55 protein-coding genes and 1 pseudogene (1 of these 56 cut by a window edge) are annotated in these 56,128 nt (G+C 63.6%); 18 read left to right on the top strand and 38 right to left on the bottom strand.

What is annotated here, in order from left to right; all coding sequences use genetic code 11:
• Positions 1-330: the 3' portion of a TetR/AcrR family transcriptional regulator gene (locus JQK88_RS13535; protein WP_203278549.1), read on the top strand. 285 nt of this gene lie to the left of the window's left edge; 330 of the gene's 615 nt are visible here — the last part of the coding sequence; its start codon lies off the left edge, out of view; the stop codon is at positions 328-330.
• 35 nt (positions 331-365) lie between these two features.
• On the opposite strand, the gene JQK88_RS13530 is transcribed toward JQK88_RS13535, so the two are convergent.
• The 32 genes from JQK88_RS13530 to JQK88_RS13370 all read right to left on the bottom strand — a co-directional run bounded on the left by JQK88_RS13530 (position 366) and on the right by JQK88_RS13370 (position 31,550).
• Positions 366-2,009: an MFS transporter gene (locus JQK88_RS13530; protein ID WP_203278548.1), complete on the bottom strand. Its 1,644-nt coding sequence runs from the start codon at positions 2,007-2,009 to the stop codon at positions 366-368.
• A 221-nt stretch (positions 2,010-2,230) separates the two neighbouring features.
• The gene (asnB, locus tag JQK88_RS13525) at positions 2,231-4,099 is read right to left on the bottom strand and encodes an asparagine synthase (glutamine-hydrolyzing) (RefSeq protein WP_203278547.1); all 1,869 of its coding nucleotides are present in this window, start codon (positions 4,097-4,099) and stop codon (positions 2,231-2,233) included.
• 150 nt (positions 4,100-4,249) lie between these two features.
• Positions 4,250-4,516: a flagellar biosynthesis protein FliQ gene (gene fliQ, locus JQK88_RS13520; protein WP_192254461.1), complete on the bottom strand. Its 267-nt coding sequence runs from the start codon at positions 4,514-4,516 to the stop codon at positions 4,250-4,252.
• Positions 4,517-4,542: 26 nt separating this feature from the next.
• Positions 4,543-4,950: a flagellar hook assembly protein FlgD gene (gene flgD, locus JQK88_RS13515; RefSeq protein WP_192254459.1), complete on the bottom strand. Its 408-nt coding sequence runs from the start codon at positions 4,948-4,950 to the stop codon at positions 4,543-4,545.
• A complete protein-coding gene (flbT, locus tag JQK88_RS13510; protein WP_192254456.1) occupies positions 4,950-5,393 on the bottom strand; it encodes a flagellar biosynthesis repressor FlbT in 444 nt (147 codons plus the stop codon). Before flbT ends, flgD begins: the two co-directional genes overlap by 1 nt.
• Positions 5,390-5,737 carry a flagellar biosynthesis regulator FlaF gene (gene flaF / locus JQK88_RS13505; protein ID WP_192254454.1) on the bottom strand — a complete coding sequence of 116 codons (348 nt, stop codon included), beginning with the start codon at positions 5,735-5,737 and terminating at the stop codon, positions 5,390-5,392. Before flaF ends, flbT begins: the two co-directional genes overlap by 4 nt.
• A gap of 30 nt (positions 5,738-5,767) precedes the next feature.
• Positions 5,768-6,811, bottom strand: coding sequence for a flagellar hook-associated family protein (locus tag JQK88_RS13500; RefSeq protein ID WP_203278546.1), 1,044 nt, complete (start codon positions 6,809-6,811; stop codon positions 5,768-5,770).
• A gap of 3 nt (positions 6,812-6,814) precedes the next feature.
• The gene (flgK, locus tag JQK88_RS13495; protein WP_203278545.1) at positions 6,815-8,269 is read right to left on the bottom strand and encodes a flagellar hook-associated protein FlgK; all 1,455 of its coding nucleotides are present in this window, start codon (positions 8,267-8,269) and stop codon (positions 6,815-6,817) included.
• A gap of 176 nt (positions 8,270-8,445) precedes the next feature.
• Positions 8,446-9,699, bottom strand: coding sequence for a flagellar hook protein FlgE (locus JQK88_RS13490; RefSeq protein ID WP_192254448.1), 1,254 nt, complete (start codon positions 9,697-9,699; stop codon positions 8,446-8,448).
• Positions 9,700-9,778: 79 nt separating this feature from the next.
• On the bottom strand, positions 9,779-10,447 hold the full coding sequence (locus JQK88_RS13485) for a response regulator transcription factor (protein ID WP_112559323.1): 669 nt from the start codon (positions 10,445-10,447) through the stop codon (positions 9,779-9,781).
• A 223-nt stretch (positions 10,448-10,670) separates the two neighbouring features.
• Positions 10,671-11,258 carry a transglycosylase SLT domain-containing protein gene (locus JQK88_RS13480; RefSeq protein WP_376740406.1) on the bottom strand — a complete coding sequence of 196 codons (588 nt, stop codon included), beginning with the start codon at positions 11,256-11,258 and terminating at the stop codon, positions 10,671-10,673.
• A complete protein-coding gene (gene fliK / locus JQK88_RS13475) occupies positions 11,191-12,588 on the bottom strand; it encodes a flagellar hook-length control protein FliK (protein WP_203278544.1) in 1,398 nt (465 codons plus the stop codon). The genes JQK88_RS13480 and fliK overlap by 68 nt, the downstream gene beginning before the upstream one ends.
• Positions 12,585-14,012: a MotC family chemotaxis protein gene (locus tag JQK88_RS13470; RefSeq protein WP_203278543.1), complete on the bottom strand. Its 1,428-nt coding sequence runs from the start codon at positions 14,010-14,012 to the stop codon at positions 12,585-12,587. The genes fliK and JQK88_RS13470 overlap by 4 nt, the downstream gene beginning before the upstream one ends.
• Positions 14,009-15,358: a MotB family protein gene (locus JQK88_RS13465; RefSeq protein WP_203278542.1), complete on the bottom strand. Its 1,350-nt coding sequence runs from the start codon at positions 15,356-15,358 to the stop codon at positions 14,009-14,011. Before JQK88_RS13465 ends, JQK88_RS13470 begins: the two co-directional genes overlap by 4 nt.
• The gene (locus JQK88_RS13460; RefSeq protein WP_203278541.1) at positions 15,355-15,978 is read right to left on the bottom strand and encodes a hypothetical protein; all 624 of its coding nucleotides are present in this window, start codon (positions 15,976-15,978) and stop codon (positions 15,355-15,357) included. Before JQK88_RS13460 ends, JQK88_RS13465 begins: the two co-directional genes overlap by 4 nt.
• Before the next feature lie 3 nt (positions 15,979-15,981).
• The gene (gene fliF, locus JQK88_RS13455) at positions 15,982-17,625 is read right to left on the bottom strand and encodes a flagellar basal-body MS-ring/collar protein FliF (RefSeq protein WP_203278540.1); all 1,644 of its coding nucleotides are present in this window, start codon (positions 17,623-17,625) and stop codon (positions 15,982-15,984) included.
• Positions 17,626-17,820: 195 nt separating this feature from the next.
• Complete coding sequence (locus JQK88_RS13450; RefSeq protein WP_192254436.1) at positions 17,821-18,705, bottom strand: flagellin N-terminal helical domain-containing protein; 885 nt, start codon at positions 18,703-18,705, stop codon at positions 17,821-17,823.
• 281 nt (positions 18,706-18,986) lie between these two features.
• On the bottom strand, positions 18,987-19,871 hold the full coding sequence (locus JQK88_RS13445; RefSeq protein WP_192254434.1) for a flagellin N-terminal helical domain-containing protein: 885 nt from the start codon (positions 19,869-19,871) through the stop codon (positions 18,987-18,989).
• Between the two features lie 212 nt (positions 19,872-20,083).
• A complete protein-coding gene (gene fliP, locus JQK88_RS13440) occupies positions 20,084-20,815 on the bottom strand; it encodes a flagellar type III secretion system pore protein FliP (RefSeq protein WP_203278539.1) in 732 nt (243 codons plus the stop codon).
• Positions 20,812-21,312, bottom strand: a complete 501-nt coding sequence (locus JQK88_RS13435) for a flagellar basal body-associated FliL family protein (RefSeq protein WP_203278538.1) — start codon at positions 21,310-21,312, stop codon at positions 20,812-20,814. The genes fliP and JQK88_RS13435 overlap by 4 nt, the downstream gene beginning before the upstream one ends.
• Positions 21,313-21,329: 17 nt before the next feature.
• A complete protein-coding gene (flgH, locus tag JQK88_RS13430) occupies positions 21,330-22,034 on the bottom strand; it encodes a flagellar basal body L-ring protein FlgH (protein WP_203278537.1) in 705 nt (234 codons plus the stop codon).
• Positions 22,031-22,606 carry a MotE family protein gene (locus JQK88_RS13425; RefSeq protein ID WP_203278536.1) on the bottom strand — a complete coding sequence of 192 codons (576 nt, stop codon included), beginning with the start codon at positions 22,604-22,606 and terminating at the stop codon, positions 22,031-22,033. Before JQK88_RS13425 ends, flgH begins: the two co-directional genes overlap by 4 nt.
• A 2-nt stretch (positions 22,607-22,608) precedes the next feature.
• Positions 22,609-23,850 carry a flagellar basal body P-ring protein FlgI gene (locus tag JQK88_RS13420; RefSeq protein ID WP_192254426.1) on the bottom strand — a complete coding sequence of 414 codons (1,242 nt, stop codon included), beginning with the start codon at positions 23,848-23,850 and terminating at the stop codon, positions 22,609-22,611.
• Positions 23,847-24,371: a flagellar basal body P-ring formation chaperone FlgA gene (flgA, locus tag JQK88_RS13415; protein WP_192254424.1), complete on the bottom strand. Its 525-nt coding sequence runs from the start codon at positions 24,369-24,371 to the stop codon at positions 23,847-23,849. Before flgA ends, JQK88_RS13420 begins: the two co-directional genes overlap by 4 nt.
• 6 nt (positions 24,372-24,377) lie before the next feature.
• Complete coding sequence (gene flgG / locus JQK88_RS13410; RefSeq protein ID WP_112559336.1) at positions 24,378-25,166, bottom strand: flagellar basal-body rod protein FlgG; 789 nt, start codon at positions 25,164-25,166, stop codon at positions 24,378-24,380.
• Positions 25,167-25,177: 11 nt separating this feature from the next.
• The gene (gene fliE / locus JQK88_RS13405; RefSeq protein ID WP_203278535.1) at positions 25,178-25,513 is read right to left on the bottom strand and encodes a flagellar hook-basal body complex protein FliE; all 336 of its coding nucleotides are present in this window, start codon (positions 25,511-25,513) and stop codon (positions 25,178-25,180) included.
• Complete coding sequence (flgC, locus tag JQK88_RS13400; RefSeq protein WP_112396534.1) at positions 25,513-25,929, bottom strand: flagellar basal body rod protein FlgC; 417 nt, start codon at positions 25,927-25,929, stop codon at positions 25,513-25,515. Before flgC ends, fliE begins: the two co-directional genes overlap by 1 nt.
• A gap of 2 nt (positions 25,930-25,931) precedes the next feature.
• Complete coding sequence (gene flgB / locus JQK88_RS13395) at positions 25,932-26,312, bottom strand: flagellar basal body rod protein FlgB (RefSeq protein WP_112559338.1); 381 nt, start codon at positions 26,310-26,312, stop codon at positions 25,932-25,934.
• 91 nt (positions 26,313-26,403) lie between these two features.
• Complete coding sequence (locus tag JQK88_RS13390) at positions 26,404-27,594, bottom strand: hypothetical protein (RefSeq protein WP_246749823.1); 1,191 nt, start codon at positions 27,592-27,594, stop codon at positions 26,404-26,406.
• On the bottom strand, positions 27,581-29,002 hold the full coding sequence (fliI, locus tag JQK88_RS13380; RefSeq protein WP_203278534.1) for a flagellar protein export ATPase FliI: 1,422 nt from the start codon (positions 29,000-29,002) through the stop codon (positions 27,581-27,583). Before fliI ends, JQK88_RS13390 begins: the two co-directional genes overlap by 14 nt.
• Before the next feature lie 3 nt (positions 29,003-29,005).
• A complete protein-coding gene (flgF, locus tag JQK88_RS13375) occupies positions 29,006-29,731 on the bottom strand; it encodes a flagellar basal-body rod protein FlgF (RefSeq protein ID WP_203278533.1) in 726 nt (241 codons plus the stop codon).
• Between the two features lie 7 nt (positions 29,732-29,738).
• Positions 29,739-31,550 (bottom strand): DUF1217 domain-containing protein, encoded by a 1,812-nt coding sequence (locus JQK88_RS13370; RefSeq protein ID WP_203278532.1) that lies wholly within the window; start codon positions 31,548-31,550, stop codon positions 29,739-29,741.
• A gap of 143 nt (positions 31,551-31,693) precedes the next feature.
• On the opposite strand from JQK88_RS13370, the gene motA reads away from it, so the two are divergent.
• From motA to JQK88_RS13340, 6 genes are all read left to right on the top strand, one after another.
• Positions 31,694-32,569, top strand: a complete 876-nt coding sequence (gene motA, locus JQK88_RS13365; protein WP_112559342.1) for a flagellar motor stator protein MotA — start codon at positions 31,694-31,696, stop codon at positions 32,567-32,569.
• A 35-nt stretch (positions 32,570-32,604) separates the two neighbouring features.
• On the top strand, positions 32,605-33,537 hold the full coding sequence (locus JQK88_RS13360; protein WP_192254412.1) for a FliM/FliN family flagellar motor switch protein: 933 nt from the start codon (positions 32,605-32,607) through the stop codon (positions 33,535-33,537).
• Between the two features lie 33 nt (positions 33,538-33,570).
• Complete coding sequence (gene fliN / locus JQK88_RS13355; RefSeq protein ID WP_192254410.1) at positions 33,571-33,960, top strand: flagellar motor switch protein FliN; 390 nt, start codon at positions 33,571-33,573, stop codon at positions 33,958-33,960.
• Between the two features lie 108 nt (positions 33,961-34,068).
• A complete protein-coding gene (locus tag JQK88_RS13350; RefSeq protein WP_192254408.1) occupies positions 34,069-35,085 on the top strand; it encodes a flagellar motor switch protein FliG in 1,017 nt (338 codons plus the stop codon).
• Between the two features lie 106 nt (positions 35,086-35,191).
• Positions 35,192-36,274 (top strand): flagellar biosynthesis protein FlhB, encoded by a 1,083-nt coding sequence (flhB, locus tag JQK88_RS13345; RefSeq protein WP_192254406.1) that lies wholly within the window; start codon positions 35,192-35,194, stop codon positions 36,272-36,274.
• Positions 36,271-36,708 (top strand): BspJ family T4SS effector nucleomodulin, encoded by a 438-nt coding sequence (locus JQK88_RS13340; protein WP_112559347.1) that lies wholly within the window; start codon positions 36,271-36,273, stop codon positions 36,706-36,708. The genes flhB and JQK88_RS13340 overlap by 4 nt, the downstream gene beginning before the upstream one ends.
• Positions 36,709-36,745: 37 nt before the next feature.
• Here the strand turns inward: JQK88_RS13340 and JQK88_RS13335 are convergent, their stop codons facing one another.
• Both JQK88_RS13335 and JQK88_RS13330 read right to left on the bottom strand, forming a co-directional pair.
• On the bottom strand, positions 36,746-37,507 hold the full coding sequence (locus tag JQK88_RS13335; protein ID WP_203278531.1) for a helix-turn-helix transcriptional regulator: 762 nt from the start codon (positions 37,505-37,507) through the stop codon (positions 36,746-36,748).
• Positions 37,504-38,214 carry a helix-turn-helix transcriptional regulator gene (locus tag JQK88_RS13330; protein ID WP_203278530.1) on the bottom strand — a complete coding sequence of 237 codons (711 nt, stop codon included), beginning with the start codon at positions 38,212-38,214 and terminating at the stop codon, positions 37,504-37,506. The genes JQK88_RS13335 and JQK88_RS13330 overlap by 4 nt, the downstream gene beginning before the upstream one ends.
• A 509-nt stretch (positions 38,215-38,723) precedes the next feature.
• Between JQK88_RS13330 and JQK88_RS36915 the strand changes: the two genes are divergently transcribed.
• Both JQK88_RS36915 and JQK88_RS13325 read left to right on the top strand, forming a co-directional pair.
• Entirely contained in the window at positions 38,724-38,855 is a 132-nt protein-coding gene (locus JQK88_RS36915; protein WP_281401910.1) for a hypothetical protein, read from the top strand.
• 193 nt (positions 38,856-39,048) lie between these two features.
• On the top strand, positions 39,049-40,242 hold the full coding sequence (locus JQK88_RS13325) for a TMEM43 family protein (protein WP_203278529.1): 1,194 nt from the start codon (positions 39,049-39,051) through the stop codon (positions 40,240-40,242).
• A 124-nt stretch (positions 40,243-40,366) separates the two neighbouring features.
• Here the strand turns inward: JQK88_RS13325 and JQK88_RS13320 are convergent.
• The 3 genes and pseudogenes from JQK88_RS13320 to JQK88_RS13310 form a co-directional block, all read right to left on the bottom strand.
• Positions 40,367-40,876, bottom strand: a pseudogene (locus tag JQK88_RS13320) (DEAD/DEAH box helicase family protein); the annotation flags it as partial.
• 274 nt (positions 40,877-41,150) lie between these two features.
• Entirely contained in the window at positions 41,151-42,182 is a 1,032-nt protein-coding gene (locus tag JQK88_RS13315) for a histone deacetylase family protein (RefSeq protein WP_203278528.1), read from the bottom strand.
• A gap of 23 nt (positions 42,183-42,205) precedes the next feature.
• Positions 42,206-43,066 (bottom strand): TetR/AcrR family transcriptional regulator, encoded by an 861-nt coding sequence (locus tag JQK88_RS13310; RefSeq protein WP_246749822.1) that lies wholly within the window; start codon positions 43,064-43,066, stop codon positions 42,206-42,208.
• 44 nt (positions 43,067-43,110) lie between these two features.
• Here JQK88_RS13310 and JQK88_RS13305 point away from each other — a divergent pair, with 44 nt between their 5' ends.
• From JQK88_RS13305 to JQK88_RS13270, 8 genes are all read left to right on the top strand, one after another.
• Complete coding sequence (locus tag JQK88_RS13305) at positions 43,111-44,784, top strand: amidohydrolase (RefSeq protein ID WP_192254394.1); 1,674 nt, start codon at positions 43,111-43,113, stop codon at positions 44,782-44,784.
• A gap of 156 nt (positions 44,785-44,940) precedes the next feature.
• Complete coding sequence (locus tag JQK88_RS13300) at positions 44,941-46,041, top strand: ABC transporter ATP-binding protein (protein WP_192254391.1); 1,101 nt, start codon at positions 44,941-44,943, stop codon at positions 46,039-46,041.
• Between the two features lie 2 nt (positions 46,042-46,043).
• Positions 46,044-46,964 carry an ABC transporter permease gene (locus JQK88_RS13295; RefSeq protein ID WP_112559356.1) on the top strand — a complete coding sequence of 307 codons (921 nt, stop codon included), beginning with the start codon at positions 46,044-46,046 and terminating at the stop codon, positions 46,962-46,964.
• Positions 46,957-47,757 (top strand): ABC transporter permease, encoded by an 801-nt coding sequence (locus tag JQK88_RS13290; RefSeq protein WP_112559357.1) that lies wholly within the window; start codon positions 46,957-46,959, stop codon positions 47,755-47,757. The genes JQK88_RS13295 and JQK88_RS13290 overlap by 8 nt, the downstream gene beginning before the upstream one ends.
• Positions 47,758-47,782: 25 nt before the next feature.
• Positions 47,783-48,817 carry an ABC transporter substrate-binding protein gene (locus JQK88_RS13285; RefSeq protein ID WP_203278527.1) on the top strand — a complete coding sequence of 345 codons (1,035 nt, stop codon included), beginning with the start codon at positions 47,783-47,785 and terminating at the stop codon, positions 48,815-48,817.
• Between the two features lie 61 nt (positions 48,818-48,878).
• A complete protein-coding gene (locus JQK88_RS13280) occupies positions 48,879-50,075 on the top strand; it encodes a serine hydrolase domain-containing protein (RefSeq protein ID WP_203278526.1) in 1,197 nt (398 codons plus the stop codon).
• Between the two features lie 33 nt (positions 50,076-50,108).
• Positions 50,109-51,290 (top strand): serine hydrolase domain-containing protein, encoded by a 1,182-nt coding sequence (locus JQK88_RS13275; RefSeq protein WP_203278525.1) that lies wholly within the window; start codon positions 50,109-50,111, stop codon positions 51,288-51,290.
• 123 nt (positions 51,291-51,413) lie between these two features.
• Positions 51,414-53,732: a Tex family protein gene (locus JQK88_RS13270; RefSeq protein WP_203278524.1), complete on the top strand. Its 2,319-nt coding sequence runs from the start codon at positions 51,414-51,416 to the stop codon at positions 53,730-53,732.
• Here the strand turns inward: JQK88_RS13270 and JQK88_RS13265 are convergent, their stop codons facing one another.
• Positions 53,733-54,644, bottom strand: a complete 912-nt coding sequence (locus JQK88_RS13265) for a LysR family transcriptional regulator (protein WP_192254378.1) — start codon at positions 54,642-54,644, stop codon at positions 53,733-53,735.
• 110 nt (positions 54,645-54,754) lie between these two features.
• Between JQK88_RS13265 and JQK88_RS13260 the strand changes: the two genes are divergently transcribed.
• On the top strand, positions 54,755-55,951 hold the full coding sequence (locus JQK88_RS13260; protein WP_203278523.1) for an acyl-CoA dehydrogenase: 1,197 nt from the start codon (positions 54,755-54,757) through the stop codon (positions 55,949-55,951).
• Positions 55,952-56,128 lie beyond the last annotated feature (177 nt).

The following is a 56,128-nucleotide window of genomic DNA, read 5'->3' as shown; positions in this document are numbered from 1 at the left end:
ATCGCCTATCTGCGCTGGGTGATCGACAACCCGACGCATTTCGAGATTATCTCGATGCGCCGGGCGATCGATTTCGATGCCTCCGAGACGCTTGTTGGGCTCAATGAAGAAATCCGCAATCTGATGGTGCGAATGCTGGAGGACGCGCGCGCGGCCGGGCAGTTGCGGAAAGCCGACATCGAGGGCGTTCCGCTGCAGGCACGTGCGCTGGTCTACGGTCTCGCCCGCATGTGGATCGATGGTCAGTTTGCCCAATGGGGTGGCGCCGAAAAAGCCGAGTCGCTGATGCAGCAAAGCCTCGATGATTTTCTCGCCTTGCTGGCAAAATAGGCAGGCCGATTTTCGTTGGCCACGCCGAGACCGCTCTAGTGCTCGATCGGGCCTTTCGCCATCACCAGCGCCGTGCCGGCGGTCGTCGGGCGCTCGATCAGGCGGCGCACGCGCGGCGGCTCGTCGCCGCTGTGTAGCGCCCGCACCCGTTCGGTGACGACGGCGTCGGCATGGGTGGCGCGCCGGTTGTGGCGGATATATTCCAGCCAGGTCGGCGTGTGGTAGTGCTCGATCCAGACTGCGGGATTTTCGAGGTCGCGCGCCAGCGTCCAGTTGCGGGCGCCGTCGCGGCGGCGGATGCGGCCGCGCTCGGCCATGGTGGCGAGGAATTCGGGCACGTCCTCGTCGCGAATGACATACTCGATCATGATGGCGATCGGGCCGCTGCGGGGCTTTAGGTCGAGGCCGAGATGCGGCTCCTTGAAGCGGTTGAGCGGGTCGAGGTTGAGCGCGGTCTGCTGCGGCAAGGGCAGGAGCAGGCCGATGGCGCCGCCGACGAGCATTGCGATGCTTGCTGCAATGAGCGCGGTTTCGGCGCCATGCGCATCGGCAACGACGCCCCAGATCCAGCTGCCCAGCGCGATGCCGCCGAAGGTCGCCGTCTGATAGACCGACAGCACCCGGCCGACGACCCAGCGCGGCGTCGACATCTGCACGGTGACGTTGAAGTGGGACAGGGCGATCACCCAACAGGCGCCGCCAATGAGGAGGCCCGCTGATGTCTGCCAGGCATTGTGGCTGATTGCGGCGTTGAGGGCGCAGACGGCGAAGCCGGCGAAGGCCATGCGCACCATCGTCTCGCTGGACAGCAATTGCCGCAGACGCACGCTGATCAGCGCACCGCCGACGGCGCCGATGCCGAAGGCGCCGAGCATGATGCCGTAGGTCAAGGCATCGCCCTTGACGACGTCGCGCGCCACCAGCGGCAGCAGCGCCAGAACCGCGCCGGCGCTAAAGCCGAAGGCCGAGCCCCTGACCAGCACCTTGCCGATGTTGGGCGACATGGCGACATAGCGCAGGCCGGCGCCCATGGCAGCACCCAGCGTCTCGCGCGGCAGCGTCGAGACCGGCAGCTCCGGCTTCCAGCGGAAGAGCACGATGATGAGGCCGATATAGCTCAGCGCATTGGCGGCAAAGGCCGCGGCCGCACCCGCGGCGGCAACGATGATACCGCCGATCGCCGGGCCGACGCTGCGGGTCAGGTTGAAGCCGAGCGAATTCAGCGCCACAGCCGCCGGCAGCTTGTTGCGCGGCACCATGTCGCCGACCGATGCCTGCCAAGACGGATTGTTGAGCGCCGTGCCGCTGTCGATCAGGAAGGTGAAGGCAAGCAGCGTCCACGGCGTCATCCAGCCGTTCCAGGTGAACAGCGTTAGAAGTGCAGAGACGACCAGCATGAAGACCTGGGCGATCAGCATCACCTTGCGCCGGTTGAAGCTGTCGGCAATGGCGCCGGCGACGAGCGCAAACAGCATGATCGGCAGAGTGGTCGAGGCCTGGACCAGCGCCACCTGGTAGGGCGAGGTGGCGATGGTGGTCATCATCCAGGCGGCGCCGACGCCCTGGATCAGGCCACCGAAATTCGACACCAGGCTGGCCGACCAGACGGCGCGAAAAATACCATGCCGGAACGGCGCCAGCGCCGAGACGCGTTCGCTGTCCGGCTCGTCATCGATCATCAGACCTGTCCCACCTTCATGCGCTGGTTTCGCCCGCCGGGACGACAATCATGGCATCCGTTTGAATAGAGTACGACATCCAAAAGGGCGAACGCACCTTCGAAAAAGATCATGGTCCAACAACAGGGTAGCAAGGCGAAAATACGTCAGCCGGCAAGGGTTCGCTGCCCAGGGCGATGTTCTCGTTGGTCCACCGCGCCGGGGGATCGGCCGGGGCGAAGTCAGCTTCTGTCGCGGGCGGCGGCATGCAACGCTTCGGTCAGCGTACCCGTCGTCTCGCCGCCGGCGTGAAGGCGCAGGAAAAGCTCCATGCCGACAAGCCGCAGCCTGGACGGTTCCTCGCGCCGCGCGAACTGGATCATGTCCTCCACGCTGGCTGTGGGCCACTTCATGGCATCGCGCAGGAAACCGCCGCGCAGCAAAGTCTCGGTGCCGGCCGAAAATTCGGACGATATCTCGAAGCCGATCTTGCGCGCCTGGACGTTCTGGCGCGGAATATGCTTTTGCGCGACCTTCCGCAAAAGCCATTTTCCTGTTTTGTCGCGGTATTTATGCCGCCTCGGCAAATGTATCGCGAAATCGATCAGCCGGTTCTCCAGGAACGGGACCCGCAGCTCCACGGACGCCGCCATGCTCAGCCGATCGTGCCGGTGCAGGATGTCCTGCAGATGTGAATAGAGGTCATAGAGGCAATGTCCGAGGAAGGCACGATCGGCGGGCGGCGCTACCGGCTGCAAGCGGTCGAAAATCTCTGTCTGCAGGAAGTTCAGCTCCGGCGACAGGGCGCGCAGGACCATGTTGCGCTCCATTTGTGAGTGGCTTCCAGCCGAGACCTTGTAGGGCGCTCGGCGCTGATGCTCGAATCTTCGGTCGAGCGAGCGCTTCGAATGCAACAGACGCCGGGGCCACGACCAGGGGCGCCACATCTTCAGGCTCAAGGCCTGCAAGGGGTAACCGCCAAACAATTCGTCGGCGCCTTCACCGGTCAGCAACACCTTGATGCCGTCCACCCGGCATTGTTCGGCAAGCGCCAGCAGCCCGACATGGCTGGCGTGCCAGCCATCGCTTTCCAGATGCCAGATTACCCTTGGCCACAGGTCGAAAAAACGGTTCCTGTCGACTGGCACCCGGCGCAAGGGCACACCGACATGGCGGCCGGTGCGCTCGGCGTCTTCAGCCTCGCTGCGGCCGATCTGCGGGTCGACGACATAACCATGGACCTCTGGCCTGAACCGCTTTGCCAGCGCCGTTATCAGGCCGGAATCGACGCCGCTGCTGCAGGCCGTGGCGACGCCGGTATCGGCGATGCAGTGAAGCTCGACGCTGTCCTTGAGCAGCGCCTCGAGCGTCGCCATGTGCTCAGCGTCGGAGGATACGTCACTGGTGATGCGCGCGGTCTCCAGCACGTCCAGCACATGCCAGAAGCGGCGCTTTTCGATACCGCCGTCGGTGATCTTCCACAGGCCGGCGGGCGGCAAGCGCTCGATGCGGTCGAACAGGCTGTAGCTGGAATCGCGGCTCTGCCAGGCCAGCCGCAAGGTCATCTCGCGGCTGTCGATGTCGCGCGGAAGACCATCGCAAGTGAGGATCGCCTTGTCCTCGGAGGCAAACAGGAATCGATCCGGCATGTCGGCCACCGACATCGGCTTGATGCCGAGACGGTCACGAGCAAGCCACAGCGCACTGTTGCGGGCGTCGAAATAGGCGAAGGAAAACATGCCGTCGAACAGCTGCACGGCCTTTTCGGGACCCCAGTGATGCAAGGCTTCGAGGACCACTTCGGCATCGCTGATGGTTCGAAAGACCAGGCCTTGCGCCTGCAGTGTTTCGCGCAGCGAGCGGTAGTTGTAGACCTCGCCATTGTAGACGAGGACTCCCTGGCCGGATGCGGTCAGCATCGGTTCGCGGGCGGCGGGCGAGGGGTCGATGATGGTCAGCCGGCGATGGCCGAGGGCCAGCCGGTTGTTGCTCCAGCTGTCGTGATCATCGGGGCCGCGATGCACCAGCGCCTGCATCATGTGGACGACATCCGACAGGTCGTTGGCGTCGATCGGGTTTCGCTTGCGCCAGACGCCGGCTATTCCGCACATGGCCTGCCGGTCGATGTTGCCTGGGTCATGACTCGCAATCTAGCTGGAACCTAGCAGGCTGCAAGCAGCTCTCGCTATTACGCAATTCCTCAGGGAAAGCGCTACGCGCTTTTCCCGGGAAAACCGCGACATACTTTCCTGGAATTGCTTCTAGAATCCGTTTTCGATGCGCTCGAAGATGACGTTGGTGAAGGCCGAGATCTGGCTGCCGATGAACGGACCGGTCAGCGCCACGACCAGCATGATGGCGACGATCTTGGGCACAAAGGTCAGGGTGATTTCCTGGATCTGGGTCAGGGCCTGGATCAGGGCGATGCCGATGCCGACCGCCATGGCGACCAGCACCACCGGCGCGGAAGCGACAAGCACTGTCCACACCGCGTACTGGACGATGTCGAGCGCGTCGGCCTCGTTCATGTGAGTGCGCCTCTGCGGAACCGGGTCTAGCTGGCCGGCTTTATCGAAACGCCCGCGCCGACCGGCACTTCGGTGCCGTTCTGCAGCACCGCGATCAGGCCGTTGCTGGCAAGCTTGACCGAGGCCACGACGCCCGTCGTCTTGCCGTCGGCGGAGGTGATCGAGCGGCCGATCAGGGCGTCCGCCTGCGACAGCGCCGAGGACTGCATGATCTGATCGAGCTTGGTGTTGGTCTGCACCGATTGCTCGACCTGCGAGAAGGTGGCGAGCTGGGCGACATACTGCGTCGAATCCATCGGTTTCGTCGGATCCTGGTTCTTCATCTCGGCGATCAGCAGCTTCAGGAACGACTGGTAGTCGACCGCTGTCTTCGACGTCTGCTGGGTGCCCTGGTTGGCGCCCGTCGGGATTGTCGTCGTCATGTCCACATTCATCAGTATTGTGCTCCCACGGCCAGTGGGCGCTTCGCGCCCTGAACATCGTCATTGCCGCCAAGCGCGCGGCGTTCGAGCGGATAAAGCGCACGGATCGCCTTCAGCGCTTCATAGATATGGTCTTCGCCGACCATGCGGTCGATCTGCTTCAGCGCGCCGTTGATCTGCTCGTCCTCGAAGCTTGCCAAAAGCAAGGGCAGCGAGCGGCGAAACATGGCGCGCGCCTCTACGGCGCCGGCCGGGTTCATCAGCATGACCTGCAGGATGAAGTAGAGCTGCTTCAGCGGTGTCGAGGCATCTTCGGCCTGGATGACATGGTTCTCAAGCAGGAACTGGACATCGTTCATCAGCTCGACGGTGACTTTGCGGTCGACTCGGATGACGGCGCCGTTGATGTAGATCTTCTCGTTCGGCTTCAGCGATATCTTCAGCGTGTTGGTCATTGAATGCCGTCCCGGATGATCTGGGACACTTCGATCAGGCCTTCGAAATTGTCGGTACGGCCCTGGCGGATGTCCTCCGCCTCGCGCAGCAGCCACAGGCCGATGGAGATGAGGTTGGCGCGCAGTTCCTTGGGCAGAACATTGTCGCTGGAGCCGAGATCCTCGACGAAGGTTGTCCAGACCCGGTTGGTGAAGTGCAGCGCCTCGACCGCTTCCATCGAAGTGTGGCCGACCGCCGCCGCCGCCGACAGCATTTCGATCGAGCGGGTCAAAAGCTGCCGCTCGCGATCCTTGGCGTCGGTGACGGAGTCGGTCTGGATGTCGGCGTAGGAGAATTGGTACATCGTTTGGCTCTACCGTTGCGGTTGAGATTGTCAGGTCAGGTAGTTCAGCAGGCTCATCTGCTGCAGGCGCGCAGTCAGCGCGAAGGACGTTTCGATATGCTGCGTCAGATCCGCGACGCGGGTGGCGGCCTCGGCCGGATCGACGCCTTCCAGATCGAGGATATGCCGTTCGAAGAGATCGACCTGCGTCTTCATGCGATCGCTGGCGTCGGATACACGCTTCTCGGCAAGGCCGGTCTCGGCCTGTAGCTGGCCGAGCCCGCCGAGCGCCTCGCCGACCATCGCCTGGGCGCGGCCGACAACGGTCGTCTTCGCGGCCTGGCTGATGTTGCCGGAGAGCAGGCTTGTGACCATGGCGGAAGCCATGGCGAGTTTGCGGATGCTGTCGTCATTGGCGCTGGCCGAGGTCTGCGTGGTTTCGCCGAGCGAAATTCGGCTGACGATCTGCTGGTCGGTGGCATTCGACCAGTTGGCCTGCCAGCCTGCGCCCATGAACTGCGGCACGACATTGGTGGTGATGAAGCTGTCCATCTGGGCGGCGGTGATGTTGGCGGCGAGCGGGTCGTTCTGCGTGAAGCCGAAATAGGATGAGAAGGAAGCGTCGAACGCAGCCTTGGCCGGTGAGCCGGTGGCGGTGAAGTCGTCGATCGGCTTGACGTCGGTGTTGGTGCCGGCAAACAGATATTCACCGTTGACGCTGGCGTTGAGGATCGAGGTCATCTGCTGCACGGCGGCCTTGCCGGCTTGCTGTGTGATGGTGCTCGAGGAATTGCCGGCGGCGGTCAACGCGGTCAGCAAATTCTGTGCCGTGTCCGAAAGCTGGCCAAGCGCATCCTGCGTCGAGGAAAGCCGGGCGGTGACCAGCGAATTGGAATCGATGATGACGTTCAGCCGGTCGAGATCGCGCGAGAAGGTCACCGCCTGCGAGGTGCGCGCGCCGAGCGCCAGGCCGACATCGGCGACGGTGCCGGTCGTCGATTCCTTGGTGGCTTTGACCAGTTCGGCCTGCATGCGCATCTGCTGATAGCGCGCGGCGTTGGTGAGGGCAGCTGAAGAGACGGATGTGGCTTTCATGGCTTATCCCACGGCATCGAGCAGCGACGACAGCATGTCGTCGACGGTTTTCATCATGCGCGCCGAGGCCTGATAGGTGTGTTCGAGGTCGAGCAGCAGCGACATCTCCTGGTCGACATTGACGCCGGTGTCGTTGGACAGCGCCTCGGCGGTGCGCGATGCCAGCGCTTCCTTGGCATCGGCGTTGGTCGAGGCCTGCTGGCGCTGGCCTTCGAACCAGCCAATGGCATTGGCGGCGTAGTCGGACACGCTGGAGGTGACGGTGATGCCGGCCGAAGGGTCGAAAGGCATCGGCTTGTCGAGCTTGTCGCCATAGCCGATCAAAAGCTGCGAATAGGAGGCGTTGCCGTCGGTGTTGGCGATATAGGCAGTGCCATTGGCGCCACCGTCGCGCAGCAGAACCGGATTGCCGCCGACGCTCGGATCCATCGCAGCGTTGACTTTGATCGAGCCGGCAAGGCCGTCGATCAGCGTGCCGGCGGCTGGAATGGCGGGTGCACCAGACCAGGTGAACAGGCCGGTTCGGTCGGGCTGCGAAGGTGCTGTCTCGGCAAAGGCGGTGATGAGGCCGCGCGCGACCTCGTCGAGCTGGCTCTGCATGGTCGCGGCGACGCCGTCACGCAAGGTGATCAACCCGGCGAGCTTGCCGTCGGCGCTGGCGTTGCCGCCGGTGCCGACGCGGACCGGCACATTGTCGATATAGATGGTGTTGCCGGGCATGCCGGCGGTGTAGCCCGCCGACAGCGTGAAGCTGACCGAGCGCGGAATGGTCTCGAACAGCGTCGTGCCGTCCTTGGTGGTGATGACCATGTCGTTGTCGCCGCGCGTGAAGGTCGACACCGGTACATAGTCGGCGATCTTCTTCAAAAGGGCGTCGCGCTGGTCGAGCGCGTCGGACGCGTCCGTGCCCGAACGGGTTGCGGAGATGACCGCCTCGTTGGCATCCTGGAATTGGCTGAGCAGCGATTTGAGATCGTCGACGGCCGTTGATATCTCGCCATCGGCCTGGGTGCGGAAATCCTGGATCGCGTCGGTGCCGTCGTTCAGCGCGCGCACCACCTGCTGGGCCGCGTCGATGACGCTGGAACCGAGGTTCTGGTTGGATGGAGTGGAGGCGTAAAGCTGCAGCGCGTTCTGCAGATTGCCGATCGCGGTCGAGGCAGAGGAGGCGTTGTCGACGCCGTTGACGGCAACGGCGAGGCGGTCAATGCCGCTGTAAAGCGTGCTCTGGCCGCTCCAGGCCGATTGCGCGCTGAGGTTCTGGCGAAACAGCAGGGCGTTGGCGGCGCGCTGGATCTCGACGGAGCGGGCGCCGGGCGCGCTGCTGACGACGACCGCGGTGCGGCGGGCGTAGTCGGGATTGCTAGCGTCGGCAATATTACGGGAAAGGACGCTGGTCTGCTTCGACGTGGTCTGAAGCGACTGTTGGGCTATGGTCAATGCGGAAGTCAGCGACATGCGGGTCTTTCACGAGGCCAGTGGGGAGGGGATGACGTTTCTGCCCTGTCGGCGGCGTCAGCGTTCGGAAACCTCTAATTCCAAACCACACCAGCCGGTTTGCCGGTGTGGCCTTGAATTCGAAATCCGCGCACCGCGCTGCTCCGGTTTGGGTTCATCCCACTAGCGCCCGTTGTTTATCTCTTCAGGTTGACAAGGACGTCCATGAGGTCGGAACCGGTCTGGAATACTTTCGAGTTTGCGGTGTAGCTGCGCTGCGCCGCGATCATGTTGGTCAGTTCCTCGGCGATATCGACGTTGGAATTTTCCAGCGCGCCGGAGATGATGCTGCCGAGCTTGCCTTCATTGGCAAAGCCGATGCGCACGGTGCCGGAGTCGGTGGATTGCGCATAGACGTTGCCAGGCAGTGCGGTGAGGTTGTCGGCGCTCTGGACGTCGGCCAACGGGATCTTGAACAGCGGCTTGGTCGAACCGTCCTGATACTGGGCGTAGATGACGCCGTCCTCGCCGATCTGGATCTTTTCGATCGTGCTGGGAGCGTTGCCGTTGACCTTCGCTTCGGAGACGGTGAAGCCGGTGCCGAGCTGGGTCAGCTTGGACAGATCGAGATCGAGCGACGCACCGCCCGGTACGGGTATCGTAATTGAGTCGACGGCGCCGGTGAGCTTGCCGGTGGTGGTGTCGAAGGTCAGATTGGCCGAAGCCAGCGCGCCGCCCGTATAGGGGAAGGATGTGCCGGGCGTCGCCTTGGACTGGTCGAACACCGAAACCGACCAAGTGCCGGTGCCGGTGTTGGTGAAATAGACGTCGAGCAGCTTCTTGTTGCCGAGATTGTCATAGGTGACGATCGAGGATTTCGACGTGTACTCTGCCGTCGCGCTGTTGGTGGACGGCAGCGGTCCGGCGGGCGGGGTGGCGCCCGCGGGCAGATTGGCGTTGAAGTTGCCCGTGGTGCTAGGCGTCGCCGTCATTTCCTGGTCGGAAATCTCGACAGGAACCAGCCCTTCGAAACCGTTGGCGGTGGCGGCAGGTGTGCCGTTGGCGTAGCTGTAGGCCATCAGCTGGTAGCCGGCGGCGTTGACCAGCCTGCCCTGGGCATCTGGAACGAAGGCGCCGGCGCGGGTGAGGAAAGGTGTTCCGCTGGGGTCCTGGACGACGAAGAAGCCGTTGCCGTTGACCGCCAGGTCGGAGACCGAGGTTGTGTACTGAAGCACGCCCTGGGCGCTGATGGCCGAGCGGATCGTGGTGTTGACGCCGCCAGAATTATAGGCGCCACCGACCTGCGGCATGATCAGCGTCGAGAACTCGGCCGAGGATCGCTTGTAGCCGGTGGTGTCGGAATTGGCGATGTTGTCGGCTGTCGTCGACAGGCGATTGGCCTGTGCGTTCATCCCGGAAACGCCGGTCCGCATCATTCCGTAAAGGCTCATCGAAACGTCTCCTCAATGCCCATGTCTGTGGTCGCGAGGGTATAATTTCTGTCTTGCGCGAAGCTGGCGCAGACCGCCATCAGAACACCAGCCGGTAGCCGAGGAAGCGCTTGGAATCGATCGGGTCCTGGCCGAGCTTCTCGCGCAGTTTCTTGCGCAATTTGCTGATGTGGCTCTCGACCACGTTCTCCTCGACCTCTTCGTCGAAGATGCCGTAGATGGCGTTGAAGACCTGGGTCTTGGTGACACGGCGTCCGCGGTTGCTCGCCAGATATTCGAGGATGCGGCGTTCGCGGCGCGGCAGTGGCAGCGGCTGGCCATCGATCTCGGGATCGCGGCCGTCCATGAAGATGCGCATGGCGCCAATCTCGGTGTAGCTGACGTCCTCATGGGCGCGGCGGCGGATGGCGGTGATGCGGGCCAGGATCTCTCTGATATGAACCGGCTTGCGGATGACGTCGTCGACGCCGCTCTCGAACAGCCGCAGCGTATTTTCAAGCGAGTGTTGTTCGCTGAGCGCGATGACCGGAGCGCCGGTGCGGTCGCGGATCTGGCGTGGCGAGATGGCGCCTTCGCGGCAGTCGCCGATGAGGAAGGCGCGGACCGACTTCAAATCGGTGTCGGCAGCCGATGTCACCCACTCGCCGAATTCGCCAGGTGCGAAGCCCGCACAGGCGACCCCCTCGCGATCGAAAAGGGAGTTATACCCCTCAGTTACGAGCTCACGCTCGTCAACGATTACAATCATCGGCCCCGCCTCCGAATCAGATCATCTGCCCCGTGGGAAGAGGCGTAACCGGTGGCGGGAATCCTGAACAACCATCATTTCTTGTAGCTATTTTCTTGGGAGTTATTTCGGGTTTCGAAATAACAGCAGTCACGAATTTGTAGCGTTGGCCGCCGATGCCGGGACGTGCCGGGGGCACCGGCAGGGGTCGCGGCTTGCACACATCTGCGAAAGGCGGATACATCTATGGGTTGCAGAAGGCGCGAGCGTTCGGCGTCCATTTGCCGAAGCCGGTGGCGACCATGTTGGCTATGACGCGGCAGACATAGTATTTCTGCGCGGGATCATTGTCAGGGCCGGCGTGGTAGCGGGCGACGGCCATCGACCAGCTGACATGACGGGCATGCAGGCTGGCCAGGAAGCGCGCCGCGTAGTCGACATTCTGGCGCGGGTCGAGCATGTCGTCGACGCTGCGAAAATGCGATGCGTGATAGTGATGGTTGATCTGCATGCAGCCGAGGTCGATGAGCTTCTTGCCCTCGCGCCGAGCCGCTTCGAATGTCGCCAAGGCCTCGGCGCGACTCCTTGGAAAAACGGCTTTTCCTTCTATATTCAAGGCATTAGGCTGAAGGCTGCCTTTCTTGCCGGTCTCGGTAAGTCCGACGGCATAGAGGATGCCGGCCGGCACGCCATAGCGATCGGCGGCGCGCAGGATCTCGGGCTCGCAAGGGTTGGTGGCGGCGTTGGCCGATCCAGTGCCGAGGCTAGATAAACATATCGTCGCCAGCACGCTCGCGAACAGGCGCTGCAGGGCGACCGAATTCCTGTGCATCGTCATTGCGGTTTCTTCCCGACTGCTGGCCACCCGAACCCGCATTGTTGCCGCTCGAGTTCCCGGGCTGAAAGGCAGACTGATCGCGGCCTTGCGGCATCGCCTGGGAGTTCGCTGCATCACTGCGAGCCGGAGCGTGGACTGCTATCGAGGGTTGCAGAATGGTGACCTTGTCGACATCGAAGCCGAGCCCGCGCAACGACTTTACTATAGCGTCGCTATCGGTGGCGAGGCGGCGGTAAGCCTCGTGGGTTTCGGGCTTTAATTCTATCGAAAGTTGTTCCCCGGCGAGCCTGAGACTGGCAGTGACCATGCCGAGTTCGGCCGGGTGAAGCTCGATCTTCAATATATGTGTCGGAACGGCAACAGAACCGGCCGTCTGGGCGGTCGTCGACGGCGTCGAAACCGCTTGCCGCAGGCCGTTGTGCGAAGCGAGAGCGTCGATCAGAGCCGACGTCGTCTGGTTCATCGGGCTTTGCGCCGGCGCCGGGAAACTCTGCTCGGCGACAATGTCGACGCGCCCGGCGGACGGCGCCTGTTTTTCGGATGTGGACGTCGCGGCGGAATGGGCTCCATCGACGGCCTTCGTCGACGGCGCAGACCGTTTTGCCTCAGGTGCCGAAACGTCGCTTGCCGTCTGGTCCGCCGGCAGAAGAGGCGTCGCGCCATCCGGGTTAGGCAGCTTGCCTGACTGGGGTCCGATCGCGGCCAGCTTTTGCTCCTGATCCTGTGCGGAAGCGTCGACTCCGGCCTTGGCCCATTCGGACAGCGGCGGCGTGTCGGGGCTGTTGCCGGGGCCGGATGCCGCGCGGAATTTCTTCAACGACTGAGGCGGCGTCTGCGCAGAAGCGGTCTCGCCGTCGAGCGCTGGCTGTTCAGTCTGTTCATTCGTGGCGGCGCCGTTCCCGCTCGCTCTGGCCGCCGCGAAACGGCTGATATCATGCAACGCTATCAGCAATGGCAGATGGTCCTGCAGCGGTGCCGTGCCTGCCTCTTGTCCATCCGCCTCAGCGTCAGCGGATGTCTTGTCCGGACCGCTGTCGACAGGGTCCTTTGCGGCTTTCCCGACAACCGGTTTGAGGGCCGCCTTGCCCGTCTCCGCGTGTGCAGTCTCGTCCTTGACGGGGCCGGCCGCGCTGCGCCGGGTCCAACGTGGCTCGTGCGGCGCGGCCTCGGTTGCTCCCTGGCCTTTCAGCGTCGGCGCATTGTCGTCGCCGCGCAGCAGTTCACCGAAGCTTTTGTCGTCGCCCTTGGCGTTCGGCGCGGTCTGCTTCGATCCAGCGTGCACGGGTGCAAATCCCGGCAGGGCCTGGCCAACATTGGTGGTCATTTCGGGGCTGCTCCAAGCATCTGGTCGATCAAATCGAGCTGGCGACGCGTCTTGGCCATGGCGGCGTCGGTGGGATCGGCGGGCTCGGCCCCGGTTGCAGGTGCCGATGCCGGCACGACAGGCGCCGCATCGCTGGCAGTGGCGACAGAGGGCGCCTGCGGCCCCTTGGTCTGAGGCGTACTCTGTGCCTGCGCGGCTGACTCGACTGGCGCCTTCGGCTTGTCGGTTGCGGCCGGTCCGCCCGATGGCGCTGCGGCTGGCGGCTTAGGCATTGCACCTTCGACCGGCGGCAGTTCGGGCTCATCGGGGTTTGCCGTAGCCGCGGTCTTGACCGGCTCCTGTTTGACTGCGGCAGGCGCAGGCTTGTCGGCAGGCAGCGGCGCCGGCGGCGCGATCACTTCGCCGGCCACGGCCTGCGCGGCGTCGAGCAGGTCGCGGTCGCTTTGCGAAAGCTGACTGCGATCGATCTTGTCGAGCTTGGCGCGGACCTCGTCGATGGTGCCCGACGTTACCGTGGACAGGCTGGAATAGAGTTGCGCGCGCGGGTCGTCCCGATTGTGAATGCCATCGCGGCCCTGTTCGGCCCTGGCCGAGGCAAAGGCTGAGAGATCGGCGAGGCCGTCGATCGCGGCACGGCGGGCTATGCGCAGGTAGATCACTTTCTCGCGCTCGGGATCCATCATTGCGGTGATGTCGGCGAGCTTGTCCTGGCTGATCGCCATATGGAGCGTGATGACGCCGGACACGAAGGCATCGGCAAACTGGCTGGCATAGGGCGAATAGAGATAGTCCTCGACATACTGCGTCGAGGCGAGCGCGAAGCGCGCGCCATCGCCTTGCGCGGCGGCAATACCGACCGAGCGGCGCAGCGCTGCTTCCTCGACCAGCGTGCCGGGGCTGAGCAGGCGGGCGTCGTCGAGCAGCGCAAGTGCTGCGGCCGGTTGCTCGGGGGCGAGCAGTGAGCCTTTGACCAGCGCCAGGAAGGCACCGAGATCGGTGGGCAGCGTCATCGGATCGATCGGCTTCAGCGCCTCGATCGCGGCAGCCGGGCGACCGTTCAGATAGTCGATAATGCCCTTGGCGATGGCCAGGTTTTGAGGGTCTGTCTTGGCGCGCGACACCGCGACCTCGACGGTGACGGGGTTGCCGCCGCTCATGCCATAGACCAGCAAGGCGCGAAAGTTCTTCGGGTCGCTGAAATCCTGCGCGTCCGCCGCGCGAAGCCTTGTGTCGGTTATTTCGAGTAGCTTGGCCTGCATCGGCAGCGCGGCGTGGTCGCCGGCGGCGATGCGGTCCTGCACCAGCTGCAGCGAGCGCACCAGCTGATAGGGCTGCAAGCCGTCCTCGGCAAAAGCTGCCGGCGAATGGACAGCGCTCAACAGCAGCAAGCCGACGGCGCGGCCGATGATGGCGCCGCGTCTCATCCGTCGGTCGCCATCAGGATCTCGATGCGGCGGTTGGCGGCCGCCATCGGGTCGGCGGCAATTTTCGGCTCGCGGTCGGCGAAGCCGGCGACCTCGGTGATGCGGCGCTCGTCGACGCCGCCGCGCACCAGCATGTAGTAGGCGGAATGGGCGCGCGCCGTGGACAGCCGCCAATTGTCGTAGGTGTCGCTGCGGAACGGCCGCGCATCGGTGTGGCCGTTGATGCTGATCGTGCCTTTCTGCTCGTTGACGATGCGGCCTATCTTTTCCATCGCCAGCACCAGTTCACGGCGCGGCACTGCCGAGCCGATCTCGAACATGCCGAAATCGAACTGGTCGGTGATCGAGATGACGACGCCCTTGTCGGTGGCCTCGACGGAGACGCCGTCGTGCAATTTGTCGCCAGGCTTGAAGGCCTCGGCGAGTTCCTGCTTGACCTGAGCCGCGGCCTTGACGGCGGCGGCACTCGGCGTCTTTTCCGCGGCTTCGGGCTTGGGTGCGGTTTGAGCTTCGGCGGCTTCCGCCTGTGCAATCTCCGCCTTTTCAGCTGCAGCCTTTGCGGCTTCAGCCTTGGCCTCTGCCTTGGCCAGTGGCTTGTCGGATGCGGGCTTTGCCAGCGGCTCGAGCGGCGCTGCCGTCACCGGCGGCGCCGGCGGCACGGCCTTCACCTCAGCCACTTGGTCCTTCGCGGCCTTGTCGCCGGGCTTCAAAGGATCGCCTTCGATCTTGCTGCGCTCGGCGGTGGCTTCGGCGCCGGGTGCCGCCACCTGCTGCGACCAGAAATCCGGCGCGAACGGGTCGCGGTAGGATTGGCCGCCCGATGCACCGGTGGCGGGGCCGGACGCCTGCGCGCCGCCATCGCCCTTCTCGCTGACATTCTGCATGACGCCGGTGTCGGTGGCGATTTCCGACAGCACCGCATAGGGGTCGGCAAACAGATGCTCGTCGGAAAGATCGGTCTTCGGCGCCGATTCCTTCGGCTGCTTCTTGTCCGAGGTGCCTGCGCCGCCGATGCCGTCCTGTCCGGCCTTGCTGGTCTTGTCCTTCGGGTCGTCGGCCGTCAGCCCGACCTTGCTCGGGCCATCGCCGAGGTCTTCGAGGCCCTTGCGGCTGGCGTTGCGGTCGACCAGCTTGACCGGGTTGAAATAGCTGGCGACGGCGGCCTTGGTCTGCTCGTTGGCGGCATTGATCAGCCACATGACGAGGAAGAAGCACATCATGGCGGTCATGAAATCGGCAAAGGCGATCTTCCAGACGCCGCCATGATGGGCGTCGTCATGGTCGTCGTGGTTGCGCCGCACGATGATGATTTCGTGCGGGTGGTCGGCGGCGTCAGTGGCACTCATGACAGGGCCTCGGACAAGGCAGCAGACCATTCGGCGATGCGGGTTTCGAACACCGCCTCGTCAATGGCGACGGTGAGGTCGAGGCCGGGCGCCTCGACGAAATCGAGATTGGCCGCGCGTGGGCCAAGCGAAGCCTTCAGCGTCTCGAACAGCGACAGCGGCCCGCGCACGGCGATGCGCACCGCCTCGCTGTCGCCGACGGCTTCGCGGATCGTGCCGGCAAGGGCTTCCAGCGAGCGCTTGTGCAGATCGTCGCTGACAATGCCGCCAATGATGCGGGCGACGGTTGCGCCGACAAGCTCGCTGACCTTCGCCTCCATGGCGTCGATACGGGCAGCGACGGCTAGACCGACATCGCTGCCGAAGCTTTCCAGAAAAGCCTTTGCTTCATCGGCATTGGCCTGGTTCTGCGCCTCGAGCGCTGCCTGGTGGGCGATGGCAAGGCGAGCTTCAAGGGCGGCTTCGGCATCGATGACCGCTTCGGCGATCAGCGCGCCGATGTCGGCCTGCGGCACCGGCGTTTCCGGCTTTGGCTCGGCCTTGGTCGTGGGCGGCTGGCCGGCGCGCTGGGTGCGGGCGCCGAAATCCGGCAAAAGGTCGAAAAGCGCTGCCGAGACCATGGTCTACACCGTTGCTTCCTGGGCGGCCCATTTGCGCAGGATCTGCGCGGTGCGCTCCTCGTTGAGATCGACCATGCGGGCAAGCCGTTCCTGCGGCGCCGGCCTGATCTTCTGGCGAAGATCGTCGAGCGGAGTCGGGCCGGGGCGGCCGCTCGGCAATGCCGCCGGCGGAGGTTCGGCGGTGGCGGTGGTTTCAGGTGTCGGCAGTGAACGCTGGACATCGTCGAAGCTTGGACCGGCAAGTGCGGGCGTCGGCCGCGCGGTCAGCGCGGTGGCCATCGGCCTCAGGCCGAAGAAGGCGACCAGGAACACCACGACGATGAAGGCGCCGGCATTGATCATCGTGCCGGCATGGGTTCCGATCGATGCCATTATGCCCGGCTGTTCGATCGGCTCGCCGTCCAGCCCGTCGATGAACTCGACCGCCGAGACATCGATGATATCGCCGCGCTTGTCGTCGAAGCCGGTGGCCGAGGCCACCATCTTCTGGATGTCGGCGACGCGCTTGGCGATCTGCTCGGGCGTGGCGTCCTTGCCGAGGATGGTCATCAGTCGCTGCTGGTTGACGACGACGGCGATCGACATTTTGGTGACGGAATAGCCGTTGGAGACGGTGGCGATCTTCTTGGAGTTGATCTCGTAATTGGTGATCTCCTCCTTGCGGTCGTTGGCCGATGTCGTCTGCGGGCCGTCGGTACTGGTCGCCTGGGTCTCGGGCAGGTTCTGCTCGACGCTGGCCGGGGTCGAGGCTTGCCTCTGGTTGCTGTTCTCGTTGGCGCGCACCGACTGCACCGAACGCTCGACGCGCGACTCCGGATCGAAGATCGTCTCTTCGGTCTGGCGGGTGTCGGTGTTGACATCGGCCTTGACGCTGGCGCGGAAATTGTCTGGTCCGAGATAGGGTGTCAGCGCGCGGCGGATGTTGTCGCCGATCTGCGCCTCGACGGTCTGCTCGACGCCGAGCGTGCGGGCAGCACTGGTGTTGGAGGGATCGTCGCCGGCGGCGAGAAGGTTGCCGTTGGAATCGAGCACGGTGACCTTGTCGGCCGACAGGCCGGGCACGGCGGCGGCGACGAGATGGCGGATCGACATGGCGCTCTTTTCGGCGTCGATGCCGGAATAACGGATGACCACCGAGGCCGAAGGCTGCTGTTCGTCGCGGCGGAAATTGGCGCGCTCGGACATGACGATGTGGACGCGGGCGGCCTTGATGCCCGCAATCGACTGTATGGTACGAGCGATCTCGCCTTCCAGCGCACGCACGCGGGTGATCTGCTGCATGAAGGAGGTCAGGCCGAGCGAGCCGACATTGTCGAACAGTTCGTAGCCGGCATTGGCGCTGGTTGGCAGGCCCTTTTCGGCAAGCAGCATGCGCGCCTGCGCGGTGGTGCCGGCCGGTACCAGCACGGAGGTGCCGTCGGAGCCGACGTCGAAGCCGATGCCTGCCTCACCGAGCACAAGGCCGATCTGGTTCACGTCGGAGCGGTCGAGCCCGACATAGAGCGTCTCATAGGCGGGGCGGTTGAGATAGACCGAGCCGATGCCGATGACGGCCATCACCAGCGCGGCAATGCCGGCCAGCATGGCGAGGCGCCTGACGCCAAATGCCCTGAGATTCGAGATGATGCTCTGGATCTGTTGCGGCACGATTCAAGCGCTCCCAGCATGATATTCCGTGGGAACACTAGACCGCGAAGCTTGTGCGAAGATGATAAAGCATGTCGCCCGGAAGTGTGCAGCGGTTCCGGGCCAACGACATGCATCAAAACACAGCCACAAAGCGAAAGGGCCGTGCTGTTGGCGCGGCCCTTCAATTCGAAGGCGGAGAAAGCCGGGTACGGCCTATTGCTTGAACAGCGCCAGGATCGACTGCGAGTTGCCGTTGGCGATCGACAGCGACTGGATGCCGAGCTGCTGCTGGACCTGGAGGGCCTGCAGCCGCGTCGATTCCTTGTTCATGTCGGCGTCGACCAGAGCGCCGACGCCCTTGTCGATGGAGTCCGACAGGTTCGACAGGAAGCTCTTCTGGGTGTCGATGCGCGACTTGGCGGCGCCGAGATAGGCGGCACCCGTGGATAGCTTGGCCAGCGCCGTTTCAACGGCGCCGAGTGCGGTGTCGATGGCAGCCGGGAGGACCTGGGTGGTGCTCGGATCGAAGAAGGTCGTAGCCAGCAGGCCGCCGACGATGCCGCCGGTGCCGGCGACATCGAGAACCTGCGTGTCGGCAGCCTTGACGTCGATGGTGTCGATGGCGACGGTCGTGCCGGTGCGGTTGTAGGAAGCGACGATCTTCAGGTCGGAGGCTGCGGCAGCGTCGTTCTGCAGCAAGTTCGAGCCGGCATAGGAAGCGTTGGTGACCGACGACTTGATCTGGTCCTGGATGGCCTTGATTTCGGTCGCGATCTTCTGCTGATCGTCCTTCGAGGCGCTGCGCGCGGTAACCAGCTTGGCCTTGATCAGGTCGACCTGGTCCTTGATGTCGGTGATGGCGGTGTAGGCGGTATCGACCTTGCCGGCGCCCAGGCCGAGCGCGTCCTGAACAGCCGAAAGCGCCTTGTTGTCGGACTTCATCGTGGTGGCGATCGACCAGTAGGCAGCGTTGTCGCTGGCGGTGGCGACACGGTAGCCGGTCGAAATGCGCGACTGGGTCATTTCGAGCTGCTTGTTGGTGTTGTTCAAGCTCTGCAGCGCGGTCAGCGCCGAAGCGTTCGTCATGATGCTTGCCAAGATCTTTACCCCTTCTCAAAAACTGGCGTGTCACGCACACGCCGGATCAACTTCATCAGGGGGTAGGCATAAGCCCATCGACCGTCTGGTCTGCCCGCCATGGTATCGTTAACCATGACTACCGGGATATGGTTAATGGCCTGTTAAAACAAGCCAATCCGGGCGCTGGCCAAAAGCAAAATCGGCCGCCATTTAAAGAGAAAATCAACAGCCACAAAAAGAAATCGGGCCGCGCTGTTGGCGCGGCCCGATCGGATATTGTCGGTCGTAAAGTCGAGAGATCAGCCGCGGAAGAGCGACAGGATCGACTGCGAGTTGCCGTTGGCGATCGACAACGCCTGGATGCCGAGCTGCTGCTGGACCTGGAGGGCCTGCAGACGGGTCGATTCCTTGTTCATGTCGGCGTCGACCAGAGCGCCGACGCCCTTGTCGATGGAGTCCGACAGGTTCGACAGGAAGCTCTTCTGGGTGTCGATGCGTGACTTCGCGGCGCCGAGCGAGGCAGCGCCGGTGGACAGCTTGGCCAGCGCCGTTTCAACGGTGCCGAGCGCGGTGTCGATGGCGGCGGCGGTAACCGCCGTGGTGCTCGGATCGAAGAAGGTCGTGGCGAGCAGGCCGCCAACGATGCCGCCCGTGCCGGCGACATCGAGGACCTGCGTGTCGGCAGCCTTGACGTCGATGGTGTCGATGGTGACGGTCGCGCCGGTACGGTTGTAGGAAGCGACGATCTTCAGGTCGGAGGCGGCGGCAGCGTCGTTCTGCAGCAGGTTCGAGCCGGCGAAGTTGGCGTTGGTCACCGAGGACTTGATCTGCGCCTGGATGGCGTTGATTTCGGTCGCGATCTTCTGCTGGTCTTCCTTCGAGGCGCCGCGAGCGGTAACGAGCTTGGACTTGATCAGGTCGACCTGGTCCTTGATGTCGTTGATGGCGGTGTAGGCGGTGTCGACCTTGCCGGCGCCGAGGCCCAGCGAATCCTGAACCGACGAAAGCGCCTTGTTGTCGGACTTCATCGAGGTCGCGATCGACCAGTACGCGGCGTTGTCGCTGGCGGTGGCGACGCGGTAGCCCGTGGAAATACGGGCCTGGGTCATTTCGAGCTGCTTGTTGGTGCTGTTGAGGCTCTGCAGCGCGGTCAGCGCCGCGGCGTTGGTCATGATACTGGACATGGCTACTCGTACCTTGATTTTTACAGGGTGTTTTTTGCATACCGGCTTTTCCGGTATGACGGAGCGGCATCATGCCAATGATCGTGAGACCCGATCACCCGCCATCTGCGAGCAATATGCGGGCAAGTCCCTACCAAAGGGCTAAACGGGACGGTTAACCGGAAATATATTGCGTAAAGTTTTAGCCAGGCGCCACGCAGGGTCGCGGGCGGTCAGGTAAAGGATCGCACCAGGCTGCCGACCAGCAGGTTCCAGCCGTCGATGAGGACGAAGAACAGGATCTTGAAGGGCAGCGAAACGACGGTCGGCGGCAGCATCATCATGCCCATGGCCATGGTGATGGTGGCGACGATCAGGTCGATGACGAGGAACGGCAGCACGATCAGGAAACCGATCTCGAAGCCGCGGCGGATTTCGGAGATCATGAAGGCCGGCACCAGGATGCGCAGGTCGACGGTTTCCTTGGCGACCACCTGGCCGCGTTCGCGGGCGAGATCGGCGAACAGGTCGAAATCCTTGTCGCGGACATTGTGCAGCATGAAGGTGCGGAACGGGTCCGAGATCTTCTCGAACGCCTCGGTCTGGCTTATCTGGTTGTCCATCAGCGGCCTGACGCCGGTGTTCCACGCCTGGTCGAAGGTCGGCGCCATGACGTAGAAGGTCATGAACAGCGACAGCGAGATCAGGATCAGATTGGCCGGCGTCGACTGCAGGCCGATGCCGGCGCGCAGGATCGAGAAGGCGATGACGAAGCGGGTGAAGCTCGTCACCATGATCAACAGGCCCGGCGCCACCGACAGCACGGTGAGCAGGCCGAACATCTGAATGATGTAGCCGACGGTGGCGCCGTCGGCCTTGCCAATGCCGCCGAGGTCAAGCTGCTGGGCAGCGGCGACAGAAGTGGCGGCGACGACGATCGCGGCGGCGAGGATGAGTTTTCTCATTCGAGCAGCAATGTCCTGATCAGAACCTGTTTGGCATGGCCGCCGCTGCGGATCGCGGCGCGCTCCTCGAGGTCGGCTTTCAAATGCTGGTAGCCGCTGGCACCTTCGATCTGATGCATCTTCAGGGTGCGGACCATGGCCAGCAGGTCCTGGTGAATGCTCTCGGTGAGCTCCGGCGGTTGCGGCGCATCGTAGACCACCGACGCTTCCAGCCTTATCCAGATATCGGCAGGCGCGGCCAGATTGGTGGTGATCGGCGCCAGCTGCACGAGTGTCGGCCCGGTGCCCGGCTCATGCGCGGCGGCCGGGCTCGGCCGCTCGGCGTTGGACTGGTTCTCGGGTGCGGCCGGCACCGGTACCGGTCCGCCGACGCCCTTCAGATAGCCGCCGGAGACCCAACCCATGCCGATGGCAGCGCCCGTCACCGCCAAAAGCATCGCGAGCTGGATGACAAGCGATGGGCCCTTTTTGGGCTGGACCTGTTCGACATTTGCCACGGCGCTGTTCTCCGGACCTAGAAGGGGAGGACTTGGTCGAGGATCTGCTGACCGTAGGCGGGCTGCTGGACTTCGCTGACGCGGCCGCGGCCGCCATAGGAGATGCGCGCCTCGGCGATGCGTTCGTAGGAGATGGTGTTTTCGGCGCCGATGTCCGAGGGACGCACCATACCGGCAATGGTCAGCACCCTGAGCTCGTAGTTGACGCGCACTTCCTGCGAGCCGCGGATCATCAAATTGCCGTTGGGCAGGACTTCGGTGACGACGGCGGCGACATTGAGTTCGAGGTTTTCCGAACGCTTGATCTCGCCGTCGGCATTGGTTTCGGTGCTGGAGCTCAAGCCGGCGTCGCCCTTGCCGCTGGTGCTGGCATCTTCCCATCCGAGTTTGACGTCATAGCCGAGCTTGCGCGCGGCGGTGCGGCTCCTGTCGTTCTGGTTCTTGAAGTTGGCCTTGTCGTTGAGCTTGATCCTGACGGTCAGGATGTCGCCATCGCGCAGCGCGCGCGGATCGGTGAACAATCGGCTCTGGCGATCGTCCCAGAGCGAGAATTTCTTCACCGGCGCCCGCGGCTCCTCCGGATATGCATAGGGCGCATTGACGCTGCCGGTAATGCCGGAGCCGACCGGCGACATCACCGGCTCCCTGCCGATCTCCTTCGGGTCGATGGCACAGCCGGACAGTGAAGCAGCCGCGACCAGGACGAGCAACTGCAACTTCATGACGGATCTACCCTTCGGGCCGCGCTGGCCATGATGCCGGTGAGCGTGGCCGCCGCCTTCTGGTTCATTTCATTGAGAATGACGCCGGCCTTGCGCGAATCGAGTTTCATCAGGATGGCTGCGGCGAGATCGGGGGTGACCATGGCCAGGCGTTCGGCCGCGGCATCGGGTTTCATGCCGGCATAGATCTTGACGACGCCGTCCTCGGCGCGGGCCAGGAACACTTCGCGCCGCTTCAGCCATTGCTCGTATTCGGCGCGCTTTTCGTCCAGCGCCTTCATACGCTGGTCGATGCCGGCCTGCAGTTGCTTCAGCTCTTCGGCTTGCAGTACGTAACGGCGGTCACGGGCGGCGTCGGCGATGTTGGAGCAGAAGCGCTGGATTTCGCTTTCGTCGGGTGCCTTCTCGCGAACCAGCTGCTGGGCTGTTGCCGGCTGCTGACCGCCGGGCAGAACCTGCCGCACCGCTTCTTCGGCATTGGCCGGGAAAGCTGCGAGCAGCGCGGCGATGGCGCAGGCCGCCAGGGCTGCGTTGCGGCGGTGTTTTGGAGAAAGGCGATCGATCATCTTCATGCCTATTGAAGAACCAGATCGGCCTGCAAAGCACCGGCCGACTTGATGCCTTGCAGGATGGCAATGATGCCGTCCGGCTTGACGCCGAGACGGTTGAGGCCGGACACCAGCGTTTCGAGGTTGGGTCCATCGAGCACGGCGACGCGCGCATCGGGCCGGGTGGCCTCGATGGTGGTGAAGGGTTCCTCCGCGGTCACGCCCTTGGAGAAGGGTTCGGGCTGGACGACCTTCGGCTGTTCGGTGATGCGCACGGTGAGCGTGCCGTGGCTGATCGCAACGCGCGAGATCTTGACCTCGTTGCCGATGACGATGGTGCCGGTGCGCTCGTCGATGACGACCCGCGCCGGCGTGTCGGATTCGACCACCAGGTTTTCGATCTCGGCATAGAAGCGCGCCGCCGAAACATTCTTCGGCCGTCTGATCTGCACGGTGCGCGCATCGCGCTCGGCCGCCACGCGCATGCCGAAGCGCTGCGAGGTGTAGCCGTTGATGGCGTCGGCGATGCGGACGGCGGTCGAGAAATCGGGATTGCGCAGCTGCAAGGTGAGCAGCGACTGGTCCTCGAACTCGGCGCGCACGGTGCGCTCGACAATGGCGCCGTTGGGCACGCGTCCGGCCGTCGGCACGCCCTGCGTCAGCTTTTCTGCGTCGCCCTGGGCGGTGAAGCCGGAAACGATCACCGAGCCTTGCCCGACAGCGTAGATTTCGCCGTCGGCCGCCTTCAGTGGCGTCATCACCAGCGTGCCGCCGGCCAGCGAGGTGGCGTCGCCCATGGAGGAGACGTCGATATCGATGCGGGCGCCGGACTGCACATAGGGCGGCATGTTGGCGGTGACGATGACGGCGGCGACGTTCTTGGCCCGCGCGCTGCCGCCTTCGGTGGCGATGCCGAGATTTTCGAGCATGGCGCGGATCGACTGTTCGGTGAAGGGCGAATTGCGCAGGCTGTCGCCCGATCCGGCGAGGCCGATAACGAGGCCGTAGCCGACGAGCTGGTTGTCGCGCGAGGCCTGCAGCTGAGCGATGTCCTTGATGCGCGAGGCGACCTGGCCGGGCGGCAGCGAGCTTGGGCCGTTGGACACCCTGAACATGCGGCTGGTGGTGGCCGGGTCGTATTCGGGATCTACAAAGGCGCCGCCATTCTGGCCGGCAAGATCGCGCTTTTGCTTGGGCGTAAGACCGTCGGCCAGCGCCGGCTGCAGGCCGAGAATGGCCGCGAGCAGAAGGGCAGGTCCGCGCCTCATGAAGCGCTGACCCGGATGGTGCCGTCGGCCATCACCGTGCCGGAAAAGATCTTGCCGCTGTCGGTGTTGCGGACCTTGATCAGATCGCCGGCGGCGCCCGGCTGCAGCGATACTGCTGTGGCCGAAATGGTGAGGTCGCCGGCGATGAAATAGACCTGCACGGCGGCGCCCTGTTCGACCAGCCAGGCATCGCGGATGGCGGCGACCGGGATGTAGCGGCCGGGCAGCAGCGTGCGCTTGGCGACCTTGCCCTGGAGTTCCTCGGCCTGCGTGGCGACCGCATCCGGCCTGTGCTTGCCGGGCAGCAGCGTCACCTGTTTCAGCGCGCCTGTATCGATCATCTCGCCGGGGTAAATAACCCGATTGGGGATCAACACGACCTCGCCGGCCGCCTGGTTGCTGGCGACCTGCGTTGCCTGCTGGTCTGCACTCTCCTGGGCAAAAGCCGGCACGCCGCCGGCCACCAGCGCGAGGATCAGCGCGGTGCGGCAAAGCGCGGAGCGGGAGGCCGGAGAGACCATCAAACCTTACCTGATGTTCTTCGACACGACCGAGGCCATGTCGTCGGCGGCCTGGATGACCTTGGAATTCATCTCATAGGCACGCTGCGCCGAGATCAGCTCGGTGATTTCCTTGACCGGATCGACGTTGGAGGCCTCGAGATAGCCCTGCTCGACCGTGGCGAAGCCGGGATCGCCGGGTACACCGACATTGGCCGGGCCGGAAGCCGGCGTTTCCTGGAACAAATTGTCGCCGAGCGGCGCGAGGCCCGCTTCGTTGGCGAAGTTGGCGAGCTGCAGCTGGCCGAGCAGCTGGAGATCGGTCTGGCCGTCGATGCGGGCAAAGACCTGGCCGGTCTTGTTGACGACGACCTCGATGGCATCGACCGGCACGGTGATCGCCGGGATGACATTGGCGCCGTCGACGGTCACCAGCTGGCCGGTGGCGTTGGTGTTGAAGGCGCCGGCGCGGCTGTAGAGCGTGCCGCCGTCGGCGCCCTCGATCTGGAACCAGCCGCGGCCGGTCAGCGCCATATCGAAACTGTTGCCGGTCGAGGTAAGCTCGCCCTGTGTATGGACGTTGCGCACCGCCGTCGTCTTGACGCCGAGGCCGATCGAGACGCCTTCCGGCACCAGCGAGGAATTGGACCGGTTGGGCACGCCTTGCGTGCGATCGACCTGGTAGAGCAGGTCGGAAAATTCGGCGCGCGCGCGCTTGTAGCCGGTGGTGTTGATGTTGGCGATGTTGTTGGCGATGACTTCCAGATTGGTCTGCTGGGCGTTCATGCCGGTCGCTGCAATGGCGAGTGCTTTCACGGCAAGTCTCCTCAGATGCCCATACGGCTGATTTCGAGATAGGCGGAGACGACCTTGTCGCGGATGGCGATCGTGGTCTGCAGGGCCTGCTGGGCGCTCATGACGGCGTCGACGACCTGGCGGGTATCGGCGTCGCCCTTGAGCGCCTGGATCGAGACCTGCTCGGCATTCTGCAAGGTGTTGACGGTCTTTGAAGCGGCCTGGCTCAGCGCCTCGGCGAAGGTGCCGCCGATCTCGCCGCCGGCCATGGGCGCCGTGGTGCCCTGAAACAGGTCGGTCGCGGCGTCAGTGCCGCCGATCTCCGGCTTCAGTGGAAGCGATCCGATACCGCCAATGCCGCTGATCATTACTGGTTCCTCATCAGGTCGATGGTCATGGAGATCAGATCACGCGCCTGCTTGATGACCTGAAGGTTGGCTTCGTAGGAGCGGTTGGCTTCGCTCATGTCGGCCATCTCGACCAGCACGTTGACGTTGGGCATCTTGACGTAGCCCTTGTCGTCGGCGGCCTCGTTGCCGGGCTGGAATTCGACGGGAAAGTCGCTGGGGTCGCGGTCGATGGAGTTGACCTCCACCATCGTGCCGCCCGAGGCACGGTCGAGCTCGGAGACGAAGCTGATGGTCTTGCGGCGATAGGGGTCGGCGCCCGGCGTGTTGCCGGTCGACTGCGCGTTGGCAAGGTTTTCCGAGACGACGCGCAAACGGTCCGACTGGGCGCTGAGGCCGGATGCTGCGATCTTGAGGGCTGAGGTCAATGCGTCCATGGTCAGGTCTTAACCGCCATCATCATCATAGAATGGAAGGCCTTGACGATCGCCGTGTTGAGCTCGAAGGAGCGGCGGACCTCGCCGGCCTTCATCAGCTCGTTCTCGACCACCACGGTGTTCTTCGACGGCATGATGGCGCCGGTCGTCTCTTCGGGCTTGACCGTGAAGCCGGCATTGGTGGCGGCAGTGCCGAGATGCCCGGCCTGGGTGGCGGTCAGCGACACAGCGGTGCGGTCGAGCACCTTCTCGAACGGCTCGACATCGCCGGCGGTGTAGCCCGGCGTGTTGACGTTGGCGATGTTGCCGGCAATGGCGGACTGACGCACGGACAGCCATTGCGACTGCTTGGCTGCAAGATCGAAAAGATTGACGGGCTCCATGGGGATCTCCGGGCTGGTATGCACAAGACTAGGCCGCCAGTCTTGCGCGGACCTTGCGCGGACCGGCCCGTGCCGTGCCAGGAGAATGCGATTACTTGGAGAGTTCGATCACCTGGTCGGTGCTGGTGACCATGACCCATTTGCCGCTGCGCTGCTCGATCGACGAGACGATGCTGGAGTCAGGCAGCTTTGAGCCGCGCTGAACGATCCACAGGCCGGCGTCGTCCTCAATCATGGCGCGGCCATTGGCGACGTGCACCATGCGGAACTTTGGGTCGGCCGGAAAGGGCTGCTCGTCGACGCCCGGAGCCCGTGTCTTGTCCTCGGGATCCTGCAGCGTGCCGGTGGCGAACAGGTCGACATCGGGTACATCGTTTGCGGTCAGCGGCTGGCCGGAATTTTCCATCTGCGAGCCGCCGCTGACACGGCCGGCATTGGTGCCGCTGCCGCCGAACTTGATCGCCTGCACGCCGAACTGGTCCTGATTGAAGAAGATATACCAGGGAAACAGCGCGCAGATCAGGCCGAGCGTGATGCCGAGCGCGGCAAAGACGATATCACTGCGTCGGTCATCCTTCTTGTTCACCTTGGGAAACTGCGCCCTTGGCGGCTGCGGCCAGTCGACGTCGGGAAAGAGCCCGTCGAGAAGCGAGTCACGGCTAGCCGCGATCGCCTCGTTGAGTTCGGCATGCGGAGCCTTGGGCAGTGGGGGCTTGGCGAAAGCGGGCGGAGCAGGTCTGGCCACCTCGGGGAAGGCAGGCTTGCTGACATCGCGCAGTGCAGGTTCGACTGTTCTGATCGATACGGGTTTGGGCTCGCCGGTTGGAGCAGGCTTGGCCATTTTGCGCGAGGCGGACTTGGCCGCTTTGCGCGACGCCGCCTTGGACGCGCTGCTCGATATAAGCTTCGCGCTGCCCCATGCAAGCCTGGACACACCGCGCAAGGCAGCCTTCGGTGCACCGACCAAGGCAAGCCTGAGCGCGCTGGGTGTAGATGGCTCGCCCATGCCGGGCAGGGCAAGGTTGGCTACGCTCGGCGAGGTAACCTCGGGCGAGCCGCGCAAGGCAGGTTCGGGCACGCTGCGCAACGCAGGCTGGACCAGTCTCGGCAAGGGTGGCTTGGCCGCCCTGGCCAATGCGGCCTCGGTTTTGGCTGCCTTGGCGCGATCGGCTTTCGCCTTGGCAGCCCTTGCTTCGTCAGCCCTGGCTTCCTCGGCGGCGGTGGCCTCGGCCAGCATCTCGCGCAAAAGCCGCTCGGTGTATTGACGCTCAGTCTCCGGCATCGACACTTTGCTTGCCTTTCAGATGACGGGCGAGGTCGGAGAATGCATCGCTGGAGGCGCGATCCTTCGGCGACTGCGTCAGCGCTTCATAGATCAGCGGCACCTGGCGCACCGCAATGTCTAGCTCGGCATCGGCGCCGCCCTGGTAGGCGCCTAGCAGGCGAATATCGCGCGTGTCCTCGAAGCGCGAGATCATCGACTTAAGCCTGGTCACCAGCATGCGCTGTTCGGGGCTCCATGCCTTGTCGGCAAGGCGCGAGATCGACGACAGCGGATTGACCGGCGGATAGCGGCCCTGTTCGGCTATCGCGCGGTCGAGCACGACATGGCCGTCGAGAATGCCGCGCACCGAATCGGCGACCGGGTCGTTATGGTCGTCACCGTCAACCAGCACCGAGATGATGGCCGTGATGGATCCTTGTCCCTTAACCCCTGGGCCTTCAGCGCCGGGTCCAGCGCGCTCGAGCAGCTTCGGCAGGTCGGTGAAGACGGAAGCGGGATAGCCGCGCGCCACCGGCGGCTCGCCAGTGCCGGTCGCAACTTCGCGCAGCGCATGGGCAAAGCGGGTGATCGAATCCAGTACCAGGAGCACGCGGTGTCCCTGGTCGCGAAAATGTTCGGCGACGCGCATGGCGGTGTCGGGCGCGCGCCGCCGCATCATGGCGCTCTCGTCGCTGGTGGCGACGACGGCGACCGTCTTGGCCATGCTTTGCGCCCCGATCGTGTCTTCGAGGAATTCGCGCACCTCGCGGCCGCGTTCGCCGATCAGCGCCACCACCACCGTATCGAAAGCATCGGCGCCGGCCAGCATGGCGAGCAGCGTCGACTTGCCGACGCCGGAACCAGCAAAGACACCGAGGCGCTGGCCGAAGCAGAGCGGCGTGAAGATGTCGATGACCTTGACCCCGGTGGTGAAGGCGGTGCCGACACGCTGCCGCGCCATGGCGCCGGGCGTGGTGCCGTCGCCGCTTGCCGCCTCGCCGTTCCTGATCAGCGGCGGACCGCCATCAATGGCGCGGGTCAGCGCGTCGATGGCGCGTCCGCGCCAGGAAGCGTGTGGCGTCACCACCAGCGGACCGCGGCGAAACACGGCGTCGCCGATTCCGGCATCGGCGCTGCGTTCGAAAGGCGCGACGACCACCTCGTCGCGGCCGATCCTGACGATCTCGCCGCGGCGCGTGCCAGCGTTGCCGCGCTGCTCGACGAGGTCGCCCAGCCTGGCGACTTCGGACAGGCCGCGCACCTTGTAGTGCGTCGGCGAAACCTCGGCGACGCGGCCGCCGCGCCGCAGCAGTGTCTCGGTGTCATCGAACCGGCGCCAGATACGCTCCAGCGCAGCCAGTCGGTTTTCAGGCGCTGCCTCGGGCTGCCGTTCAAGCGCACGTATCGATGATTGTGAGCCCGACATGCGCTACGACTTGGAGCCGAGCGTCTTGATGGCGTCGTCGGTCGAGGCATCGGTCTGGCGCATCAATGCTGCCGTGTTCTCGAAGGCGCGCTGGACCATGATCAGGCGCGTCATCTCCAGTACCGGATTGACGTTGGATTCCTCGACAAAGCCTTGCGCGACACCGAGATCGGAGCGGTCGGTGACCGGCTCCGGTGCGCGCGAGGGAACGATACCCGAATTGCCGTAGCGCACGAAATTCGGGCCGGGATCGAAATTGAACAGGCCAATGGCGCCGACGAGCTTGTCGCCCTGGCGCAGCGAGCCGTCGGCGCCCGCCTTGGGTGGGCCGTCGCGCGGATCGAGCTGGATCGGCGCGCCGCCGGCGTCGAGCACCGGATGGCCTTCAAGCGACATCAGCTCGCCGTTCTCGTTCATCGAAAAACGCCCGTCGCGCGTCATCACGGTGCCGGCCGGCGTATCGATGCCGAACCAGGCGTCGCCCTGGACGGCGAAGTCGAACGGATTGCCGGTCTGCGTCATCGCGCCATGCGCGCCGGACAAATAGGTCTTGCCGGAGGAGGCGAAGGACACCGATTTGGGGCCGCTGCCGGAGACGACATCCTCGAACTTCACGCCGGTGGCGCGAAAGCCGATGGTCGAGGCGTTGGCGACATTGTCGGCGACGGTGTCGAGACGGCGCTCGAGCGCGATCTGCGAGGAAAGGGCGACGTAAAGACTGTCCTGCATGGTGCTCTCAGAATTTCAGTTTCTGCATGGCCATCATCAGATCGGTCGAGATGCCGACGGTGGTCGGTTGGGCAAACAGCACTCCGATCGATGTCTGGGCGGTCGAAGTCGGATGGTTGATTTCCCACAGGCTGGTGAAGCGGGTCAGGAATTTGTCGAGCTTGGCCGGGTCGGTGAAGTCGGTGAGGTCGAGTTTTGCCTCGAAGGCCTGCGCCTGCTTGTCGATATCGGCGGTGGCGAAGGAATCGGGCAGGCCGATCGCGGTGCGTACCACGCTGGCCAGTGCGGTGTCGGCCAGCACGTCGTACCAGTTGGTGATCGTAGGCGCCTTGCGCTCGAAATAGAGCGCCAGCCGCACGCCCTCATTGGTCTTGCCGGCATCTTCTTCCAGCGTCTGGCGCATGTATTTATCGACGACCGGCTGCTGCGATGGGCTGCGGGTCGTTGCGGCTTCCCCGTAAGCCTCGAAATTGAGCGAGGTGGCGAGCCTGGCATAGGCCTTGTTGGAAAGCTTGTTGGCGATGCTGGCGGGATCGCGCACGCCGCCCTCCAGGACGTCGCGGATGAGATCCTTGTTGGTGGTTGCCGGATCGAGCCCGCTGGCCGACAGCGCATAATTGTAGAGGCGGCTGTCGGCCATCAGATCGTCGACCGATTTCACCTTGGTGATGTTGGCGAGGTAGTAGTTGGTCTCGGCCTGGACGGCGTCCGCATTCGGCTTGATGAGGCCAAGACTGGACTCGGTCGTGTAGAGCTTCGGCGTGGTCTTCAGCACCGCGTCGCGCGTGGTCGTCTGATCGCCATACTGGGCAAAATCAAAGGCGCTGACGAAGTTGGCGTAGCTCTTGTCGGTCAACAGGTTGGCGGGACTCAACGGATCGGTGACGCCGCCGTTGACCATCGTGCGGATCTGCCTGGCCGTCTGGGTCGAAGCGTCCAGCCCATAGGCAGCCATGGCGAAGGTCAGCAGGCGCTTGTCCCTCAAGAGGTCCTCGATCGACTTCACCTTGGAGATGTTGGCCGCGTAGTAGTCGGCCTCGCCCTTGATGTATTGCGCGGTTGGCTTGACCAGCACCAGCCCGGTTCCGGCCATGACGGCTTTGGGAACCGCCTGCTGGGCGGCGTCGCGTGCTGTCGCCTGGTCGCCATACTGGGCGAAGTCGAAGGCGGCGACGAAAGCTGCGTAGCCCTTGTTGGTCGACGTGTTCGCGGGGCTGTTCGGGTCGGTGACGCCGCCTTCCAGCATCGCCCGGACGGTCGCAGGCGCCTCCGCGTCGGCATCGAGGCCGAATGCAGCCATTGCATAGGTAAGCAGGCGATCGTCGCTCATCAAATCGTCGATCGATTTAACGTTGGAGATGTTGGAGAGATAGTACGAGGTCTCGCCCTTGTAGTAGCTGAAGCCGTTCTGAGCGACGCCGGCCGAGACCTGAACGCTATAATTGTTGGTCACACCCTGCTGCGCCGGATTGTAGCTCGTGGCATTCTCGCCCAGCGCCGCGAAATTGAAGGCCGAGACGAACTCGGCGTAGCGCTTGTCGGTCAGTTTGTTGGCGAAGCTATCGGGATCGGAGACACCTTCCTTCAGGGCTTTGACCATGAAGGCCTTGGCGTAGGCCATGTCGCCAAGGCCAAAGGCCTTCATGGCATAGGTGAACAGACGGGTGTTCTTGACGAAATCGTCGATCGATTTCACGCTGCCGATGTTGGCGAGATAGTAGTCGGTGTCGCGCTTGGTGATCGGGTCCGCCTCGATGCGGTCGATCGCCTTGGGAATATCCCTGGCGATGAGCTGGTAGCTGGTAAAAGTGCTCAACACGACATGCCTCCGGTCGCAGCTTCAGACTCAGAGTATGCGGACTTGCTTGCGCGAGGCTGAATCGCCTCGCCATGCGTGATTCAAGCCTCACACAAGGCACGGGGGCTATCGGTCAGGTCTGACGTGATGCGGAAGGATCTGGCGTGGGCATTCTGATCGGACTTGTGGTGACGCTCGGCTGTGTTCTCGGCGGCTTCATGGCCATGGGCGGCCATCTGCATGTGCTGATGCAGCCCTGGGAAGCGGTGGTCATCTGCGGCGCCGCGCTCGGCACCTTCCTCGTCGCCAACCCGATGAAGACGGTCAAGGACACCGGCAAGGGCATTCTCGAAGCCTTCAAGCAGGCGGTGCCGAAGGAGCGCGACTATCTGGAGACGCTGGGCGTCCTGCACAGCCTAATGCGCGAACTGCGCTCGAAATCCCGCAGTGAGGTCGAGGCGCATATCGACAATCCGGAGGAGTCAGCGATCTTCCAGGCGTTCCCGACCGTGCTCAAGAATCACGACCTGACGCATTTCATCTGCGACTATTGCCGCATCATCATCATCGGGAATGCGCGCTCGCATGAGATCGAGGCGCTGATGGACGAGGAAATCCAGACCATCAAGTCCGACAAGATGAAGGCCTATCATGCGCTGGTGGCGGTGGGCGACGGTCTGCCGGCGCTCGGCATCGTCGCCGCCGTGCTCGGCGTCGTCAAGGCGATGGGCGCGCTCGACCAGTCGCCGGAAATCCTTGGCGGCCTGATCGGCGCCGCCCTTGTCGGAACCTTTCTCGGCATCTTCCTGTCCTACGCCGTGGTCGGGCCGGTCGCTACCAAAATCAAGACCGTGCGCGAGAAGAAGAACCGCCTCTACATCATCGTCAAGCAGACGCTGCTCGCCTACATGAACGGTGCCTTGCCGCAGGTGGCGATCGAGTTCGGCCGCAAGACCATCTCGTCCTATGAGCGGCCGACGATCGACGCCGTCGAGCAGAGCACGATGAACACAGCCTCCGCCGAGAAGAAAGCGGCCTGAGCCATGCATGACGACAGACAGGACCGCGCGCCGTCATGACAAGTCCTGGCAGCCCCTCGCAAGCCCGCTCGCTGATCATCGAGCGCCTGGTCGGTGACAGCGGTGAGGCCGCTCATGTCATCGGCACTGGGCGCTCGATGGGTGAGCGCGCGGTGCCGCTGTTGCAGAAGAGCCTGGCCGGCGAGCTCGGCGCTCCGGTGACCGTCGACCTGCGCGCGGTCGAGATCAGCCGTGTTCCCGATGCCCGCGCGCATGCCGGCGATGCCTTCGCCATGACCATCATAGCATCGCCGACATCCTCGGACGCGATGACCCTGGTGGCCGATGCGCCGGCCATCGCGGTGATGGTCTGCGCGCTGTTTGGCGGTGATCCAGATCAGCCGGTTTCGCCGATCGAGCGCGCTCTGTCGCAGATCGAAACCGATGTGGCGACTACGGTGTTCCAGGAGGTTGCGCAGGCGCTGAACGGTTCCGGGCGGCGTTCGCTCGAATTGCGACTGCCGGTGCCGCGGGCGCTTTCGGGCAGCGAAGCCAAACGCCGTGTGCTGCGCGATGGCGCTGCGGTGCGCATCGTCTTCGGCATCTCGACGCCAACCGACAGCGGCACGGTCACAGTGATGATCCCGCAGCGCATCCTGCTGGCGACCCGCGGCATCGCCGATGTCCATGACAGCGAAGGCACCACCTCCGACTGGCGGGCACGCTTTTCGGAAGAGGTGATGCGCTCGACGGTGACACTCGAAGCGACCATGCCGCTGGCACGCCTGACGCTTGGCGACCTCGCCGGCTTCGAGCCGGGCCAGGTCATCGAATTCGAGGAAACGGCGCAGTCGCACGCAAAGCTGAGCGCGCGCGACAAGACGCTGTTTGTCTGCGAGTTCGGCAAACTCGGGCAGAATTACACCGTCCGGATCAGGCATCCTTACGATGCCGGTCAGGATTTTATCGATGGGCTCATGCCGGGCTGACGCCGGGCAAACCCAAGCATTTGGAGACGACGTATGGCCAAGACCAAGGTGGAAGCCAATATCGACCAGCCGGACGAACAGCTCGACCGCGCCATCGAGGAATTGCGCGGCGTCCTCCAGGAGGAGGAAAAGCGCCCCGACGCCGCCTTGCGGGCCGCGATGTCCGGCAGCAATTCGAACATCATCATGAGCATTCCGGTCGATGTGCAGATCATCCTCGGCAGCACGGAAATGCCGGTGTCGGACCTGATGGCGCTGCAGAAGGGCTCGACGGTGGCGCTGAACCGGCGCATCGGCGAACCCGTCGATGTGGTGGTCAACGGCCGCAAGATCGCGCGTGGCGAGATCACCGTGCTAGAAAGCGATCCGTCGCGCTTCGGCATCAGGCTGACCGAAATCATCGCTGCCAGCAAGAGCGCATAGAGTGTTTGTTTTTACGCAATTCCGGACGGAAAACCGCACACACTTTTCCTGGAATTGCTTCAAAGGGATAGACGATATGCGGTCTCAGCAGCGATCGGAGCATATGCCATGACGACGCCGGTGACGCTCACGCGCCCGCAGAAGGCCGCCGCCATCCTGGTGGCGATGGGCAAGCCGTCGGCCAGCCGGCTTTTGAAGTTCTTCAAGCAGGAAGAGCTGAAGGCGCTGATCGAAGGGGCGCGTCTGTTGCGCACCATCCCGCAGAGCGATCTCGAACGCATCGTCGCCGAATTCGAGGCCGAATTCACCGAGGGCGCCGGCCTGCTCGATTCCGCCGACCGGATGGACACCATCCTCAATGAATCGCTGTCGCCCGAAGAGATGAGCGCCATCATGGGCGACAAGCGCTTCGAGGTCGCGCCGGAAGGACCGCCGCCGATCTGGCCGGAGCTGGAAAAGCTCGAACCGACGCGGCTCGGCACATTCCTTGCCGCCGAACATCCGCAGACCGCGGCGATGGTGCTGTCGAAGCTTGCGCCGCAGGCTGCCGCCAACATCCTGCTGACCATGGAAAAGCCGATGCGCAGCGAGATCATCAAGCGCATGGTGACGATGGCGACTATTCCCGACGCGGCCACCAGGATCATCGAGAACCAACTGCGCGCCAGCGTGCTGGCGCAGACCGCGACCAAGGACATCTCGGCGGGACAGGCGCGCGTTGCCAGTGTGCTCAACGAAATGGACAAGCCGCAGCTGGAAGAGGTCATGCAGGATCTGGAAGAGGCCGGCACGCCGGACCTCGGCGGCGTCCGCTCCAGGCTGTTTGCCTTCGACGATCTGCCGCTGCTGACGCAGAAGGCGAGAGTGCTTCTGTTCGACGGGCTATCGACCGAACTGATCACGCTGGCGCTGCGCGGCGCGCCGCCCGCATTGACGGAGTCGGTGCTGTCGGCAATCGGCGCCCGGTCGCGGCGCATGATCGAGTCGGAACTCGGACAGGGCTCGGAAGGCATCCAGCTTGCCGACATCATGGCGGCGCGCAAGAACATTGCAGTGGCGACAATCCGGCTTTCGCGCGAGGGGGCTTTCGAACTGCCCTCGTCGCAGCAGAGCGAAGCGGCTTAACGCTCTGTCTCTTTTTTCACGCAATTCCCCAGGGAAAGCGCGCTACGCTTTTCCCGGGAAAACCGCTCACACTTTTCCTGGAATTGCTCAAGGCGGCTGACACCAAATGGCTGAAGCGGCGGAAAAAGACTCCAAAACCGAAGACGCGACGGAAAAGAAGATCCGCGACACCATCGAACAGGGCAAGCTGCCCCATTCGCGGGAAGCCGCACTTCTGGCGTCCTTCGTCGCCATATTGGTGTTCACCGTCTTCTACGCCAAGGACGCCGTCGTTGATCTCGGCATGTTCCTGTCCATGTTCCTGGAGAAACCAGAGGCGTGGCCGATGGACACCGAGACCGACGTCATTGCGCTCTACAAGACCGTGATGATGGAGATCGGCCGTGCCGTTGTCAGCCTGCTGGTGCTGCTGGTGGTGGCCGGCATCGGCGCCTCGGTGCTGCAGAACATGCCGCAATTCGTCGGCGAGCGGATCCGGCCGCAGCTATCACGCATCTCGATAGCCAAGGGCTGGACCAGGACGTTCGGTATTCAGGGCTGGGTCGAATTTTTGAAATCCCTGGGCAAGCTCGGCTTCGCCAGTATCGTGCTCTACTTCACGCTATCGCAGGACTACCGCCAGCTCCTGGCCGGCATGATCACCAATCCGGTCGCTTTCGGCCTCGTCATCAAAAGCATCACCGTCGACATATTGGTGGCGATCGTCTTCGTCATGGGGCTGATCGCGGCTGTCGACGTGGTCTGGTCGCGCTTCCACTGGAAGCAGGATCTGCGCATGACCAAGCAGGAGGTCAAGGACGAGTTCAAGCAGTCCGAGGGCGACCCGATCATCAAGTCGCGGCTGCGCTCGCTGGCGCGCGACCGGGCGCGCAAGCGGATGATGACGGCGGTGCCGCGCGCGACGCTGATCATCGCCAATCCGACGCACTTTTCCATCGCGCTTAGATATGTCCGCGACGAGGATTCGGCGCCGGTGGTGCTGGCCAAGGGCCAGGACTTGGTGGCGCTCAAGATTCGCGAGATCGCCAAGGAGCACAACATCCCGATCTTCGAGGACGTGGCGCTCGCCCGCTCCATGTACAAGCAAGTTTCGGTTGATAGCGTGATCCCGTCGCAATTCTACCAGGCCGTCGCCGAACTGGTGCGGATCGTCTACTCGAAAAAGGCTGAGCGGAGACAAATTTCATGAACCGCCAACCGCACGCGAAATCCCGCGAACTCATCGTCGCCAAGGCTATCGAGCAGGTGGTAGACGAGTTGCGCCTGATCGATGTCGCCGACTACATCGCCTTCATCCGGCTCGAGCATTTCGCTTGCCTGTCGGATCTCGTGGATTCGGCGGTGGAGCTTTATTTCCTGCCCGGTACGCTACGGCTGGGCCATGGCGGTGAGGCGCATGTCGACTGGAGCGGCAGCCCGCGCATCGTGCTCGATCTCGAGCTCAGGCCGCCGGGTGTGACCGTCTATTTCCAGCTGACGCTGAGCGAAGAGAGGTCTTCGGTCGCCGTCAACTATGTGTCGTTCGAGAAGCCCGGCGAAGACCCCGAGCACAACACCGCCTTGCTGGAAACGGTGATCGAAGAGGCGCGCATCCGGAGAACCGAGCCTCTCGCTTATCGCTGATCTTTTGTCTTACCCCAACTGCCAGACGCGGCGTTGATCACTCGATCAGGCCCAGCCGCAGCGCCTTGGCTACCGCCTGGTTGCGGTTGACCGCATTGAGCTTCTGGGTGGACTGAGTGAGATACTGGTTGGCGGTGTGGACCGACAGCTTCAGCAGCCTGGCGATCTCCTCGCTGGTGTTGCCGTTGGCAGTCAGCTTCAGGCACTCCAGTTCACGCTTGGAGATCGAGCGCATCCGGCTGGCATCGCTCGGACGAATGCGGGCGACGGCGGCGAACAGCGAGAAACAGCGGGCGTGGATTTCGTAGAGCATGTCCTCCAGCAGAGCGATCGTCGAGCCGAGGAACACCACCAGCCCGCAATGGCCGCGATCGGCATGGACTGGAAAGGCAATGCCGTTGGTGCCCGGCGCCAGGGGGGCTGCGCGCTCTGCCCAGGCGAGGTTCTGGAAGACAGTGTCCGAGCCGGCGATGCCGTCATCGGCCCACCAGCGCGGCGCCGTGGAGGTGCCGCTGTGGCGCACCATCTCTTCGCCATTGGCGCCGGCGATGAACTTGGTCGCGACAGCGGTAGCGGGATAGTCGGAATCGAAGCTCGGCACCAGACGCGCCCGCTCCGGCGAAGGGCTGACGAAGTAGAGGCCGAAGGCCGACGCGTTGATGTCGACGGCGATCCAGCGGCAGCGGCGCACCGCGTCGGGGATGGTGACGGCATGATGCGTTTCGGAACCGATGCCGAATGGATTGCGCTGCTCGTTGAAAAGGGCTTCGGCCGCCGCCTTGATGTCAGCGTGTTTCAAATGATGCCGCTCCTGATCGCCGTGGCGATGGCCATCGCGCGGTTCGAGGCCGCGAATTTCTGGATGGCGTGGGTGATGTAGCTGTTGACGGTGTTGGACGAGACGCCAAGGATGACCGCGACCTCGTCGGTGGTCTTGCCTTCCGACACCCAGAACAGGCATTCGCGCTCGCGGTCGGACAGCGGGTCCTGCATGGCGGCGGCGGCGACCAATTGCGGAATGGTGGACAGCGCATAGCAGCACTTCAGCTGCGCCTTCATCAGCGCCGGCTGGTCGATCTTGCCGGCCTCGGCCGCCGAGAACAAGGCAAACAGCCGCTGGCGGCCGACATTGAGCCGCAGCGAATAGACTTCCGCATGGCCAAGCACGTCTAGCAGGCGTGCTTCCTCGCCGGTGAGCAGCCCGCCGGCGTCGGGCGCTTCGGCGGCCACCAACGGCTTCGGGCGGATGCCCGGTGCTACGGTCAGCGGCCCCTGGGCGAGGCCGGCGATCAGCCGTTTGCCGATCAGTTCGATGGCGTCGAAGATCCAGTTGGAAGACACGATGCGGGCGTCGTTGCGGTCCTGGTCGTGGACGATGGCGACGAGCATGTAGCTGTCGGCGCCGATCTCGGCGGCAAGCTGCATGAAAAAGGAGGTGAGATCGCCGCGGGACGCGAGGCGCGAACCTAATGTGTCGGATTGCAGAAGCGCGGCGGAACTGCTCATTGGATGCTTTGGTTGTAGGTCATGGCCGGAATCTTTTCTTGAGCCCGGATGCTGGGGTCACCAGCGGCCGAACTTGAACACGCATCACGTTTACGAAGCACGCACACGGCGCGGGGTCGCGCAGATCACCGAATCCATTCAGGGAACGCGAAGCCGTCCGCGTCTGGTGCCGGCCGATGCCGGAACTTGAGACTTTGGGTGGTCGCCGCGCCCCCCAAGGACCGGCTGATTCGGGTCTAATCTACCCGCAGATGAATCCGACATCAAACGCGATTTGACAAAAACGTTTTTTTGGACTCAGGCGACTCGGAGGCGGACTGCGAGGTCTTTTGCTGCCTCGAGCGACCTGAAACGCCGACACGAAAAAGCCAGAGGTGTTGCGACACTGCCGTATCGAGGGCCGATCGATTCCGATAGGTTCTCGGCGACCGGCAGGGGTGGGCATCCCTTCGGTCGTTAAAGGCGATTTGGCGGCGCTTGCTTCGCGGCCATCAGCTTCGGGGGTAATGATGAAGCAGGTTTTCCTGGCGTTCACGGTGGTGCTTGCGGTTTTTGCCGGTGCGGCAGCGCCGGCCAAGGCCGAGCCGATCGTCACCTATGCGCTCGACAACGGAGGAGCAGACCGCAATGCGGGCGCTTGATCTTCTCGGCAACAAGAGGCAAGCGCCGCTGTCGGCTTCACCGTGGCGGTGGGCGATGGCGGCACGACGCGAGCGGTGCACGCCTGCGCCGGTGACGGGGATTGCGGCGCGCAGATCCACGCAGACTAATCAGTTCGACGCGCGGCCGCCGGCCGCGTTGAAATCTTGAGGTAACTTTGTTTCGGGGGAAACGATGAGCGATTCATTTCGGGAAGTCACATCCGTCTCGTGGTTCGGGCGGATCAAGCGTGCGGTCGGCGGGGTCATCTTCGGCCTCATCCTGATCGTGCTGATGGTCATCGGGCTGTTCTGGAACGAGGGCCGCGCCGTGCAGACGGCGCGCTCTCTGGCCGAAGGGTCGGGCGCGGTGGTTTCGGTCGGCGCCGACAGCGTCGACGCCGCCAATGACGGCAAGCTGGTGCATGTCAGCGGACCGGTGACGACCGACAGCGGTCTTGCCGATCCGGATTTCGGCATCGCGGCGCAAGGGCTGCGGCTGTCGCGCAGCGTCGAGATGTATCAGTGGAAGGAAGAGTCCAAGTCGGAGACGACGAAGAAGCTCGGCGGCGGCGAAGAGACGGTGACGACCTACAGCTACTCGAAGGTTTGGGACGACAGCCAGATCGACTCGTCGGATTTCAAGAAACCGGACGGCCATCAGAATCCGTCAATGGCGATCCACAGCCGCACTTTCCAGATCCCGCAGGGCAAGCTTGTCGCCTTCGATCTGGATACGCCGGTGCTGGATCGCGTCGAGGGCGACAAGGACTATTCGCTGTCGACCGATCAGTCGGCGGCGATAAAGGCTGCCTATACCGGGACGAAACCGTTCAGCATCGTCGATGGCAAGATCTATCTCGGCAACGACAACACGACGCCCGCGCTTGGAGACTATCGCGTCGGCTACGAATTGGCGCCGCTTGGCGTGGTCAGCATCGTCGCGCGCCAGGCCGGCAGCCGGTTCGAGCCATACCAGACGCAAGCAGGCGATGCGCTGCTGATGGTCGATACCGGCAACGTGCCGGCCGAAAAGATGTTCGCCGACGCTGTCAGCGCCAACACGCTGATCACCTGGCTGCTGCGCGGCGCCGGCCTGCTGTTGCTGACCATCGGCTTTGCGCTGTTCCTCAGCCCGATTGGGGTGATCGTCGACGTCATTCCCTTCCTCGGCAGCATGGCGCGGATGGGCACCGGCATAATCGCCTTCGTCCTGGCGATCTTGGTCGGCACGACGACGATCGCCATTGCCTGGTTCTGGTACCGGCCGCTGCTGGCGATCGGGATCCTGGCGGCAGGCGTGATCGCGGCGGCGGCCGTCTACTCTATCGGCCGTTCGCGAAAGCCGGCCGTTCCAGTGGTCGCGCCAAGCACCGGCGCACCGGCCTAGGTCGTGGACCGACAGATCGGAAATGACAGAGATTGGTGGTTTCTGGACTGGCCGCTTTTGCGCCGGAGGCCACTCCCCAATATTCGAGTGCGTTCCATCCCATTAGCAACATTTCAAGGCTTCGAGTCAGTTGAGCAAGGATATCGTCGACGACGCTCGAAACGGTGCTGGCCGTGTCGACAATGATCCCGGCGGGTAGGTATTCGCGGGTACTATGGTAGCGGAGCACCAACGCGCGCTCGTCTGGCTCGAAGCCTGGCTCATTTGGCCGCCCATCCAATCGTCGGTTCAATGTCTGGACATCTATGTCGAGCACGAAAACCTTGTCGAACAGGTCCACGAATTTATGGAAATTGCGGGAGCCACCGCAGAAGAAGGTAACTGGGTGGGTGGTGTCGGCCACGAAGGATCGAACCTTGTCGACAGGCCAAATCCAGTGCGCGTGACTCCAAGCGATGCGGTCCGCGACGCCTTCTGGTGGTCCGGCCAGTGCCTGGCCTGTCTCGGGGTCGCCGACATAGGCCAAGACCCGGTCACCATGGATGACGTGGTAACCACGCCGTTCTAGCTCGGTAGCGACAGACGTTTTTCCGGTGCCGGAACCGCCTTCGATCAGATAGTTCTTGATGCCCATAGCCGCGTTTACCACAGCTTTTCAATTCGGTGAGAAGGGGCCGTTTGTGGGACGCTTTACCAACCAGCTTTCGGGACTTTGCGGTTAGCGGCGAGGGTCCGAAATGAGGTCGTTTGTAGACTGGCGGCTTCTATCTCGCGCCGGATCCTGATTCGGGCTAAGCACGAGCCGTATGGTATGGCCTAACGAACTTCGAATGCCGACACCGCCAACAAGCCGCGAGGCGTGCCGCTTGTCGAACGAGGGGGTGCCTGCAAACCGCCCCATATGTTTCCTACCGATCCTCGAAGCCGGTCAGCACGCCGACGGCGTTGATGCCGATCTCCTCGACGGCGTAACCGCCTTCCATGACGAACAGGGTCGGCAGGCCGAGCTTGGCGATGCGGCGGCCGATCTTCGGATAGTCGGGGCTTTTCAGCTTGAACTGGCTGATCGGGTCCTTCTCGAATGTGTCGACGCCGAGCGAGACGATGACGATATCGGGTGCGTAGGCGGTGAGCCTGGCGCAGGCGTCTTCGAGCGAGGCGTTCCAGGCGTCCCAGTTGGTGCCGAACGGCATGGGATAGTTGACGTTGAAACCTTCGCCGGCGCCCGTGCCGCGTTCATCGGCATGGCCGAGGAAGAAGGGATACTCGACCATCGGATCGCCGTGCAGATTGAGAACCTGGACGTCGGCGCGCTCGTAGAAGATTTCCTGCGTGCCATTGCCGTGGTGATAGTCGACGTCGAGGATCGACACGCGCTTGGCGCCCTGGTCGCGGAACCACTGGGCGGCGACGGCGGCGTTGTTGATGAAGCAGTAGCCGCCCATGAAGGCAGCGCCGGCGTGATGGCCGGGCGGACGGCAGAGCGCGAAGGCCGACCGCTCGCCGCCCTTGACCAAAGCGGCTGCTGTCAGCGCCACGTCATAGGACGATTTGATCGCGGTCCATGTGCCTTCGACGAAGGTGGCGCCGGCGTCGAACGAATAATAGCCGAGCAAGGCGTCGACGCGCTTGGGTGGCACGTCGCCGCGCAGGCCGCGCGTCGGCCAGGTGAAGGGCATCGCCGTGCCCTTATGGCCCTCGGCCGTCCATCGAGGCCAGACCGTCGGTAGGAAGTCGATGTAGTCGGCGCTGTGAATGCGCTTGGCCGCAGCGAGATCATGCTCGACGGGTCCGATGATCGGCCCGAGCTTCTCGCTCTCGACCCGCGCCTTGATGAACTCGGCCCGCGACGGTTTTTCGAAACCTGGAACGATGGCCGATGTGACCAGTTCCATCTGGCCGGCATGGCCGGCGTGGAGCGGCGAATAGACAGTCTTCATGAAATTCCTCTCGAAGTGTGAAATCAGTCAAGGTCGAGGTAGGGGGTCACCAGAGCGAGCCACATTCTTTCCACATCGTCCTCGATGAGGTCGTATGTCTTGCGGTCTCGTTTCAGCCCCACAAGCCGGCAGGCGTGCCCGACATCCATCATCAGCACGCCGAGCCGGCTGGCGATCTTGTCTTCAAGGGCCGGGTTCACATGCTGCAGCCACGCGGCGTAGAGCGCGATGATCTGCTCGTCATATTCGTCCTGGATCGGCCTGAGGTCGGCATTGCCGGAGATGGCCTCGATCACCGGCATCAGGTTGGCGTTTTCGAGATATATCCTGGAGGTATCGATGAAGAGCTTGCGCACTTCCTGGCGAAACTCGTCGCGGTTGGTGGGCGGCGCGACCTTGATGCGCCTGGCGATTACCTCGGGAAAGGATGACAGCCAGCGCCGCGCGAGGTCGAGAAGAATGGCCTCCTTGTTGGGAAAGTACTGGTAGAGCGACCCGACCGACAGGCCCGCGCGCCGCGCAATGGCGAGCGTCGTGGGGGTCTTGGTCCCTTGCTCCCGCGTCAAGATCAAAGCCGCGTCGAGAATCCGGTCGACCACCTTGCTCGACCGCTCTTGCCGCGGCTGCTTGCGCGGTTCGAGCGCCATCCTGGTTTCGCGGCTGAGATTGCGCTTCACGTCCCGATGCCCTCGTTCCCCCGTCCCAAGCGCCGGATGCTGTCCACAATACATTCGAAATTCGGCACGTTGACAAACGCGAATAATTAGTCGCATTCTTTTATCCACGCTGTTTTCTGAGATCACAAGGGGAATTTCAAAACAGCGCACTGGCATCAGGTTTCGTCCGATAGCGCCGCTCCAGCGGAGTGGCAGGTTGTCGGACAAGAGGGTTGTCGGTCTCAGTCAGTCGTCAAAAGCGCGGAGTCGCGATGTCTGTCACGGGTGCGGGTGCTGATCTGATCGTCATCAATGGCCGCGTGCGGACCATGGACGATGATAATCCCGCCGCCGAGGCCATTGCCGTCAAGGACGGCGCCATCGTCGCCATTGGCAGCCGCGCCGCCATCGAAGAGCTCAAGGGACCAGCCACAAAGACCATCGACGCCAAGGGCGGTTCGGTGATCCCGGGCTTCATCGAAGCCCACATGCATCTGTTCTCGGGCGGGGCCGAACTCGCGCATCTTCAGCTTGGCGGTGTCCACGGCTTCGACGCGCTGCAAAAGGCGATCCGCGATTATGCATCGACACGGCCTGAGGCGAAAATGCTTGTGGGACAGGGCGTCGACTACACCGTGCTCGGTGCCGAACGGGTGACGCGCCACCATCTCGACGCCATCCTGCCGGATCGCCCTTTCTGCATGGCGGCGCCCGACCACCACACGATGTGGGCCAACACCAAAGCGTTGGAGATGGCCGGCATTCTGCGGGGGCGCACGCTCGGTCCGGGCAACGAGATCGTCATGGGCGAGGATGGCCTGGCTGCTGGTGAATTGCGCGAGGGCGAGGCGTTCGGTCCGGTGCTCGACCTTGCCGGCGAAAGCCGGGTGCGGCTGGGGCTGTCGACCGGTGGCGAGCCCGACCCGATGCCGTCGGCCGCCGAACGCGCCGCCGACCGCGACATCATGCGGCGCGGGCTTGCCTGGTGCGCGCGCCACGGCATCACCTCAATCCAGAACATGGACGGCAATCTCTACCAGCTCGAACTGCTTTCCGAGATCGAGGCCGAGGAAGGCTTGCCCTGCCGCGTCAAGATCCCGTTCCACTACAAGAATTTCATGACGCTCGACATGCTGGAGAAGGCCTCTGTCATGGCTGAGCGCTACGACAGCGAATGGCTGTCATCGGGCATGGTCAAGGTGTTCTATGACGGCGTGCTCGATTCCTGGACGGCGGTTATGGTCGAGCCCTATGCCGACCGTCCCGACTGGGTCGGCGAGCCGTTGTTTACGCCGCAGCAATTCATCGATCTCGCCGTGGCCATCGACAAACGCGGGCTGCAGATCGCCGTGCACTCGATCGGCGATGGCGCGGTGCGTGCGGTGCTTGATGGTTATGAGGCGGCGCAGAAGGCCAATGGCAGGCGCGACAGCCGGCACAGGGTCGAGCACATCGAGGTCACCACCGCCGCCGACGTGCCGCGTTTCGCCGAACTCGGCGTCATCGCGTCCATGCAGCCGTCGCATCCGCCCGGGGCCATGGATTTTCCGCTGGAGCCGACCGTGTCGCGCATCGGACGGGACCGCTGGCCGCTGAGCTATGCCTGGCGCACCTTGAAGGAAGCCGGCGCCCATGTCGTGTTCGCCTCGGACTGGCCGGTGGCGGCGATCGACCCGATCCTGAGCATTCAGGCGGCATTGCTGCGCAAACCATGGGCAAAAGGCGATCCGGACCCGAGTTTTTCGCTGCAGGAGGCGCTCGCCGCCTACACGGTCGAAGGCGCCTATGCCGAATTCGCCGAGCATCGCAAAGGCGTGCTGAAACCGGGCTACATGGCGGATCTGGTGGTTTTGTCGGCCGATATCGAGAAGACGGCGCCGGCCGAATTGCACAAGGTGCGGCCGGTGACGACGATCTGCGGCGGCAAGGTCACCTACCAGGCCTGACAATGGCATGCGGCTTGCAAAGCTTGCGGCTTGCAAGACGAATCGACTGACTGAACTGTGATTCAATGCCGGACTTGCCAACCTACCGGCCGTGTGGTCACATCGAACAGGGGAAAAACTCCGCCGACAAGAGCGGGGTCAACAGTGAGGCGTATCGTGCCGGAAAAACCGGATCGGAATGCAATTGAAGTCGTAAACGTCAGTAAAATTTTCGGATCAGGGGAGGGGCAGGTCGCTGCCCTCGACACGGTCTCGGTATCTATCCGCGAGAACGAGTTCTTCACGCTGCTGGGCCCATCTGGTTGCGGCAAGACCACGCTGCTGCGCTTGATTGCCGGCTTCGACTTTCCAACCGCCGGCGAAATCCTGCTTTACGGTGAGGACATTGCGCCGCTGCCGCCGTTCAAGCGGCCGGTCAACACCGTCTTCCAGTCCTACGCGCTGTTCCCGCACATGACCGTCGCCGACAATATCGGCTTTGGCCTGGAAATGCTGGGCAAGCCGAAGGCCGAGATCAAGGCGCGCGTCGCCGAGATGCTCAAGCTGGTCAAGATGGAGGCGCTGGCGGGTCGCCGCACGAGCCAGATCTCCGGCGGCCAGCAGCAGCGCGTGGCACTCGCCCGGGCGCTGGCGCCACAGCCCAAGGTGCTGTTGCTCGACGAGCCACTGTCGGCGCTCGACTACAAGCTGCGCAAGGAGATGCAGATCGAGTTGAAGCGGCTGCAGCACGAGACCGGCATCACCTTCATCTTCGTCACCCATGACCAGGAAGAAGCGCTGACCATGTCGGACCGCATCGCGGTGATGTCGTCGGGCAAGATCCTGCAGGTCGGCTCGCCGCGCGACATCTACGACCGGCCGGCCGAGCGCTTCGTCGCCGACTTCATCGGCGAATCGAACTTCCTCAAGGCGGATGTGGTGGGCGTGTCCGGTGGTCGTGCGACGGTGAAGCTGTCGTCGGGAACGAAAATCCCGGCCTCGCTGCCGGACGGTTTCAGCCCCAGCGGCAAGGTCACCATCGTCGTGCGTCCCGAACATGCGCAGCTGGGCGCGGCGAGCCCGAGCGCTTCGCTGTCAGGTACCGTCGAGAACATCGTCTATCTCGGCACCGACACGCACTTCCATCTGCGCCTTGCCGGTGGCGAACCGTTCATCGTGCGGCGCCAGAACAGCCGCGGCGCCGGCGACGGCATCGTGCAAGGCGGCCAGATCGGCATCATGATCGGCAGCGACGCCGCGCAAGTGCTGAAGGACTGATCATGGCGACCGCGGAAGAAGTCGCCAAGGCAGCGGAGCGGCGTGACGTGCGCGACCGCTGGCTGCTGTCAGCGCCGGCATTGCTGGTGATTTTCCTCGCCGCGACCGGCCCGTTGCTGATCGTGCTGATCTACTCGTTCCTGACGCCCGGCCCCTATGGCGACGTGAAGTGGCAGTTTTCGCCCGATGCCTGGCTGTCGGTGTTCATGGAACGCGACATTTTCGACGATACGCTTTCGCTTGCGGCGGCGCATGTCACCATTTTCTGGCGCTCGATCAAGCTCGCGGTGGTGACGACCATCGCCACTTTGGCGCTCGGGTTTCCCACCGCCTATTTCATGGCGACGCGCAGCGAGAAGACCAGGGATCTCTGGCTGTTCCTGATCACCATTCCGTTCTGGACCAACCTTCTGATCCGCACCTTTGCCGTGCTGCAGATCATCCGCAACGAAGGCATCATCAACACCATCCTCATCAAGCTCGGCATCGTCTCGGCGCCGGTGCAGATCCTCTACACTGACACCGCGATCCTGATCGGCATGGCCTATGTCTACCTGCCGCTGATGGTGCTGCCGATCTATGCCAGCATGGAGAAGCTCGATTTCCGGCTGGTCGAGGCGGGCTACGATCTCTACGCGACACGCTTCAAGGTGCTGCGCAAGATCATCTTTCCGCTGGTCAAGCCAGGCGTCATCGCCGGCTCCATCCTGGTCTTCATCCCGGCCCTCGGCGCCTATGTGACGCCCAGCGTGCTTGGCGGCGGCAAGAATATGATGCTGTCCAACCTGATCGAATTGCAGTTCGGGCAGGGCCGCAACTGGCCGCTCGGCTCGGCGCTGTCGATCACGGTGATGATCATCGTCATGGTGGCGCTGCTTGCCTATGTGCGCAACGCCGGCAAGTCGGGGGTGCGGCATGGCTAGCAACTTTTCGATCAAGCACCAGCCCGGCTTCACGGCGATCGCCGCGACCTGTTTCGTCGTGCTCTATCTGCCGATCATCGTGCTGGTCGCCTACGCCTTCAATGCCGCGAACTCGACATCCGAATGGGGCGGCTTTTCGATGCGCTGGTTCCAGTCGGCGTGGCAGAACGTGCAAGTCATCGACGCGACGCTGCGCTCGTTCCAGATCGGCGCCGTCGCGGCGGTGCTGTCGACGATCTTTGCCACCATGGCCGCGCTCGCCACCACGCGCACGGCGCCCTATCCAGGCCTCACCTTCAAATATGCGGCGATCAACCAGCCGCTGATGGTGCCCGAGATCGTCACCGGCGTGGCGCTGCTGATCTTCTTCTCGCGCATAAAAATCTTCACCGGCTATTCCGGCCTTGGCTATTTGATCGCCGCGCACACGGCGTTCTGCATTCCGTTCGCCTACCTGCCGATCCGGGCGCGGCTGGAGAACATGGACCTGACGCTGGAGCGCGCCGCGGCCGATCTCTATGCGACGCCGTGGAAGACCTTCCGCCGCATCACGCTGCCGCTTCTGTGGCCCGGCATCTTGGCCGGATTGATGCTGGCGTTCGTCATCTCGCTCGATGACGTCGTCATCACCGAGTTCGTCAAATCGGGCGGCCAGGATACGCTGCCGACCTACATGCTCGGCCAGATCCGCCGCGGCATCACGCCTGAGATCAACGCGATATCGACCGCCTTCCTGCTGCTTTCGGTCGCGATCGTCACGTTGTTTTTCTTCGTCAGCAGGAAACGAGACTGAACCGACAATAATGGGAGTTAAAACCATGAACTGGAAGACAATGACAGCCGCCATGGGGTTGGCGCTGCTCGCAACGACGGGCCTGGCCCGCGCCGATGGCGAGCTGAACATCTACAATTGGGGCAACTACACCAGCCCCGACGTGATCAAGAAGTTCGAAGCCAAATACAACGTCAAGGTCACCATCACCGACTACGATTCCAACGACACGGCGCTCGCCAAAGTGCGCCAGGGCGGCACCGGGTTCGACATTGCCGTGCCGTCGCAGACCTACGTGCCGATCTGGATCAAGGAAGGACTCGTGCAGGAGACCGATCCGGGCAAGATGGAGAACTTCAAGAACGTCGCGCCGGAATGGGCCAATCCCGAATTCGATCCGGGCCGCAAATATTCGGTGCCGTGGGCCTGGGGCACGATCGGCGTCGTCGTCAACACTGATGCCTACAAGGGGCCGGCCGACTCGTGGGGCATCATCTTCGACACGCCGGACGAGTTGAAGGGCAAGACCAATGTCGTTCCCGAGATGAATGACGTTATCTTCGCGGCGATCAAATATGTCGGCGGCCAGCAGTGCACCGATGACAAGACGGTGCTGAAGAAGGTGCGCGATACGCTTGTCGCGGCCAAGCCGAACTGGATCGCGATGGAGTACAACACCATCGAAAAGATGGGCGCCGGCGACTTCAAGGCAACCAGCGACTGGAACGGTTCGGCGCTGCGCCAGCGGCTGGCCAATCCGGCCATCCACTACAACTATCCGAAGGAAGGCTACGGCCTGTGGAGCGATAATGTCGTCGTTCTGAAGGAAGCCAAGAATGTCGAGAACGCCAAGCTGTTCCAGAACTTCATCATGGATCCGGAAAACGCGGCGGGCCTCTCGGCCTTCCATCGTTATGCCAACGCCATCACCGGCTCGGACAAGTACATGCCGGCCGATATGAAGGATGCGCCGGAGGTTGTCATTCCGGAGGCTGCGAAGGCAAAGGGCGAATTCCAGAAGATGTGCGCGCCTGAGACCCAGGACATCTACACCAAGATCTGGACCGAACTGCAGAAGTAACCGCTTCTTGAGAGACCCGGCGGTTCTTCCCGCCGGGTCTTTCTTTTCCGGAATGACTTTCATGGACTCCTATCGCAACAGCGATCCGCGCCCAGCGATCATGCAGGGCTCGCCGCCGCAAATGGTGCTGCCGAAGCTCGATTGGGATCGGCCGCCCTGGAACCGTTGGGCCTTCCAGCACATTCGCGAATTCCTGCCGACCATCGAGGTCTGGCGCGGCAATGGCCATCGCCATCGTCTCGAACGCGCCGAGACCGACCTCGACGCGCTGCCGGTGGAGGACAGCGAGGGTCGCCCGACAACGCTTGCCGGCCTGCTCGACGAAACCTATGCGGACGGCTTCCTGGTGCTGAAGAACGGCAAGATTGCCTATGAGCGCTATTTCAACGGCATGGACGAGCGCACGCTGCACCTGTCGCAGTCGATGGCCAAGTCGGTGACCGGTACGGTATTCGGCATACTGGTCGGGCGCGGCCTGATCGATCCTGCCAAACCGGTGACCGCCTATCTGCCGGAACTCGGCGAGACCGGCTGGGCCGGCGCCAGTGTGCAGCACGTGCTGGATATGACCACAGGCGTGCGCTTTTCCGAGGAATATACCGACCGTTATTCCGACATCGGCCAGGTCGATGTCGCCACCGGCTGGAAGCCGGTGCCGCCGGACAGCGATCCGAACTTCCAATGGCCGTCGCATCTGTTCGAACTGATCCTGCGGCTGAAGGACAAGGTGCGGCCGCACGGCGCCGCGTTCGAGTACCGCTCGATCGAAACCGATGTGCTGGCCTTCATCATGGAACGGGTGACCGGCAAGCGGCTGGCGCAGCTGGTCTCGGAGGAACTCTGGCAAAAGCTTGGCGCCGACGAGAGCGCCTGCTTCACCGTCGACAGCGCCGGCTATGCGCTGGCCGATGGCGGTTTCAACGCGACGCTGCGCGACTACGCCCGCTTCGGCCAGCTGATCCTCGACAATGGCCGCGGCATCGTGCCGGCCGACTGGATCGAGGCGACGCGCAACGGCAGGCACGGGCCGGACTTCAATCCGAGCCTGCCGGAGGGCAGCTACCGCAACCAGTTCTGGATCGAGAATCCGCGCTCGCGCGCGCTGATGTGCCGGGGCGTGTTCGGGCAGATGATCCATATCGACTGGGACACCAACATGGTCGTGGTCAAGCTCTCGACCTATCCGGATTTCAGCAATGTCGCCTATTCGGTGGCGACGCTGAAGGCCTTGCACGCCATAGCCAAGGCGCTTGGCTGAAACCACACAAACCATCCCTTTGAGGAAACGTTCATGACCGGCAAGACCGCGTTCGAGACCCGCTACGGCTTTGCCCGCAACGAGGTGCTGCTTTCCAACTGGCGGGGAAATCCTTTCAACCGCTGGTCGTTCCAGAATCTCGGCGAACTGGTGCCGACCGCTCCCGTGGCGGCGACGCCTGGAAGCGTCGAGGCGCCGGTGCGGGACGTGAGCGGCCTGCTTGGCGAAAAGGTCTCCGTCGCCGGCGCGGCGGAGACGGTGGCTGAATTCCTGGCGCGCTCGAGCAGCGATGCGCTCACGGTGATGAAGGGCGGCAAGATCATCGGCGATTGGTTCGCGCCGCAGATGGAGTTCGGCGCTCGCCACATCATCTTCTCGATCAGCAAGTCGGTCACCGCCATCATCGCCGGCATACTGGAAGCCGAGGGCGTGTTCGATCCGGAAGCGCCTGTGACGCAGTACATTCCGGAGGCCGCCGGTTCGGCCTATGCCGATGCAAGCTGCCGGCACGTACTCGACATGAGCGTCAGCCTCGATTTCGAGGAGGCCTATCTCGATCCCGAAAGCGCCTTTGCCCGCTACCGCCGCGCGACGCTGTGGAACCCGGGCGGCGGCACGGAAAGCCTGCGCGAATTCATCCTGACGCTGAAGCGGCTTGCTGAGCCGCATGGCGAGACCTTCCGCTACCGCTCGCCCAATTCCGATCTGCTCGGCATCCTGCTGGAGCGCGCTTCGGGACAGCGCTTCCCGGACCTGATGCGCGAGAAATTGTGGCTGCCGCTCGGCGCCGTCGGCGAGGCCTCGATCGGCGTCGACATGGAAGGCACGGCACGCACCGCCGGCGGCATTTCGGTGACGCCGCGCGATCTCGCGCGCATCGGTGAGATGATGCGGCAGGGCGGAACGGCCAATGGCCGCCGCATCGTGCCGGAGGCCTGGGTGCGCGATACGGTCGTTACCGGCGGCAGTGCGGAAGCCTGGCAGCGCGGCACCATGGTGCATCTGTTCCCGAAGGGCCGCTATCGCAACAAATGGTACCAGACGGGACACGAAAACGGCGCCTTCTGTGGCATCGGTATCCATGGCCAATGGCTCTACGTCAATCCGAAGACGGAAGTGGTGATTGCAAAGATGGGGTCGCAGCCGGTGCCGGAGGACCATGCGCTCGAACGCAAGATCGTTGCATTCTTCGAGGCGCTGAGCGGGCGGGTTTAACCGATCCCGGACATCCGAACTGCGGTGCGCTTTCCTGTGGACCTCGCGCGCTGGTGAGATCGCGGCAGTTGGCGGCGCTGATGTCTGCGCCTATGGTCGCCGCTCTTTGCGACAGGGACCAGCATGGCATCGGACAGCAAGCGCATCGCAGCAATCATCGCGGCCGAGATCGGCGCGCGGCCGGAACAGGCGGCGGCAGCCATCGGGCTGCTTGACGAGGGGGCGACGGTGCCGTTCGTGGCGCGCTACCGCAAGGAAGTCACCGGCGGCCTCGACGACACGCAATTGCGCGACCTTGCCGAGCGGCTGGCCTATCTGCGCGAGCTCGATGCACGGCGCGACACGATCCTCGGTTCCATCCGCGAGCAGGGCAAGCTGACCGAGGAGCTTGAGGGCAAGATCGTCGCCGCCACCACCAAGGCGGAGCTGGAAGATATCTATCTGCCCTACAAGCCCAAGCGCCGCACCAAGGCCGAGATCGCCCGTGAGCGTGGGTTGGGGCCGTTGGCCGAAGCTATCCTGGCCAACCGGTCACTTGTGCCTGCCGAGGCGGCGCTGGCCTATGTGACAGAGGAGGTAGCCGACGCCAAGGCTGCACTCGAAGGTGCGCGTGACATACTGTCGGAGCAATTCGCCGAAAATGCCGATCTGGTCGGCAAATTGCGCAGCTACATGAAGGAGCGCGCCTTCATGCGTGCCCGTGTCGTCGACGGTAAGCAGGAAGCAGGCGCCAAATTCTCCGACTATTTCGACCATGTCGAACGTTGGGCCAATGTGCCGAGCCATCGAACTCTGGCGATGCTGCGCGGCCGCAACGAAGAGGTGCTATCGCTCGACATCGAGGTCGACGCCGACGATGCCTCGCCGGTGAAGCCGGTCGAGCGGATGATCGCCAATGCCTACGCCATCGGCTCCAGTCTGCCGGGTGACCGCTGGCTGATGGAGGTCGCTGGCTGGACCTGGCGCATAAAACTGTCGCTGCACCTGACCCTCGACCTGATGCGCGACCTGCGCGAACGGGCGGAGGAAGAGGCGATCCACGTCTTTGCCCGCAACCTGAAGGATTTGCTGCTGGCGGCGCCTGCCGGCTCGCGGCCGACCATGGGGCTCGATCCCGGCATCCGCACCGGCGTCAAGGTCGCGGTGGTCGACGGCACCGGCAAGCTGGTGGCGACAACGACGGTCTATCCATTCCCGCCAAGGAACGACGTGCGGGGCACACAACTCGAACTCGCCGCGCTCATCCGCCAGCACAAGGTCGAGTTGATCTCGATCGGCAACGGCACCGGCAGCCGCGAGACGGAAAAACTGGTTGCCGACATGCTGTCCGATATGCCGGCCGGTGCAGGCCCGAAGCCGCTCAAGGTCATCGTCAGCGAGGCCGGCGCTTCGGTCTATTCGGCTTCGGCCACTGCCGCTGCGGAATTTCCTGGGCTCGATGTGTCATTGAGAGGGGCCGTGTCGATCGCGCGGCGCTTGCAGGATCCCCTGGCCGAACTGGTCAAGATCGAGCCGAAGTCGATCGGCGTCGGGCAATACCAGCACGATGTCGACCAGTACCGGCTCGGCCGGTCGCTGGAAGCGGTGGTCGAGGACGCGGTCAACGCCGTCGGCGTCGATCTCAACACCGCCTCGGCGCCGCTTTTGGCGCGCGTATCAGGCCTTGGAGCGTCGCTCGCCGATGCCATCGTCGCGCATCGCGATGCAACCGGGCCGTTCGCCAGCCGCAAGGATTTGCTGAAGGTGGCGCGGCTCGGACCGCGCGCGTTCGAACAATCCGCCGGCTTCCTGCGCATTGCCAATGGCAGCGAGCCGCTCGATGCCTCGTCCGTGCATCCGGAAGCCTACGGAGTGGCCAAGAAGATCGTCGCCGCCTGCGGCCGCGATGTGCGTTCGCTGATGGGCGACAGTGCAGCGCTGAAGGCGCTCGACCCACGCGTCTTCGTCGACGAGCGCTTCGGTCTGCCGACGGTGCGCGACATCATTGCCGAGCTGGAAAAGCCCGGCCGCGACCCGCGCCCCGGCTTCAAGACGGCGACCTTTGCCGACGGCGTCGACGACATCAAGGATCTGAAACCCGGCATGCTGCTCGAAGGCACCGTCACCAACGTCGCCGCCTTCGGCGCCTTCGTCGATATCGGCGTTCACCAGGACGGGCTGGTGCACGTCTCGCAACTGGCCGACCGTTTTATCAAGGACGCGCATGAGGTGGTGAAGGCCGGCGACGTGGTGAAGGTGCGCGTGGTCGATGTCGACATCAAGCGCAAGCGCATCGCACTTTCCATGCGCAAGGATGGCGGCGAGGGCGGTGCCTCGAAAGGGCCGCGCGACAATGGCGGCGGCAAGCCGGCGCCGCGTGCGCCAGCGCCACCACGCCAGCCGGAACGGCCTTCGCAAGGTGCGTTCGGCGCGGCGCTGGCCGATGCCTTGAAGCGGAAGTAACTACCACGCCAGAACAGCCGGCTCCTTCTCGACCTGGCCCAGCAGCCAGTCGCGAAAGCTGGCGACCGGCGGGTGGCCGCGTTTGTCGTGTGGGACGACGAGGTAGTAGGCGCTGCGGCTCTGCATCGGCTGTCCGGGCGTCGCCACGAGCTGGCCGCGCTGCAACTCGCCCGCAATCAGGACCTGCGGCAGGAGCGCGACGCCAAGCCCCGCCATGCAGGCCTGAGCGACGGTACCGAATTGCTCGAACTGCATGCCGGGGCCGGTCGGCGCGCTGAGGCCTTGCTCTTCGAACCATTCGCTCCAGGCGCCAGGGCGTGTCGCCATGTGCAGCAACGGCAGCCGGCTGATGTCGGCCGCAGTAGTGATGTCGCGGCTGGCAAGAAATTCGGGCGAGACCACCGGCATCACGGTTTCGCGCATCAGAAGCGTGGAGTCGGCGTGCGGCCAGTCCGGCTGACCGTGGTGGATGGCGGCGTCGAGCCGCTCACGGGCGAAATCGAAACGGCCGATGCGCGTGACGAAATTGATGGTGATGTCGGGGTTCTCTGCGACGAAATCCGGGATCAGCGGCATCAGCCAGCGTGTGCCGAAGGTCGGCAAGATGGCTAGGTTCAGCATGCCACTATGCCGATTGCTCATCAATCCGAGCGCTGCGTCGCGCAACTGGCCGAGCGCCGAACGCACCGCCTCGGCGTAGATTTCACCCGCCGTTGACAGCCGAACATTGCGGCTGTCGCGCTCGAACAGCTTGCGGCCGAACTGATCCTCCAGAAGTGCTATCTGCCGGCTGACGGCGCCCTGGGTCAGGTCAAGTTCCTGGGCAGCAGCGGTGAAGGAGCCAAGGCGGGCCACTGCCTCGAAGGCGGCAAGGGCGCTGGTGCTAGGCAAAAGGCGGCGCTGGACATTCATGATCCATTACTACAGCTCATTGATACGTGATGCAATTTCGTTTGATTTTTTCGGAGTGGAGGCGGATAAGCCCGGCAATCAATATTTTTTGCTGGGAGAGAGCGAGAGCCATGGCCGCCGACAAGAACGCGTTCGTCTGGGAAGACCCTTTCCTGATCGAGAACCAGCTTTCCGAGGATGAGCGCATGGTGCGCGACGGCGCTGCGGCCTTTGCGGCCGACAAGCTCGCGCCGCGCATCGAGGAGGCCTATCTCGAGGAAAAGACCGACGCCGGCATTTTTCGCGAGATGGGCGGGGCTGGCCTGCTCGGCATCACCATCCCCGAGGAATATGGCGGACTCGGCGCCAATTACGTGACCTACGGGCTGGTGGCGCGCGAGGTCGAGCGTGTCGATTCCGGTTATCGCTCGATGATGTCGGTACAATCGTCGCTGGTGATGTATCCGATCCATGCCTATGGCTCCGAGGCGCAGCGCAAGAAATACCTGCCGAAACTGGCCTCGGGCGAATGGATCGGTTGCTTCGGCCTGACCGAGCCGGATGCCGGTTCCGATCCCGGCGGCATGAAGACGCGGGCCGAGAAGACGGCGAACGGCTACAAGATATCCGGTTCGAAAATGTGGATCTCCAACGCGCCGATCGCCGACGTGTTCGTCGTCTGGGCGAAGCTCAAGGGCGAGAACGGCAAGGACGAAATCCGTGGCTTCGTGCTGGAAAAGGGTATGAAGGGGCTTTCGGCGCCGAAGATCGGCGGCAAGCTGTCGCTGCGCGCGTCGATCACCGGTGAGGTGGTGATGGAAGGCGTGGAAGTGGGCGAAGATGCGCTGCTGCCCAACGCCAGGGGCCTCGGGGGCCCGTTCGGCTGCCTCAACCGGGCGCGTTACGGCATTTCCTGGGGCGCCATGGGCGCGGCCGAGGATTGCTGGCACCGGGCGCGGCAGTATGGCCTCGACCGCAAACAGTTCGGCAAGCCGCTGGCCGGCACGCAATTGTTCCAGAAGAAACTCGCCGACATGCAGACGGAGATCGCCTTGGGCCTGCAAGGCTCGCTGCGCGTCGGGCGGCTGATGGACGAGGGCAAGATGGCGCCGGAGATGATCTCGATCGTCAAGCGCAACAATTGCGGCAAGGCGCTCGACATTGCCCGCCAGGCCCGCGACATGCATGGCGGCAACGGCATCCAGATCGGCTACCACGTCATGCGCCACGCGCAGAATCTGGAGACGGTCAACACCTATGAAGGCACGCACGACGTGCACGCGTTGATTCTGGGACGGGCGCAGACGGGCATCCAGGCGTTCTTTTAAGCTGTGCCGATATTCAGGTGAGGCCGGCCTGCAAATGGCCGATACCTGCGCTTCCGGTGCTCATATGTGGACGGCCCCCTGCTTGCAAGGCTTGGTGAGATAGTTTGATCGGATCGCTTGCGCTCATATGTCCGGCCTTTTGCGCGCGGATATCTGAGCGCGGGCCTAGATGGGCTA

Source organism: Mesorhizobium caraganae (genome assembly GCF_016836705.1).
Taxonomy (GTDB): Bacteria; Pseudomonadota; Alphaproteobacteria; order Rhizobiales; family Rhizobiaceae; genus Mesorhizobium; species Mesorhizobium caraganae.
The sequence above is the reverse complement of the archived record's forward strand: the minus strand, read 5'-3'. Positions and strand labels throughout refer to the sequence as shown.

What these genes read in the sequence shown, in the direction of transcription:
- flgH (WP_203278537.1), bottom strand. Translation starts at nt 22,034, where the DNA reads ATGAAGTTGCAGTTGCTCGTCCTGGTCGCGGCTGCTTCACTGTCCGGC.
- JQK88_RS13265 (WP_192254378.1), bottom strand. Translation starts at nt 54,644, where the DNA reads ATGAATGTCCAGCGCCGCCTTTTGCCTAGCACCAGCGCCCTTGCCGCC.
- JQK88_RS13325 (WP_203278529.1), top strand. Translation starts at nt 39,049, where the DNA reads ATGAGCGATTCATTTCGGGAAGTCACATCCGTCTCGTGGTTCGGGCGG.
- JQK88_RS13295 (WP_112559356.1), top strand. Translation starts at nt 46,044, where the DNA reads ATGGCGACCGCGGAAGAAGTCGCCAAGGCAGCGGAGCGGCGTGACGTG.
- JQK88_RS13330 (WP_203278530.1), bottom strand. Translation starts at nt 38,214, where the DNA reads ATGAGCAGTTCCGCCGCGCTTCTGCAATCCGACACATTAGGTTCGCGC.
- JQK88_RS13465 (WP_203278542.1), bottom strand. Translation starts at nt 15,358, where the DNA reads ATGAGTGCCACTGACGCCGCCGACCACCCGCACGAAATCATCATCGTG.
- flgA (WP_192254424.1), bottom strand. Translation starts at nt 24,371, where the DNA reads ATGGTCTCTCCGGCCTCCCGCTCCGCGCTTTGCCGCACCGCGCTGATC.
- asnB (WP_203278547.1), bottom strand. Translation starts at nt 4,099, where the DNA reads ATGTGCGGAATAGCCGGCGTCTGGCGCAAGCGAAACCCGATCGACGCC.
- JQK88_RS13285 (WP_203278527.1), top strand. Translation starts at nt 47,783, where the DNA reads ATGAACTGGAAGACAATGACAGCCGCCATGGGGTTGGCGCTGCTCGCA.
- flgB (WP_112559338.1), bottom strand. Translation starts at nt 26,312, where the DNA reads ATGGAGCCCGTCAATCTTTTCGATCTTGCAGCCAAGCAGTCGCAATGG.
- JQK88_RS13390 (WP_246749823.1), bottom strand. Translation starts at nt 27,594, where the DNA reads ATGCCGGAGACTGAGCGTCAATACACCGAGCGGCTTTTGCGCGAGATG.
- fliN (WP_192254410.1), top strand. Translation starts at nt 33,571, where the DNA reads ATGGCCAAGACCAAGGTGGAAGCCAATATCGACCAGCCGGACGAACAG.
- flbT (WP_192254456.1), bottom strand. Translation starts at nt 5,393, where the DNA reads ATGACCAACACGCTGAAGATATCGCTGAAGCCGAACGAGAAGATCTAC.
- JQK88_RS13315 (WP_203278528.1), bottom strand. Translation starts at nt 42,182, where the DNA reads ATGAAGACTGTCTATTCGCCGCTCCACGCCGGCCATGCCGGCCAGATG.
- fliE (WP_203278535.1), bottom strand. Translation starts at nt 25,513, where the DNA reads ATGATCAGCGGCATTGGCGGTATCGGATCGCTTCCACTGAAGCCGGAG.
- flhB (WP_192254406.1), top strand. Translation starts at nt 35,192, where the DNA reads ATGGCTGAAGCGGCGGAAAAAGACTCCAAAACCGAAGACGCGACGGAA.
- JQK88_RS13340 (WP_112559347.1), top strand. Translation starts at nt 36,271, where the DNA reads ATGAACCGCCAACCGCACGCGAAATCCCGCGAACTCATCGTCGCCAAG.
- JQK88_RS13260 (WP_203278523.1), top strand. Translation starts at nt 54,755, where the DNA reads ATGGCCGCCGACAAGAACGCGTTCGTCTGGGAAGACCCTTTCCTGATC.
- flaF (WP_192254454.1), bottom strand. Translation starts at nt 5,737, where the DNA reads ATGTACCAATTCTCCTACGCCGACATCCAGACCGACTCCGTCACCGAC.
- fliK (WP_203278544.1), bottom strand. Translation starts at nt 12,588, where the DNA reads ATGACCACCAATGTTGGCCAGGCCCTGCCGGGATTTGCACCCGTGCAC.
- JQK88_RS13485 (WP_112559323.1), bottom strand. Translation starts at nt 10,447, where the DNA reads ATGATTGTAATCGTTGACGAGCGTGAGCTCGTAACTGAGGGGTATAAC.
- JQK88_RS13270 (WP_203278524.1), top strand. Translation starts at nt 51,414, where the DNA reads ATGGCATCGGACAGCAAGCGCATCGCAGCAATCATCGCGGCCGAGATC.
- flgK (WP_203278545.1), bottom strand. Translation starts at nt 8,269, where the DNA reads ATGTCGCTGACTTCCGCATTGACCATAGCCCAACAGTCGCTTCAGACC.
- JQK88_RS13470 (WP_203278543.1), bottom strand. Translation starts at nt 14,012, where the DNA reads ATGAGACGCGGCGCCATCATCGGCCGCGCCGTCGGCTTGCTGCTGTTG.
- JQK88_RS13445 (WP_192254434.1), bottom strand. Translation starts at nt 19,871, where the DNA reads ATGTCCAGTATCATGACCAACGCCGCGGCGCTGACCGCGCTGCAGAGC.
- JQK88_RS36915 (WP_281401910.1), top strand. Translation starts at nt 38,724, where the DNA reads ATGAAGCAGGTTTTCCTGGCGTTCACGGTGGTGCTTGCGGTTTTTGCC.
- JQK88_RS13350 (WP_192254408.1), top strand. Translation starts at nt 34,069, where the DNA reads ATGACGACGCCGGTGACGCTCACGCGCCCGCAGAAGGCCGCCGCCATC.
- JQK88_RS13360 (WP_192254412.1), top strand. Translation starts at nt 32,605, where the DNA reads ATGACAAGTCCTGGCAGCCCCTCGCAAGCCCGCTCGCTGATCATCGAG.
- JQK88_RS13425 (WP_203278536.1), bottom strand. Translation starts at nt 22,606, where the DNA reads ATGAAGATGATCGATCGCCTTTCTCCAAAACACCGCCGCAACGCAGCC.
- JQK88_RS13420 (WP_192254426.1), bottom strand. Translation starts at nt 23,850, where the DNA reads ATGAGGCGCGGACCTGCCCTTCTGCTCGCGGCCATTCTCGGCCTGCAG.
- flgC (WP_112396534.1), bottom strand. Translation starts at nt 25,929, where the DNA reads ATGGACGCATTGACCTCAGCCCTCAAGATCGCAGCATCCGGCCTCAGC.
- JQK88_RS13530 (WP_203278548.1), bottom strand. Translation starts at nt 2,009, where the DNA reads ATGATCGATGACGAGCCGGACAGCGAACGCGTCTCGGCGCTGGCGCCG.
- JQK88_RS13480 (WP_376740406.1), bottom strand. Translation starts at nt 11,258, where the DNA reads ATGCACAGGAATTCGGTCGCCCTGCAGCGCCTGTTCGCGAGCGTGCTG.
- fliI (WP_203278534.1), bottom strand. Translation starts at nt 29,002, where the DNA reads ATGTCGGGCTCACAATCATCGATACGTGCGCTTGAACGGCAGCCCGAG.
- JQK88_RS13500 (WP_203278546.1), bottom strand. Translation starts at nt 6,811, where the DNA reads ATGAAAGCCACATCCGTCTCTTCAGCTGCCCTCACCAACGCCGCGCGC.
- fliP (WP_203278539.1), bottom strand. Translation starts at nt 20,815, where the DNA reads ATGAGAAAACTCATCCTCGCCGCCGCGATCGTCGTCGCCGCCACTTCT.
- flgF (WP_203278533.1), bottom strand. Translation starts at nt 29,731, where the DNA reads ATGCAGGACAGTCTTTACGTCGCCCTTTCCTCGCAGATCGCGCTCGAG.
- JQK88_RS13460 (WP_203278541.1), bottom strand. Translation starts at nt 15,978, where the DNA reads ATGGTCTCGGCAGCGCTTTTCGACCTTTTGCCGGATTTCGGCGCCCGC.
- JQK88_RS13490 (WP_192254448.1), bottom strand. Translation starts at nt 9,699, where the DNA reads ATGAGCCTTTACGGAATGATGCGGACCGGCGTTTCCGGGATGAACGCA.
- fliQ (WP_192254461.1), bottom strand. Translation starts at nt 4,516, where the DNA reads ATGAACGAGGCCGACGCGCTCGACATCGTCCAGTACGCGGTGTGGACA.
- flgD (WP_192254459.1), bottom strand. Translation starts at nt 4,950, where the DNA reads ATGAATGTGGACATGACGACGACAATCCCGACGGGCGCCAACCAGGGC.
- JQK88_RS13275 (WP_203278525.1), top strand. Translation starts at nt 50,109, where the DNA reads ATGACCGGCAAGACCGCGTTCGAGACCCGCTACGGCTTTGCCCGCAAC.
- JQK88_RS13305 (WP_192254394.1), top strand. Translation starts at nt 43,111, where the DNA reads ATGTCTGTCACGGGTGCGGGTGCTGATCTGATCGTCATCAATGGCCGC.
- JQK88_RS13280 (WP_203278526.1), top strand. Translation starts at nt 48,879, where the DNA reads ATGGACTCCTATCGCAACAGCGATCCGCGCCCAGCGATCATGCAGGGC.
- JQK88_RS13290 (WP_112559357.1), top strand. Translation starts at nt 46,957, where the DNA reads ATGGCTAGCAACTTTTCGATCAAGCACCAGCCCGGCTTCACGGCGATC.